This is a genomic window from Rhizobium nepotum 39/7 (genome assembly GCF_000949865.1).
GTDB lineage: Bacteria > Pseudomonadota > Alphaproteobacteria > Rhizobiales > Rhizobiaceae > Agrobacterium > Agrobacterium nepotum.
The window spans coordinates 229,367-284,860 of the sequence record NZ_JWJH01000007.1; the positions used below are offsets into that span (position 1 = coordinate 229,367).

Annotated in this window: 57 protein-coding genes (2 of these 57 only partly in view); 37 read left to right on the forward strand and 20 right to left on the reverse strand. The window is 59.5% G+C overall.

The window, feature by feature from the left end:
* On the forward strand, positions 1-662 hold the 3' portion of the coding sequence (locus RS75_RS09285) for a DUF1223 domain-containing protein (RefSeq protein WP_045019545.1). The gene continues 79 nt to the left of window position 1, outside the view; only the last 662 of its 741 coding nucleotides appear in the window; its start codon lies off the left edge, out of view; its stop codon occupies positions 660-662.
* Positions 663-1,062: 400 nt separating this feature from the next.
* Positions 1,063-1,455 (forward strand): DUF2794 domain-containing protein, encoded by a 393-nt coding sequence (locus RS75_RS09290; protein ID WP_045019546.1) that lies wholly within the window; start codon positions 1,063-1,065, stop codon positions 1,453-1,455.
* Between the two features lie 136 nt (positions 1,456-1,591).
* Here RS75_RS09290 and RS75_RS09295 read toward each other — a convergent pair whose 3' ends face one another.
* From RS75_RS09295 to RS75_RS09305, 3 genes are all read right to left on the reverse strand, one after another.
* The gene (locus tag RS75_RS09295) at positions 1,592-2,329 is read right to left on the reverse strand and encodes a Bax inhibitor-1/YccA family protein (RefSeq protein ID WP_045019548.1); all 738 of its coding nucleotides are present in this window, start codon (positions 2,327-2,329) and stop codon (positions 1,592-1,594) included.
* 218 nt (positions 2,330-2,547) lie between these two features.
* Positions 2,548-5,109, reverse strand: a complete 2,562-nt coding sequence (locus RS75_RS09300) for an ABC transporter permease (protein WP_045019550.1) — start codon at positions 5,107-5,109, stop codon at positions 2,548-2,550.
* Positions 5,106-5,816 carry an ABC transporter ATP-binding protein gene (locus RS75_RS09305; RefSeq protein WP_045019552.1) on the reverse strand — a complete coding sequence of 237 codons (711 nt, stop codon included), beginning with the start codon at positions 5,814-5,816 and terminating at the stop codon, positions 5,106-5,108. Before RS75_RS09305 ends, RS75_RS09300 begins: the two co-directional genes overlap by 4 nt.
* 92 nt (positions 5,817-5,908) lie before the next feature.
* On the opposite strand from RS75_RS09305, the gene RS75_RS09310 reads away from it, so the two are divergent.
* Entirely contained in the window at positions 5,909-6,559 is a 651-nt protein-coding gene (locus RS75_RS09310; protein WP_045019554.1) for an arylesterase, read from the forward strand.
* Between the two features lie 68 nt (positions 6,560-6,627).
* Positions 6,628-7,221, forward strand: a complete 594-nt coding sequence (gene thpR, locus RS75_RS09315) for an RNA 2',3'-cyclic phosphodiesterase (RefSeq protein WP_045019856.1) — start codon at positions 6,628-6,630, stop codon at positions 7,219-7,221.
* Here thpR and RS75_RS09320 read toward each other — a convergent pair.
* On the reverse strand, positions 7,155-7,634 hold the full coding sequence (locus tag RS75_RS09320; protein WP_045019556.1) for a low molecular weight protein-tyrosine-phosphatase: 480 nt from the start codon (positions 7,632-7,634) through the stop codon (positions 7,155-7,157). The genes thpR and RS75_RS09320 overlap by 67 nt on opposite strands.
* 80 nt (positions 7,635-7,714) lie before the next feature.
* On the opposite strand from RS75_RS09320, the gene RS75_RS09325 reads away from it, so the two are divergent.
* The 7 genes from RS75_RS09325 to RS75_RS09355 all read left to right on the forward strand — a co-directional run bounded on the left by RS75_RS09325 (position 7,715) and on the right by RS75_RS09355 (position 13,535).
* Positions 7,715-8,020: a 4a-hydroxytetrahydrobiopterin dehydratase gene (locus RS75_RS09325; RefSeq protein ID WP_045019558.1), complete on the forward strand. Its 306-nt coding sequence runs from the start codon at positions 7,715-7,717 to the stop codon at positions 8,018-8,020.
* Between the two features lie 52 nt (positions 8,021-8,072).
* A complete protein-coding gene (locus RS75_RS09330) occupies positions 8,073-8,453 on the forward strand; it encodes a YkvA family protein (protein WP_045019560.1) in 381 nt (126 codons plus the stop codon).
* 298 nt (positions 8,454-8,751) lie between these two features.
* Positions 8,752-9,255, forward strand: coding sequence for an invasion associated locus B family protein (locus RS75_RS09335; protein ID WP_045019562.1), 504 nt, complete (start codon positions 8,752-8,754; stop codon positions 9,253-9,255).
* Between the two features lie 266 nt (positions 9,256-9,521).
* Positions 9,522-10,694, forward strand: coding sequence for a 23S rRNA (adenine(2503)-C(2))-methyltransferase RlmN (gene rlmN, locus RS75_RS09340; RefSeq protein ID WP_152643119.1), 1,173 nt, complete (start codon positions 9,522-9,524; stop codon positions 10,692-10,694).
* A 110-nt stretch (positions 10,695-10,804) separates the two neighbouring features.
* Positions 10,805-11,758: an ABC transporter substrate-binding protein gene (locus RS75_RS09345; protein WP_045019566.1), complete on the forward strand. Its 954-nt coding sequence runs from the start codon at positions 10,805-10,807 to the stop codon at positions 11,756-11,758.
* A 104-nt stretch (positions 11,759-11,862) separates the two neighbouring features.
* Entirely contained in the window at positions 11,863-12,744 is an 882-nt protein-coding gene (locus RS75_RS09350; RefSeq protein ID WP_045019568.1) for an ABC transporter permease, read from the forward strand.
* Complete coding sequence (locus RS75_RS09355; protein ID WP_045019570.1) at positions 12,741-13,535, forward strand: ABC transporter ATP-binding protein; 795 nt, start codon at positions 12,741-12,743, stop codon at positions 13,533-13,535. Before RS75_RS09350 ends, RS75_RS09355 begins: the two co-directional genes overlap by 4 nt.
* A gap of 45 nt (positions 13,536-13,580) precedes the next feature.
* Here the strand turns inward: RS75_RS09355 and RS75_RS09360 are convergent, their stop codons facing one another.
* Positions 13,581-14,228: a LysE family translocator gene (locus RS75_RS09360; protein WP_045019857.1), complete on the reverse strand. Its 648-nt coding sequence runs from the start codon at positions 14,226-14,228 to the stop codon at positions 13,581-13,583.
* Positions 14,229-14,370: 142 nt separating this feature from the next.
* Positions 14,371-15,225 carry an SDR family NAD(P)-dependent oxidoreductase gene (locus RS75_RS09365; protein ID WP_045019573.1) on the reverse strand — a complete coding sequence of 285 codons (855 nt, stop codon included), beginning with the start codon at positions 15,223-15,225 and terminating at the stop codon, positions 14,371-14,373.
* Positions 15,226-15,525: 300 nt separating this feature from the next.
* Here RS75_RS09365 and RS75_RS09370 point away from each other — a divergent pair, with 300 nt between their 5' ends.
* A complete protein-coding gene (locus tag RS75_RS09370) occupies positions 15,526-16,749 on the forward strand; it encodes an argininosuccinate synthase (RefSeq protein WP_045019859.1) in 1,224 nt (407 codons plus the stop codon).
* Positions 16,750-16,806: 57 nt separating this feature from the next.
* Here the strand turns inward: RS75_RS09370 and RS75_RS09375 are convergent, their stop codons facing one another.
* From RS75_RS09375 to RS75_RS09385, 3 genes are all read right to left on the reverse strand, one after another.
* Positions 16,807-18,003, reverse strand: coding sequence for a multidrug effflux MFS transporter (locus RS75_RS09375; protein ID WP_200893623.1), 1,197 nt, complete (start codon positions 18,001-18,003; stop codon positions 16,807-16,809).
* A 5-nt stretch (positions 18,004-18,008) separates the two neighbouring features.
* Positions 18,009-18,467 carry a MarR family winged helix-turn-helix transcriptional regulator gene (locus tag RS75_RS09380; protein ID WP_045019577.1) on the reverse strand — a complete coding sequence of 153 codons (459 nt, stop codon included), beginning with the start codon at positions 18,465-18,467 and terminating at the stop codon, positions 18,009-18,011.
* 134 nt (positions 18,468-18,601) lie between these two features.
* Positions 18,602-18,958, reverse strand: coding sequence for a hypothetical protein (locus RS75_RS09385; RefSeq protein ID WP_234704238.1), 357 nt, complete (start codon positions 18,956-18,958; stop codon positions 18,602-18,604).
* Between the two features lie 245 nt (positions 18,959-19,203).
* On the opposite strand from RS75_RS09385, the gene RS75_RS09390 reads away from it, so the two are divergent.
* From RS75_RS09390 to ppa, 4 genes are all read left to right on the forward strand, one after another.
* Positions 19,204-21,264: a M3 family metallopeptidase gene (locus RS75_RS09390; protein WP_045019581.1), complete on the forward strand. Its 2,061-nt coding sequence runs from the start codon at positions 19,204-19,206 to the stop codon at positions 21,262-21,264.
* A gap of 150 nt (positions 21,265-21,414) precedes the next feature.
* Entirely contained in the window at positions 21,415-23,235 is a 1,821-nt protein-coding gene (typA, locus tag RS75_RS09395; protein WP_045019583.1) for a translational GTPase TypA, read from the forward strand.
* Positions 23,236-23,450: 215 nt separating this feature from the next.
* Positions 23,451-23,957, forward strand: coding sequence for a GNAT family N-acetyltransferase (locus tag RS75_RS09400; RefSeq protein ID WP_045019585.1), 507 nt, complete (start codon positions 23,451-23,453; stop codon positions 23,955-23,957).
* 179 nt (positions 23,958-24,136) lie between these two features.
* On the forward strand, positions 24,137-24,670 hold the full coding sequence (gene ppa, locus RS75_RS09405; protein WP_045019588.1) for an inorganic diphosphatase: 534 nt from the start codon (positions 24,137-24,139) through the stop codon (positions 24,668-24,670).
* 45 nt (positions 24,671-24,715) lie between these two features.
* Here ppa and RS75_RS26765 read toward each other — a convergent pair whose 3' ends face one another.
* Both RS75_RS26765 and RS75_RS26770 read right to left on the reverse strand, forming a co-directional pair.
* Positions 24,716-25,027, reverse strand: coding sequence for a DUF167 domain-containing protein (locus RS75_RS26765; protein WP_045019590.1), 312 nt, complete (start codon positions 25,025-25,027; stop codon positions 24,716-24,718).
* On the reverse strand, positions 25,024-25,314 hold the full coding sequence (locus RS75_RS26770; protein WP_045019592.1) for a YggT family protein: 291 nt from the start codon (positions 25,312-25,314) through the stop codon (positions 25,024-25,026). The genes RS75_RS26765 and RS75_RS26770 overlap by 4 nt, the downstream gene beginning before the upstream one ends.
* Positions 25,315-25,559: 245 nt before the next feature.
* On the opposite strand from RS75_RS26770, the gene RS75_RS09420 reads away from it, so the two are divergent.
* Positions 25,560-26,792 carry an MFS transporter gene (locus tag RS75_RS09420; protein ID WP_045019594.1) on the forward strand — a complete coding sequence of 411 codons (1,233 nt, stop codon included), beginning with the start codon at positions 25,560-25,562 and terminating at the stop codon, positions 26,790-26,792.
* A 12-nt stretch (positions 26,793-26,804) separates the two neighbouring features.
* Here RS75_RS09420 and RS75_RS09425 read toward each other — a convergent pair whose 3' ends face one another.
* The 6 genes from RS75_RS09425 to hemC form a co-directional block, all read right to left on the reverse strand.
* Complete coding sequence (locus tag RS75_RS09425; RefSeq protein WP_045019595.1) at positions 26,805-27,536, reverse strand: glutamine amidotransferase; 732 nt, start codon at positions 27,534-27,536, stop codon at positions 26,805-26,807.
* The gene (locus RS75_RS09430; RefSeq protein ID WP_045019598.1) at positions 27,526-28,014 is read right to left on the reverse strand and encodes a tellurite resistance TerB family protein; all 489 of its coding nucleotides are present in this window, start codon (positions 28,012-28,014) and stop codon (positions 27,526-27,528) included. The genes RS75_RS09425 and RS75_RS09430 overlap by 11 nt, the downstream gene beginning before the upstream one ends.
* 14 nt (positions 28,015-28,028) lie before the next feature.
* Positions 28,029-29,645, reverse strand: a complete 1,617-nt coding sequence (locus tag RS75_RS09435; protein ID WP_045019600.1) for a heme biosynthesis protein HemY — start codon at positions 29,643-29,645, stop codon at positions 28,029-28,031.
* A 4-nt stretch (positions 29,646-29,649) separates the two neighbouring features.
* Positions 29,650-31,098 carry a COG4223 family protein gene (locus tag RS75_RS09440; RefSeq protein WP_045019602.1) on the reverse strand — a complete coding sequence of 483 codons (1,449 nt, stop codon included), beginning with the start codon at positions 31,096-31,098 and terminating at the stop codon, positions 29,650-29,652.
* A 73-nt stretch (positions 31,099-31,171) separates the two neighbouring features.
* Positions 31,172-31,912 carry a uroporphyrinogen-III synthase gene (locus RS75_RS09445; RefSeq protein ID WP_045019861.1) on the reverse strand — a complete coding sequence of 247 codons (741 nt, stop codon included), beginning with the start codon at positions 31,910-31,912 and terminating at the stop codon, positions 31,172-31,174.
* A 4-nt stretch (positions 31,913-31,916) separates the two neighbouring features.
* Complete coding sequence (hemC, locus tag RS75_RS09450) at positions 31,917-32,846, reverse strand: hydroxymethylbilane synthase (RefSeq protein WP_045019604.1); 930 nt, start codon at positions 32,844-32,846, stop codon at positions 31,917-31,919.
* 73 nt (positions 32,847-32,919) lie between these two features.
* On the opposite strand from hemC, the gene tsaD reads away from it, so the two are divergent.
* Genes tsaD through RS75_RS09475 form a run of 5 tightly spaced genes read left to right on the forward strand, consistent with a single transcriptional unit; the run spans position 32,920 to position 36,421 of the window.
* Entirely contained in the window at positions 32,920-34,017 is a 1,098-nt protein-coding gene (tsaD, locus tag RS75_RS09455) for a tRNA (adenosine(37)-N6)-threonylcarbamoyltransferase complex transferase subunit TsaD (RefSeq protein ID WP_045019606.1), read from the forward strand.
* Positions 34,017-35,000: an NAD(P)H-dependent glycerol-3-phosphate dehydrogenase gene (locus RS75_RS09460; protein WP_045019608.1), complete on the forward strand. Its 984-nt coding sequence runs from the start codon at positions 34,017-34,019 to the stop codon at positions 34,998-35,000. The genes tsaD and RS75_RS09460 overlap by 1 nt, the downstream gene beginning before the upstream one ends.
* A 25-nt stretch (positions 35,001-35,025) precedes the next feature.
* Positions 35,026-35,319: a YciI-like protein gene (locus tag RS75_RS09465; protein ID WP_045019610.1), complete on the forward strand. Its 294-nt coding sequence runs from the start codon at positions 35,026-35,028 to the stop codon at positions 35,317-35,319.
* Between the two features lie 6 nt (positions 35,320-35,325).
* Positions 35,326-35,769 carry an EVE domain-containing protein gene (locus RS75_RS09470; protein ID WP_045019611.1) on the forward strand — a complete coding sequence of 148 codons (444 nt, stop codon included), beginning with the start codon at positions 35,326-35,328 and terminating at the stop codon, positions 35,767-35,769.
* A 7-nt stretch (positions 35,770-35,776) separates the two neighbouring features.
* Positions 35,777-36,421: a class I SAM-dependent methyltransferase gene (locus RS75_RS09475; RefSeq protein ID WP_045019613.1), complete on the forward strand. Its 645-nt coding sequence runs from the start codon at positions 35,777-35,779 to the stop codon at positions 36,419-36,421.
* 11 nt (positions 36,422-36,432) lie between these two features.
* Here RS75_RS09475 and RS75_RS09480 read toward each other — a convergent pair whose 3' ends face one another.
* Positions 36,433-36,801 (reverse strand): hypothetical protein, encoded by a 369-nt coding sequence (locus RS75_RS09480; RefSeq protein ID WP_045019615.1) that lies wholly within the window; start codon positions 36,799-36,801, stop codon positions 36,433-36,435.
* A gap of 305 nt (positions 36,802-37,106) precedes the next feature.
* Here RS75_RS09480 and sdhC point away from each other — a divergent pair, with 305 nt between their 5' ends.
* The 15 genes from sdhC to RS75_RS09555 all read left to right on the forward strand — a co-directional run bounded on the left by sdhC (position 37,107) and on the right by RS75_RS09555 (position 53,699).
* Positions 37,107-37,499, forward strand: a complete 393-nt coding sequence (gene sdhC / locus RS75_RS09485) for a succinate dehydrogenase, cytochrome b556 subunit (RefSeq protein WP_045019863.1) — start codon at positions 37,107-37,109, stop codon at positions 37,497-37,499.
* 12 nt (positions 37,500-37,511) lie between these two features.
* A complete protein-coding gene (gene sdhD, locus RS75_RS09490) occupies positions 37,512-37,892 on the forward strand; it encodes a succinate dehydrogenase, hydrophobic membrane anchor protein (protein ID WP_045019617.1) in 381 nt (126 codons plus the stop codon).
* 7 nt (positions 37,893-37,899) lie between these two features.
* The gene (gene sdhA, locus RS75_RS09495) at positions 37,900-39,741 is read left to right on the forward strand and encodes a succinate dehydrogenase flavoprotein subunit (RefSeq protein ID WP_045019619.1); all 1,842 of its coding nucleotides are present in this window, start codon (positions 37,900-37,902) and stop codon (positions 39,739-39,741) included.
* Positions 39,742-39,756: 15 nt separating this feature from the next.
* The gene (locus tag RS75_RS09500) at positions 39,757-40,536 is read left to right on the forward strand and encodes a succinate dehydrogenase iron-sulfur subunit (protein WP_045019621.1); all 780 of its coding nucleotides are present in this window, start codon (positions 39,757-39,759) and stop codon (positions 40,534-40,536) included.
* A gap of 205 nt (positions 40,537-40,741) precedes the next feature.
* Positions 40,742-41,284 (forward strand): AprI/Inh family metalloprotease inhibitor, encoded by a 543-nt coding sequence (locus RS75_RS09505; RefSeq protein WP_045019623.1) that lies wholly within the window; start codon positions 40,742-40,744, stop codon positions 41,282-41,284.
* Between the two features lie 93 nt (positions 41,285-41,377).
* Positions 41,378-42,541 carry a cell division protein ZapE gene (gene zapE, locus RS75_RS09510; protein WP_045019625.1) on the forward strand — a complete coding sequence of 388 codons (1,164 nt, stop codon included), beginning with the start codon at positions 41,378-41,380 and terminating at the stop codon, positions 42,539-42,541.
* Between the two features lie 176 nt (positions 42,542-42,717).
* The gene (mdh, locus tag RS75_RS09515) at positions 42,718-43,680 is read left to right on the forward strand and encodes a malate dehydrogenase (protein ID WP_045019628.1); all 963 of its coding nucleotides are present in this window, start codon (positions 42,718-42,720) and stop codon (positions 43,678-43,680) included.
* Positions 43,681-43,811: 131 nt separating this feature from the next.
* Positions 43,812-45,005: an ADP-forming succinate--CoA ligase subunit beta gene (gene sucC, locus RS75_RS09520; protein WP_045019630.1), complete on the forward strand. Its 1,194-nt coding sequence runs from the start codon at positions 43,812-43,814 to the stop codon at positions 45,003-45,005.
* Between the two features lie 18 nt (positions 45,006-45,023).
* Positions 45,024-45,926 (forward strand): succinate--CoA ligase subunit alpha, encoded by a 903-nt coding sequence (gene sucD / locus RS75_RS09525; RefSeq protein ID WP_045019633.1) that lies wholly within the window; start codon positions 45,024-45,026, stop codon positions 45,924-45,926.
* Positions 45,927-46,103: 177 nt separating this feature from the next.
* The gene (locus RS75_RS09530) at positions 46,104-49,100 is read left to right on the forward strand and encodes a 2-oxoglutarate dehydrogenase E1 component (protein WP_045019634.1); all 2,997 of its coding nucleotides are present in this window, start codon (positions 46,104-46,106) and stop codon (positions 49,098-49,100) included.
* Positions 49,101-49,153: 53 nt separating this feature from the next.
* Complete coding sequence (gene odhB / locus RS75_RS09535) at positions 49,154-50,383, forward strand: 2-oxoglutarate dehydrogenase complex dihydrolipoyllysine-residue succinyltransferase (protein ID WP_045019636.1); 1,230 nt, start codon at positions 49,154-49,156, stop codon at positions 50,381-50,383.
* A gap of 21 nt (positions 50,384-50,404) precedes the next feature.
* Positions 50,405-50,815: an MAPEG family protein gene (locus RS75_RS09540; protein ID WP_045019639.1), complete on the forward strand. Its 411-nt coding sequence runs from the start codon at positions 50,405-50,407 to the stop codon at positions 50,813-50,815.
* Positions 50,816-50,825: 10 nt separating this feature from the next.
* Complete coding sequence (locus tag RS75_RS09545; RefSeq protein WP_045019641.1) at positions 50,826-51,470, forward strand: LysE family translocator; 645 nt, start codon at positions 50,826-50,828, stop codon at positions 51,468-51,470.
* A gap of 64 nt (positions 51,471-51,534) precedes the next feature.
* On the forward strand, positions 51,535-52,941 hold the full coding sequence (gene lpdA, locus RS75_RS09550) for a dihydrolipoyl dehydrogenase (RefSeq protein ID WP_045019643.1): 1,407 nt from the start codon (positions 51,535-51,537) through the stop codon (positions 52,939-52,941).
* Between the two features lie 296 nt (positions 52,942-53,237).
* The gene (locus tag RS75_RS09555) at positions 53,238-53,699 is read left to right on the forward strand and encodes a DUF2867 domain-containing protein (RefSeq protein WP_045019644.1); all 462 of its coding nucleotides are present in this window, start codon (positions 53,238-53,240) and stop codon (positions 53,697-53,699) included.
* An 8-nt stretch (positions 53,700-53,707) separates the two neighbouring features.
* Here RS75_RS09555 and RS75_RS09560 read toward each other — a convergent pair whose 3' ends face one another.
* Positions 53,708-54,802 (reverse strand): TraB/GumN family protein, encoded by a 1,095-nt coding sequence (locus RS75_RS09560; protein ID WP_045019647.1) that lies wholly within the window; start codon positions 54,800-54,802, stop codon positions 53,708-53,710.
* Positions 54,803-54,882: 80 nt separating this feature from the next.
* A protein-coding gene (locus RS75_RS09565; RefSeq protein ID WP_084686691.1) for a tyrosine recombinase XerC crosses the window boundary here: on the reverse strand, positions 54,883-55,494 show its 3' portion. Its footprint extends 336 nt past the window's final position; the window shows 612 of its 948 coding nt (coding positions 337-948); its start codon lies off the right edge, out of view; its stop codon occupies positions 54,883-54,885.

Genomic DNA, 55,494 nt, shown 5'->3' on the forward strand with positions numbered 1-55,494 from the left:
AGGGCGTCGTCGAATTGTTCACGTCGCAGGGATGCGCATCCTGCCCGCCGGCGGACGAGGCCTTGCGCAAGATGATCCAGAAGGGCGATGTCGTCGGCCTCTCCTACCATGTCGACTACTGGAACTATCTTGGCTGGACGGATTCGCTGGCATCGAAGGAAAACACCGAACGGCAATATGGTTACATGCGGGCTCTTGGCCGTAACGGGGTCTATACGCCGCAGGCCATTCTGAACGGTCGCGATCACGTCAAGGGTGCCGATGTCCGTGGCATTTACGACAGGCTCGATGCCTTCAAGCGGGAAGGTCAGGGGCTGAACGTGCCGGTCTCGTCGAAGTTTGCCGGAGACGAGGTGGAAATCGATATCGGCGCCGGCAGCGGCAAGGCCGATGTTGTGGTCGCCTATTTCACGCGCGAACAAACGGTGGATGTGCAGAAGGGCGAGAACCAGGGGAAAAAAATGTCCTACTGGCACAGCGTCTATGACGTGCAGACGGTCGGCATGTGGGACGGTTCACCGATGACGGTGAAGCTTCCGGCGAGCGTGGTTGCAAAGGTGAAAAAGGGTGGCTGCGCCGTGCTGTTGCAGACGGCAAATGCCGGCGGCGATCCGGCCGCCATTGTCGGCGCAAGTATTCTGCTGGGGAATGAAACACAGTAATCGCCGATCCGGCGATGGAAGATCCGGTCCGGGGCATTGGGGGCTGGGGGTAAAGGGTCAATGCACCGGACCGGGTCATCTTGGTGCCTAGGCATCAATTGACAATAGGACTATTCCACCCAATTCGGGCCATGGTTTGACCGAATTACGGCAGCCCATGCTAAAATGGCTGCCTAAATGGTTACCAATTTTTACCTCTGCTTTTTCCGGAGGCAACTCTCGTAAGGGTGTTTTCAGGTGTCATTCGGCGCCATCGCCACCCGGTTTTTGTCGCCGTCCGAGGACCGTCAAACCCTTCGCGAAAATTCCAGCCCTGTGCTTAGAGGCCTTGCAAGGCTTGCAATTTCGTCTTCCCGGGGTCACATTAATTGAAAGACCTGGGTGGAATCGGAGGTATTGGATGACCGATCAACCGGATGTGCAGCAGGTGCAAACCGCTTCACGCGACAGTTCCACCGTTGTCGATCTCCGCGAATACAAAAAAGATAAAGACCCTTTGCCGGTCACCTTTCACCGGCGCGAGCTGGATGCGATCCTGCGCATCTATGGACGCATGGTGGGAGAGGGCGAGTGGCGCGATTATGCCATCGACCATCTGAGGGAAAAGGCGGTATTTTCAGTCTTTAAACGCTCGGGCGAAATGCCGCTTTACCGGATCGAGAAGAACCCCAAGCTGGCAGCAAAGCAGGGCGCTTATTGCGTGGTCAATACGGATGGCCGCATCCTCAAACGTGGCCACGAACTGCCGCAGGTTCTCAAGGTTTTCGACAAGGTCCTGAAGCTCATCGAGTGAGCTTCAGACAGGCGGGCTATCTCCTGTCGCTTTATGCGGACAAGCGGGTCGATAGGCGTTCAGCTTCCGAATGCTGGTAAATAAAAAGGCGGCCAAAGGGCCGCCTTTTGCGTATTTGCCTGTCGGGCTCCTGCCCTTACTTGTCACGGTTACCCATGAATTGCAGGAGGAACATGAACAGGTTGATGAAGTCGAGATACAGCGTCAGCGCGCCCATGATAGCCTTACGGCCAGCCACGGCAACTTCGTCGCCATCGAAATACATTTCCTTGATCTTCTGCGTATCGTAGGCGGTCAGGCCTGCGAAGATCAGCACGCCGATAGCGGAGATCGCGAACTGCAGCGCGGAAGAGGCGAGGAAGATGTTGACGATGGATGCGATGATGAGGCCGAACAGACCCATGATCAGGAACGAACCGAGACCGGAGAGGTTCTTCTTCGTCGTGTAACCGTAAAGCGAGAGCGCGCCGAACGAGGCGGCTGTCACGAAGAACGTCTGTACGACGCTCTGGCCGGTATAGACCAGGAAGATCGACGACAGAGACACACCCATCAGCGCCGCATAGGCCCAGAAGGTCATCTGGGCGGCGGAAACGCTCATGTTCTGGATACGGAAGCTAAGGAAGAACACCAGTCCGAGCGGCGCGAGCATGACAACCCAGCGCAGCGGCGATGCATAGAGCAGCTGGGCGACAGCCGGATTGGTCGTCGCGAGCGTAAAGGTAGCGAACGCAGCAACGCCGGTGATGACCAGAGCCAGCGCCATCAGGTTGTAAACCTTGAGCATGTAGGCGCGAAGACCTTCATCGATCATCGCACCAGTCTGTGCACGGGTCTGCGCCATGCGGTTCTGGTAGTTATTGAAATCAGCCATTGTTTCCTCTTTTGAGCTCCGTGATTGCTACGGTGTCGGGATACCTCCCGGGCGCCGCTGCGGAGCTACAGCAAGCCTGTTCAAGAATATGATGGCAGAACGTGTCCGATACAAGGCCTTTTGCTGTTGAAAAGACACCATATGCGCGAAAAGCACTCACGTTTTGGCGATCATTACAAAGAATTAATCGTTAAAGTTAAGCGGTGCACAACCGAAGATCATTCACCCGCCTGCCGTAAAACCGGAGCGGCCTTCTGCCCGAGAATTCGCCAGGTACCGATGAGGCCGATACCCACCGTCATGACGAGGGCGACGGCGAGCGTTCCTATCGCCACATCCGGCAGGAAACTGGAAGGCAGCTTCATGATGCGGGCAATCACGAACCATGCGGAGACGCCGCCGGCGAAAAGCGCGAAAACGGCGGTGGCGAGACCGAGCATCATATATTCGTAAGAGAAAGCGCGGATGAGCAGGCTTCGCGTACCCCCCAGCGTTTTCAGGATGACCGCGTCATGGGTACGGGCGCGGTTTCCGGCAGCAAGGGCGCCGGCGAGAACGAGGACGGATGCTATCAGCGCCACGGCGGCGGCGGCACGGATGGCGGTTGCAAGCTGGCCGACCAGCCGGTTGACGACGTCGAGCGCATCTTTCACACGCACGGTGGTGATCGTCGGATAGGCGTTGGTAACCGTGCGCAATATCTGGCCTTCGTCACTCGCTGATGCGGAAGGATCGGCGAGCGTCGCCAGCCAGGCATGCGGTGCGCCGCGGAAGGTGTTCGGCGAAAACACCATGACGAAATTGATCGACAGCGATTCCCATTCGACATTGCGCAGATTGGCGATCTTCGCCGTGATGCTGCGGCCGAGAACGTTGACGGTGACTGTGTCGCCGATCTTGAGGCCAAGTTCGCCCGCTTCTTTTGCCGCGAAGGAAACCAGCGGCTCGCCGTTATAATCCTGTCCCCACCATGTTCCCTCCGTCAGCGTCGCGTTTTCGGGAGCGTCCTGCGAATAGGTTATGCCCCGGTCACCGCGCAGCAGCCAGCGCCCGGATGGCGGCACCTCCATCTTCGTCACGTCCTCGCCGTTGAGCGCCAGAATGCGGCCGCGCAGCATCGGCACCTCGGTCAGCGTGCCCTCAGGCGCTTCCCGTTTGAGAAGATCACGGAAGCCCTGCAACTCGCTGCCCTGAATATCCACGAAGAAGAAATTCGGCGCGCGTTCCGGCAGGCTGCCGGTCAGTTCGCGGCGCAGATTGCCGTCGATCAGCGTCAGGGTCACGAGCAGGGTCAAGCCGAGGCCGAGCGAAAGTACGACCGAGGGTGTAAGCGCGCCCGGCCGGTGAATATTGCCGATCGCCAGGCGAAGCGCGGCGGAATGAACGCGCGGGCTGCGTTTGGCAATGGCCTTCACGCCCGAAGCCACGAGCCGCAGCACCACGAAAGCAAATGCGATGGCGGCAAGGAAAACCGAGGCGATGAAACGGTCTTCCGCCGAAAAGATGGCAAGTGCAGCCAGCGCGGCCAAAAGCAACACCGTCACCGCGAGATAAGGCCAGGACGGCCAGCTGCCTTCTTCGAAACCCTGCTCGCGGAAAAGGGCGGTTGCCGGCACCTCGCGTGCCTGACCGAGGGGTACGATGGCAAAGGCGAGCGTCGTCAAGAGGCCGAACAGCGCGGCGAGACCGAGGGCGGCCGGGTAGAAGGCAAGCTCTTCCGGCACCGGGAGCACGCCTTCCAGGAACCGCATGGCGATCAGCGGGGCGATGGCGCCCACGGCGAGACCGATGACGATGCCGACGACGGCGATGAAGGCGATCTGGAAGAGATAGGTCATGGTGACCACGGAAGCGGGAGCGCCGAGGCATTTCAGCGAGGCGATTGTAGTGCGCTTGGAATCGAGAAAGGCGCGAACCGCGTTCGCAACACCGACACCGCCGACGATGAGGGCGGTCAGGCCCACCAGCGTCAGGAATTGTGAGAAACGGTTGACGTTTTCGGTGAGCGACGGTGCTGCCCGGTCGCTGGTGCGGATGGACCAGCCGGCATCGGGAAAGGCCTTGTTGGCCGCATCGGTCATCGCTGCACGCGCCGAGGGATCGTTCAGCCTGATCTTGTAGGCGTGTTCGACCAGGCTTCCGGTCTGAACGAGGCCCGAGGCGAACAGGGCATCGCGGCTGACCATCAGCCTCGGTGCGAAACCGAAACCGTCGGACAGCGCATCCGGCTCGTCGACTACGGTGCCGGTCAATTTCAGCTTCACATTGCCAAGCAGGATTTCATCGCCGACCTTGATGCCCAGCCGTTCCAGGAGAAGCGGTGCGGCAATGGCGCCATAGGTACCGCCGGTCTCGGCCAGAAGCTCGCTCAGAGGCCGGTTGGGTTCGGCCGTGAAGGCACCGTAGAGCGGATAGGCGCCGTCCACGGCCTTGACTTCCGTCAGGGTCTGTTCAGAGCCGTCGGCGAGGCGCGCCATTGAGCGCAACCCGGTGGAAACGGCGATTTTGCCGAGGCTGTCGAGATAGGTTCGTTCCTCTCCCGTCGCTTCCCTGTTGCGCAGTTCGAAGCGTACGTCGCCCGCCAGAATAGACTGGCCCTCCGTCGCAATCGCGCTGGTGACCGCGCGTGATACGGAATTGACGGCGGCAATGGCGGCGGTTCCGAGCGCGATGCAGGCAAGGAAAATGTAAAAGCCGCGCAATCCGCCGCGAATCTCGCGGCGCGCGAGCCTCAACGCGTTCCTGATATTGGCGGCAGACGGGAGAATGGAGCCGATCATGCCGATACCGCCCGGGCCAGATGAGCTCTGGCGCTGTCACCCTCGATCTCACCGGACCGTACCTTGATCTGCCGCGAGCAGCGGGCGGCCAGCGCCGGATCATGGGTGACGAGGATCATCGTCATGCCGCGCTCGGCCTGCTTTGCAAAGAGAAGATCGGCGATCTGCTTGCCGGTATCCGTGTCCAGATTGCCCGTCGGTTCGTCGGCGATCAGTACGGCGGGGGAAGGCGCCAGCGCGCGGGCGATGGCGACACGCTGCTGCTCGCCGCCGGATAGCTGGCCTGGATAGTGGTTGAGGCGTTCGCCGAGACCGACGGCGACGAGTTCGCGTTTGGCAATCTCGAAGGGGTTCGGGGTGTTGGCCAGTTCCAGCGGAACGGCAACGTTTTCCAGCGCCGTCATGTTTGCGATGAGATGGAAGGACTGGAAAACAATGCCGATGTTTTTGCCGCGGAAATCCGCCAGGGCATCCTCACCGAGCTTGTGCAATTCTGTGTCCGCTATGACGATCTCGCCGCTATCCAGCCTCTCAAGGCCGGCAAGCACCATCAGAAGCGTCGATTTTCCCGAACCGGAAGGGCCGACGATGCCGACCGCCTCGCTTTCGCTGATTGTAAGATCAATGTTCTTGAGAACGTGAACGGAGGCGGCGGCGTTGCCGAGCGTGAGGTCGGCCTTCTTCAGCTCTATGATGCTTTTCGTCACAATTCTCGTTCCTATATAGGGTGATGAAAACGGTCCGGCGGTGTCGATGCGGTCGTATTTCAGGCAATGTGAACCAAGTTAGGAAAGCCGTGATGAGATTTAAAGCTGCCCTGTTTCACTTCATCGTCATTTTCACCGCCGCCTTCTCCGCCTCGGTGGCCATGGCGGAGGAGCGGATGTTGCAACTGGTCGGCCTCGGCGACAGCCTTATGGCCGGTTATCAACTGCCTCCCACCGACAGCTATACCGCACAGCTTGAAGCTGCATTGAAGGCCAGGGGCATCAACGTCGCCGTCGCCAATGCCGGCGTATCCGGCGATACCTCTTCCGGCGGTCTGGCGCGGGCGGAATGGTCGGTTCCGGATGGCACGGACGCGGTCATTCTGGAACTCGGCGCCAATGACGCATTGCGCGGTATTGCCCCGGAACAGACCGAAAAGAACCTCGACGCCATCATTGCCGGCTTTCAGAAACGCAACATAGCCGTGCTGCTGGTCGGCATTATGGCGCCGCCGAATATGGGTGACGATTACGCCAAACGCTTCAATCCGATTTATCCGCAGCTTGCGGAGAAGTACAACCTGCCGCTTTATCCGTTCTTTCTGGATGGCGTGGTGACGGATGATACGCTGAAGCTGGACGACAAGATGCACCCGAATACGAAGGGTGTGGCGATGATGGTGGAGAAATCTCTGCCAGCCGTTGAGAGCTTCATCAAGACAATCGGTGCGCAAAAAAAATAAGCACTTGCGCCCGCCCGCATTGCATGATTCGCTATGCTTGTTCTGCCAAGAGATTCGGGGAGCTCGCCATGCCGAGACTGTTTATCGCCCTCGAAATTCCGCGCAATGCGGCTATGAGCCTCTCATTGTTGCGCGGTGGTCTGCCGGGAGCCCGGTGGATCGATGTGGAGAATTATCACATAACCCTGCGTTTTATCGGCGACATCGACGGGCGGACCGCCGATGAGGTCGTGGACAGGCTGGACCGGATCGAGAGACCGGAATTCCAGCTCAATCTGAACGGCATGGGTTCCTTCGGTTCCAAGAAGCCGCATTCCATCTGGGCAGGGGTTTCTCCTTCGCCGGAAATGCATGCGCTGCAAGCGGAGGTCGAGAGGATCTGTCAGAGGATCGGCCTGCCGCCGGATCCGCGCAAGTTCATGCCGCATGTGACGCTGGCGCGGCTGCGCTCCTCGCGTCTGGACGATGTGGTGCACTATCTTTCCGGACGCGGCAATTTCCGCACGTCACCTTTCACGGTCGGTCGTTTCGTGCTGATGTCGTCGAAAGAATCGGTGGGCGGCGGGCCTTACATCGTTGAAGAGGCGTTTCCGCTTCACGAGGCGCGGTCCAGCTCCATCTTTTCGAGCAACGAGTTGCATCCCGCCAAAAGCATGTTGTAGACGGCCAGAAAGCCGTCTTCACCACCGAAATAGGGATCGGGGACGCTGTCATGGCGTCCTGACGCGTAGTCCAAAAACAGGTGGATTTTGTGCCTGCTGTTTTCCGGCGCCTTTTGACGCAGTTTTGCCAGATTGCTCCCGTCCATTGCGAGGATGAGATCAAAGGTTTCGAAATCGGCCTGACCCACCTGCCTTGCGCGCTGCCCGGTAATATCGATACCATGCTTGCGGGCTACCGCGATGGATCTGCGATCCGGGGCGGTGCCGGTGTGCCAGCCGCCGGTGCCGGCGGAATCGACGGAGAGCTGGTGGGACAAGCCTGCGCTTTCGGCAAGGTTTGTCAAAATGCCTTCGGCAAGCGGTGAGCGGCAAATATTGCCCATGCAGACAAAAAGAACTGCTGTATGTTTCATGGAATATGCGTCGATCCGGTCGTTGAGGCGTTAATGTTTGTCCGAAACAGCAGATCGCATGTCAAGCGGAGGCAAGACGCATGAAACATCCCAGACTTGAACCGGAAGCCGTCCGGCAGGCGCTTTTAAAACTCGAGGGCTGGTCCCTGCGCGAAGACGGGGCGGCAATCGTCAGGTCCTTCAAGTTTTCGAGTTTTGCGGAGGCTTTCGGTTTCATGGCCGAGTCCGCTCTCGTCGCGGAACGGCTCAATCATCATCCGGAATGGTCCAACGTCTATTCGCGGGTCAGGGTCTGTCTCACGACCCACGATTCGCAGGGCGTGACCGAGCGGGATTTTCTCCTGGCCGAGGCCATGCAGAAAGCGGCCACGGGCCGGGGGAATTGAACGCCGGGCTTGCAGCCCCATATAATAAGCCGTGACCGGAGGACCGTCGATCATGGATGATGTGAAAATCGGTGAAATTCTTTTGCCCGGGGAAACCGGCAGCCAGAATGAACGCGAACGTGTCGTGCGCACCAAATTCTGGCCAAAGCTGAAACGTGTGATGACCAAGGTGCCCTTCGCCCGCGATGCGGCGGCGGCCTATTATTGCGCGATCGACCGGGAAACGCCGCTGCGCGCCAAGGGCATCATTCTGGCCGCGCTCGCCTATTTCGTCATGCCGCTGGACGCCATACCGGACATGCTGGCGGTTGTCGGCTTCACCGACGACATCGCGGTCATCACGGCGGCGCTTGCCATGATCCGCGCCCATATCAAGATGGAACATTACGATGCGGCGGATGCCATGCTGAAACGGCAGCAGGAGCCTGAATAACACGTCTGTGATGAGGAGAGCCTGCGGAGCGGGACAGGCGACAAATTGTTGCCTGAATTTGTGTGTCATAGACATGGCGGGAAGGGCGTGCCACGCCGTTCCTCTCAGGGTGCCGGGAGTCGCCGATCTGTAACACTGCAAGACGTTTTCGGCATTTTATGCGTGTTGTTGACGGTTTGGTAACCGCTTCCTGACCACAATGAGAAAAGACGATCCGCACCTGAACGTGGCCGATCCAGAAAATGGAGCCCGCCGCTGCTTCGGGCTAATGGAAGACAATAACCCGGCAGGAAATTCTATGTTTGTAAGAAGTGTAGCAACCGCAGTGGCCATTTTGCTGACCAGCGTCGGCGTAGCATCTGCACAGTCGCCCACGCGCATCCAGCAGTTCAATGCATGGGGTGCCTATTCGTACAAATCGGGTAACAGCACCGTCTGCTATGTTCTTTCCATTCCGACCTCCAAGGAACCCGCAAGCGTCGATCACGGCGATATTTTCTTCATCGTATCGCAGCGTCCTGGCCAGAACATTTCCTACGAGCCGCAGGCTATGGTGGGTTATCCGCTGAAGCAGGGCTCGAAGGTCAACGTCACGATCGACAACAAGAACTTCGTGATGTTCACCAAGGACAAGGCCGCCTGGGTTGAAAACGCCGCTGAAGAACCCGCTCTCGTGGCGGCGATGAAAGGTGGCAAGTCCATGACCGTGAAGGCGACGTCCGGTCGCGGCACCGGGACATCCTATTCCTATTCGCTGTCGGGTATTTCGGCTGCTCTCAAGCAGATCGAGAGCTGCAAGTAATCCTGACGCTTTATCCGTTCTGTGATTGGCCGGTCATCGACCGGCCATTTGCGTTTTTACCATTTTGATGCTAAAGGCGCGGCAACATTGACAGGCGGATGCGCGAAAAGTGCTCCGCCTTTGATTTTCTCGACATGCAGACGATTTTCCGCCTTTCCGAAAGGCCGGTCGTGCGATGCATTGGATGATGGGATAGCGTGATGTCCGTATTGCATGCCCCTGCCGGTCTGGCAGTCAAAACTCCCCTGATCGCCAATAGCGATCTCATGTCCGGCAAGCCGTCGCTGATCGGGTTGACGCGTGAGGAAATGGGCGAGGCGCTGGCCGAGATCGGCGTGCCGCAGAAGCAGGTGAAGATGCGCGTCAGCCAGTTGTGGAACTGGCTCTACGTGCGTGGCGTCTCGGATTTCGACAATATGACCAATGTCGCCAAGGAGCTTCGCGAGAAGCTGAAGGCGGCCTTCACCATCGCCCGCCCGGAAATCGTCGAGGAGCAGATCTCCAATGACGGCACCCGCAAATGGCTTATGCGTTTTCCCCCGCGTGGTGCGGGACGTCCCGTCGAGATCGAGACGGTCTATATTCCCGAGGAGGGGCGCGGCACGCTGTGCATATCGAGCCAGGTGGGCTGTTCGCTGACCTGTTCTTTCTGTCACACCGGCACGCAGCGTCTGGTGCGCAACCTGACGGCCGAGGAAATTCTCGCCCAGCTTCTGCTTGCCCGCGACCGGCTCGGCGATTTTCCCGATGGGTCGACGCCGGTTGGCGCTTATGTGCCGAGCGAAGGTCGCAAGGTGTCCAACATCGTGATGATGGGCATGGGCGAACCGCTCTATAATTTCGAACATGTGAAGACCGCGCTTCTGATCGCCACCGATGGTGACGGCCTGTCGCTTTCCAGGCGTCGTGTTACCTTGTCCACATCAGGCGTCGTGCCGGAAATTTTCCGCACGGGTGACGAGATCGGTGTCATGCTGGCGATTTCGCTGCATGCGGTGCGTGACGATCTGCGCGATATGCTGGTGCCGATCAACAAGAAATATCCGCTGAAGGAGCTGATCGAGGCCTGCCGCAATTATCCTGGTGTCTCCAATGCCCGTCGTATCACCTTCGAATATGTGATGCTGAAGGACGTGAACGACAGCCTGGAAGACGCCAAGATGCTGGTGCAGCTTCTGAGGGGCGTTCCAGCCAAGATCAACCTCATTCCGTTCAATCCGTGGCCGGGCACGAATTACCAGTGCTCCGAATGGGAGCAGATCGAAAAATTTGCCGATTTCATCAATCAGGCAGGTTATGCCTCGCCGATCCGCACGCCGCGCGGCCGCGATATTCTGGCTGCCTGCGGTCAGCTGAAGTCGGAATCCGAGCGCATGCGCAAGACCGAAAGGCTGGCTTTCGAGGCGATGATGATCGCAAACCACGGCGCGGATGACTGAATAAGCCCCCGATTGCGCTAGAAAGCTTGTTTTGTGGCGGTTTCTCCGATTGATTTCAGTTTGTCTTGTTCCTAATAAGACGACAATAGGGAACCAACAGGAGGATTTTCATGCGCGTATTCATTATGGCCCTCGCCGCCGCGAGCGCCCTCGTTTTTCCGGCCAAGGCTGAAAACGTTACCGTTGCGGTCACCGCCATCGTCGAACATCCGGCGCTCGACGCCGCTCGCGACGGCGTCAAGGCAGCGCTTGCCGATGCCGGTTACAAGGAAGGCGAGAACCTCAAGTTCATCTATGAGTCCGCGCAGGGCAATCCCGGCACGGCAGCGCAGATCGCACGCCAGTTCATGGGCGAAGCCCCTAATGTCATCGTGCCGATCTCCACGCCATCTGCTCAGGCCGTCGTTGCCGCAACGCGCGATATTCCGGTCGTCTTTACGGCCGTTTCCGATCCGGTCGGCGCACAGCTCGTCAAGGACATGGAAAAGCCCGGCCGCAACGTGACCGGTCTTTCCGACATGCTGCCGGTTGGCGAGCATCTGGCGCTGATCAAGGAAATCTCGCCGAACGCCAAGTCCATCGGCTTCATCTACAATTCCGCAGAAGCCAATTCCGTCTCGACGCTCGCTGCGCTGAAGACTGAAGCCGAAAAGGCCGGCCTGAAGGTCGTCGAATCCGTCGCCACCAAATCCGCTGATGTGCAGGGCGCGACACGCGCGCTGGTCGGCAAGGCCGATGTCATCTACGTGCCCACCGACAACACCATCGTTTCCGCTTTCGAGGCGGCAGCCGGCGTTGCGAGCGAGGCGAAGATCCCGCTTTACGCCGCCGACACGGATTCCGTCGCGCGCGGCGCGGTTGCGGCCCTCGGCTTCAACTATTTCGACGTTGGCAAGCAGACCGGCGCCGTTGTCGTCCGCATCCTCAAGGGTGAAAAGCCGGGCGACATTCCGGCAACCGTCGCTGTCGGCACCGATCTGGTGATCAACAAGAAGGCCGCTGAAAAAGCTGGCGTCACCTTTCCTGAAAGCGTGACCAAGCGCGCCACCAAGGTCATCGACTAAACGAAACCATGCTGACTTCGGGCGGCGGTAATTGCGCCGCCCGCTTTTGCGTGGCACCAGACAGTGCCCGTATCCGCTGAGGCGGCAATAATAAGGACATTACCGTGAGCCAAATCGCCTTCTGGGGTGCTGTGGAGCTTGGACTGGTCTTCGCCTTCGTGGCGATCGGCGTCTATCTCGCTTTCCGCGTGCTCGACTTTCCTGATCTGACCGTGGACGGTTCCTTTCCGCTCGGCGCAGCCGTTGCGGCCGTGATGATCATTGCCGGTCTCAACGCCTGGGTCGCGACGGCGATTGCGATGGTCGCCGGTGCTGGCGCCGGCATCGTCACGGCCACGCTCAACGTTCGTTTCAAGATACTCAACCTGCTGGCGTCGATCCTGACGATGATCGCGCTGTTTTCGGTGAACCTCCGGGTGATGGGTAAACCGAATGTGGCGCTGCTCAATCAGGATACGATGGTTTCACCATTCTATGGTCTCGGCCTTTCCGAATATCTCGTGCGGCCGCTCTTTGTCGGTGTGCTGGTGTTGTTTGCCGTCATTCTTGTCTGGCGTTTTCTTGAAAGCGATGCCGGCCTTGCCATGCGGGCGACCGGCGCGAATGCGCGGATGGCGCGCGCTCAGGGTGTGAAGACCGGCAACCAGATCTATCTCGGCATGGCGCTTTCAAATGCGCTCGTCGCTCTCGGTGGCGCTCTTTTTGCGCAGACCAATGGTTTTGCGGATGTGACGGCCGGTGTCGGCACCATCGTCGTCGGGCTTGCGGCCGTCATCATTGGCGAAACGCTGTTTGGCTCGCGGGGCATTCTGATTGCGCTCATCGGCTGCGTTTTCGGCTCCATCGCCTACCGCCTTGCCATCCAGCTTGCCTTGTCGAGCGATGTGCTGGGCCTCAAGGCATCCGATCTTAATTTCGTTACGGCGGTATTGGTGGCTATCGCATTGATCCTGCCCCGACTGCGCCGCGGGGGAGCAACATCGTGATTTCGCTTTCCGACATTCAGGTCATCTTCGGGCGCGGTACGCCGCTGCAAAAGCAGGCGCTGGCCAAGATCGATCTTACCATCGAGGACGGTTCCTTCGTGACCGTCATCGGCTCCAACGGTGCGGGCAAATCCACGCTCCTCGGCGTTCTGGCGGGCGATGTGCTGCCGACGGCCGGAAAGGTGATGATCGGCGGCGCCGATGTCACCCGCAAGCCGACCGCCAGCCGGGCGGGACGCGTGGCGCGCGTGTTTCAGGATCCGCTGGCGGGCAGCTGCGGCGCGCTTACCATTGAGGAAAACCTGGCGCTTGCGGCGTCTCGCGGTGAGCGTCGCGGGCTGTTTCCGGCACTTGGGCGCGGCAGGCGGGATTTCTTCAGGGAACGGATCGCTTCGCTCAATCTCGGTCTGGAAAATCGATTGAAGGACCGCATGGACCTGTTGTCCGGCGGGCAAAGGCAGGCGGTCTCGCTTGTCATGGCGACGCTTTCCGGCTCGGACGTGCTGCTGCTTGACGAACATACGGCAGCCCTCGATCCCGGCATGGCGGAATTCGTGATGGAGCTGACCCGCAAGGTGGTTTCCGAGCGCAAGCTGACGACGCTGATGGTTACCCACTCCATGCGTCAGGCACTGGATTTCGGCGACCGCACGATCATGCTGCATGCCGGTGAAATCGTGCTCGATGTGTCCGGTGACAGCCGCAAGGGCCTGGAGGTCGAAGACCTGATCGACATGTTCCGCAAGATACGCGGCCAGACGCTCGATGACGACGAGTTGTTGATCGGCTGACGACTTATCCGAAAGGCGCCTGCGGGCGCCTTTCTTATTTGTTCGTCATCGCGTCTGCGTGAAGAAAATCTTGACGGCGAAAAGTGAAAAGACGCCGGCGATCGTATAGTCCAGCCCGCGCAGAACCTTCTTGTTGCGCTGCAGCCAGGCGGACAGGACGTCGGCAGCGACAACGATGCCGATACCGATCGGAAGGGCCACGATGATGGACCAGAGCCCGAGGAAAATCAGCTTGCCGGTGACGTGCGGATCGGATGCGCTGACGAATTGCGGCAGGAAGGTCATGAAAAAGATGATGACCTTCGGGTTCAGGAGATTGACCCAGATGCCGTTCAGCAACGCCGATTTCAGCGAGGATTGCGGTTTTTCACCCGTGGTCTTGACCATCACGAAATCCGAGCCCTTGCGGATCGCCTGAATGGCGAGCCAGACCAGATAGGCGGCCCCGCCGGTCTTCAGGATCAGGAAGGCAGTGGGTGAGGCAACGATGAGGGCGGCGACGCCGAAGGCGACCAGCATCGTATGCACGGTGATGCCGAGATTGGTTCCCACAAGGGTCATGAAACCCGCCGTCCGGCCCTCGCGTATTGACCGGCTGATCCACAGCGTCATGTCAGGCCCGGGCGTTACCGCCAGAAGCAGAATGGCGACGGTGAAGGCGGCAAGTGTTGGCAGGCTCGGAACGAAATCCATCGCGGCACCCATGAAGCTGGAGATTGCCGTTGCTTAACGCGATTTCGTGTTTCTGCCAATGTTTTTGAGCGTCGGCACATCGGCACGAAAACTAAAAACCGAATAGCCGCCGCAACTTTCAAAGCGCGGCGGCTCAGGGCAATCAGTTTTTGAGGAAGCTGGTGAAGGCGGAGGAATATTCCGTGTGCCAGCGTGACAGCGGCGGACGGTTCTCGACGATGTCGCCGGCGGCCCAGAGAATGCGTTTTTCATCCATCGGGCGGTCCACCTCGCCGTCGGGGCAGAGAATGTAGAAATCGCCCTTGCCGATGCTCTCGACCATGAAGTCGACGGTCTGTTCGCCGGTCCATGCCCCCGCGGGTTTTTCCGTCCTGCCATGGGCCGTCAGGCCGGTGAAGACGAAACCGGGGATCAGAAGATGGGCGGAAACCGTGCCGCCCGGAATATTGCGCAACTCGTGCTGGAGCGCTTCCGTGAAGGCTTTGACGCCGGCCTTCGAGACATTATAGGCCGGATCGCCAGGCGGGGTGGTGATGCCCTGTTTCGAGCCGGTATTGATGATGAGCGACGCCTCGCCATGGGCGACCATGCCCTGTCCGAATACCCGGCTGCCGTTCACGACACCCATCAGGTTGACGTTGATGATTTTTTCCCAATTGGCCTGCGGGCCGAAGATGGCGCTTCCCGGCTGGATGCCGGCATTGTTCATCAGGACGTGCACCCGCCCGAAGCGCTGGATGACGGCGCGCTCCAGTGCCTCCAGCTCATCGAGCTTCGATACGTCGGTCGGTATTGCGACGATCTGCGCCTCGCCGTCCTTTGCGATGGTCAGAATATCGGCGTGGGCTGCGGCGAGCCTGTCGCCGTCGAGATCGACGAGCACGACACTCATGCCGAAGCTGGCGAATTTCCGGGCGGCGGCCAGTCCGATGCCGGAGGCCGCGCCGGTGATGACGGCGACATTATCTTCCTTGAATGCTGGGTGGATGGTCGTCATAGGTTTCTCCTTCGCGTCGTTTTTCGCTGTTTCCAGCCTTTTGCAACGTTGCCTGAACCCTGAATGGCTTCATACACGGTCTTCAAGTTGATCGCGCCGCTCCATATTAAAGCGCGAAATCCCATAATGCATGTTACAATTCCTTCGTTCCAGTCATGATGACACCTTGCGGGCATTCGTTGTTTTGTCGCGCATCTTTTCCGAAAACCGCTTCACAGTTCTGGGGATGCACTGTAAAAGTGCCGAAATCCCAAGGAATGACGGTGTGCACATGCCGTCATCATGCAGATGGACATCATTATGGCACTCCCGAAAGACGTTAAGAAAGTCGTTCTCGCCTATTCCGGCGGCCTCGACACCTCGATCATCCTGAAGTGGCTTCAGACCGAACTTGGCGCGGAAGTCGTGACTTTCACCGCCGATCTCGGTCAGGGCGAAGAGCTCGAGCCGGCGCGTAAGAAGGCCGAGTTGCTGGGCATCAAGGAAATCTTCGTCGAGGACGTCCGCGAGGAGTTCGTGCGTGATTTCGTTTTCCCGATGTTCCGCGCGAACGCCGTTTATGAAGGCGTCTATCTGCTCGGCACCTCCATTGCCCGCCCACTGATTTCCAAGCACCTGATCGAGATCGCCAAGAAGACCGGCGCCGACGCCATTGCGCATGGTGCAACGGGCAAGGGCAACGACCAGGTTCGTTTCGAGCTTTCGGCCTATGCGCTGAACCCGGATATCAAGATCATCGCCCCCTGGCGCGACTGGACGTTCAAGAGCCGGACCGACCTGCTCAACTTTGCCGAACAGCACCAGATTCCGGTCGCCAAGGACAAGAAGGGCGAAGCGCCTTTCTCCGTCGACGCCAACCTGCTGCATTCCTCCTCCGAGGGCAAGGTTCTGGAAGACCCGGCTAAGGAAGCGCCGGAATATGTGCATATGCGCACCATTTCCCCGGAAGCGGCTCCGGACAAGGCAACCGTTATCAAGGTCGGTTTCCGCAAGGGCGACGCCTGCTCCATCAACGGCGTCGAAATGTCGCCCGCGACGCTTCTGGCGACGCTGAACAATTACGGCCGCGAAAACGGTATCGGCCGTCTCGATCTGGTCGAGAACCGCTTCGTCGGCATGAAGTCGCGCGGCGTTTACGAAACGCCCGGCGGTACGATCCTGCTTGCCGCGCATCGTGCGATCGAATCCATCACGCTCGACCGGGGTGCCGCGCATCTGAAGGACGATCTGATGCCGCGTTACGCCGAACTCATCTATTATGGCTTCTGGTACTCGCCCGAGCGCGAGATGCTTCAGGCCCTGATCGACAAGAGCCAGGAACATGTGGAAGGCGAAGTGACGCTGAAGCTCTACAAGGGCAATGTCATGGTGACCGGCCGCGAAAGCGAAAAGTCGCTCTACTCGGACGCGCTCGTCACTTTCGAGGATGACCACGGCGCTTACGACCAGAAGGATGCGGCTGGCTTCATCAAGCTCAACGCCCTGCGCCTGCGCACCCTGGCGAAGCGCAATCTCGGCAAGTAATTTCTGCCGAACCTCAAGTTAGGAAAACCCGCAGGTGGCAACGCTTGCGGGTTTTTTTCACGTCTCTTTTTTGGAGACGATGCGGAAGCCGATGTAGCTTGCGACCGCGATGAATTCCATCGCCGGAATGATGATGCCGAAGCCGGTCAGCGGCGAACCGATCAGGGATGCTGCCGCGCCGCCGGCAAAACCGGATCCCATCTGGATGAAGCCCATCATGGCCGATGCCGATCCGGCAATGTGCGGAAAGGGGGCGAGGGCGGCCGTCACCATCGAAGGGGTCAGCAAGGCGATTCCAACTGTCGCCACCGCCACCGGTCCCATGATGGAGAGGAACGATGGTGGCACCAGGAATACCGACAGCATGATGAGAAAACCGCCTGTGCCGGAAAAACAGAGGCCGAGCATGACCGAACGGCGGTCGCCCAGCCGGGGCGCAATATAACGCAAGGCGATCGATCCGAAGAAATAGGCGCCGGTCTGCATCAGCATGCCGACACCAAAGGCGGTGGGAGACATGCCGACTTCGTTTATGAGGATGAAGGTCAGCATGGTGGCCTGCGCATAAAGCGCGCCGATGGAGCCGCCGAGCACGAGGGCGGCCAGAAGAAAGCGTGGCTGCTTCACCAATGTGGCATAGGTCGCCAGAAGGCGGCGGGGTCGGATCATGTTTTTATCCGGGACCGTCGTTTCACGCAGAAAAAGCACGACGGACAGGATGGCGAGGGCTCCGAGGCCGACCATCAGGAAAAACACCGATTGCCAGCCGAAAGCCGCAAGCGAAAGCCCGCCAATCGTCGGACCCATGGCAGGGCCGACGGCGAGCATGATGCCGATGAGGTTCATGATGCTGGAGGCGTCGGTCCCGGTGAACTGGTCACGCACCACCGCGCGTGCGACCGTCATGCCCACGGATGCCCCGATGCCCTGTACCAGGCGCGCGAAAAGCAGCACTTCTATCGTCGGGGCCAGAAGGGCGAGCAATCCACCGCCCAGAAAGATCGAAAGAAAGAACAGGCTCGCCTTGCGTCGCCCGAAAGCATCGGATGCGGGGCCGGCAAGCAGCTGGGCCAGGGCGAAACCGGCAAAATAAAGCGACAGGCTGAGTTTTACAGCGGGCTCGGTCGTTGCGAAAACCCGCGTCAGTTCCGGCATGGCCGGCGTGTAGATCGACATGGAAATGGGCGCCAGCGCCGTCAGCACCGCGCCGAGCACCGCCGTGCGCTTTCTGGACATGATCGTTTTTGATGACATTGCTATCAGCCGCTCTGGCCCGGTTGCTCCGGTTGCAGATTGTTGCGAAGCGTCTGCAGGAATCTGCGGAAAAGCGCGACTTCTTCTTCGTTCAGCCCCTGTGTGGCCTGAAGAACGAGCTCGTCGATTTCCTTTCCGACGGCTTCCAGCATGTCAGCGGAGCTTTTCGTCAGCACGATGCGCTTGGAACGCCTGTCCAGGGGGTCCTGCTGGCGTTCGATGAGATCGAGAGACTGCAACTTGTCGAGATAGGCGCAGATCGTCATGGGTTCGATGCCGAGACGGGCGGCGATGTCCGACTGCTTCGAACCATCGACAACGGCAACCGTCAGTAACGCTCTTGCCTCGCCGGGGGTCAGGCCCAGTCCGGCTTCGGAAATACGGCGCTCAAACGCATTGTTCAGCAGGCGTGCGCCGCTGTTCAGCAGAAATGCCAATGAATCTTTTTCGCGTTTAATGCCCATGCTTCGCCTTTTTGTAAGTCAGCCTTACTAAAATCCGGACGATAAGCAATGGCGTATAAATCATATTTTCGAAAATCGAGTAAAGTATTCGGTCAGTTTGGTTGCGGGACATCCAACAATATTGTCTGCGATCGTCACGTCGAGGCAAAAAAAGACAGGATATCCTGCATTTTTTCCACGTCATCCGTCGTGCCGATGGAGCGGGCAATCTCGATCCGGTCGGAAAAATACGTCACGAAGTCGAAATCCGTATCGTCGGTCACGTCGGCAATGTCGATCACCTCGCCATTGGCATTCAGCGTCTGTGCCGGCAGTTCGGATGAAAGCTCAAGCCAGGTATCATGGCTGATTTTCCCCGTATTGTAATATTCATGTGCGATTTCCCGCAATTGCCGGGGACTGACACGGGTAAAGTCGATGCGTTCCACCGTTTCTTCGAAGCCGGTGGCCGTGTCGGACGGCGCTGCCTTGCCGAAATCGAGACTGCCCACGGATTTGGTATTTCTGGAATTGTCTCTAAAAAGGAAATTATTAGAGGACCTTAAAGAATAAATCTCCATAATACATATCTCCATCATGGGATATTATTGCGATAAATCAAAACATGCCGTTACCGTTCCGGTCAATACTTGGCGGCGGTAGCGCTTGCATATTCCACACTAAATTTCGGCATATTGAACTGGCGGTGGAGGCGTGCCCATATGGGCTTAAACTGGAATTGTACAAGGAAGATGAAATGCCATCCAAGACCGCGCTTTATCCTGCACTCGTCACTTGGAACGGTCACAACGGTCTGCCGAAATTCGAAGCGGTCAAGGATGAGGATTTTGGCCCGGCCTTCGAAGCCGCGCTTTTGTCCCACGAAGAGGAAATCGACACGATCGCCGGCAATCCGCAGGCGGCCACTTTCGAAAACACCGTGACCGCGCTTGAAATCGCAGGCGACGAGCTGTCGCGCATTTCGGCCCTGTTCTGGAACAGGGCGGGGGCCCACACCAATGGCGCCATTCAGGCGCTGGAGCGGGAAATCGCGCCTAAGATGTCACGGCACTATTCCAAGATCGGCATGAACGAGGCGCTGTTCAAACGCATCGACGCGTTGTGGGAAACGCGCGAGGCGCTGGGGCTGACAGGCGAGGAAAAACGCGTTCTTGAACGGCACTGGAAGGGTTTCGTGCGCTCCGGTGCAAAGTTGCAAAAGGACCGCCAGGAGCAGCTTGCGGCGATCAACGAGGAGCTTGCCGGTCTCGGCGCGAAATTCGGGCAGAATGTGCTGGCGGATGAAAAAAGCTGGAAGCTTCTGCTTTCCACTGACGACGAGCTTGCCGGCATTCCCGATTTTCTGCGCGACGCGATGGCGGGTGCTGCCCGCGAGCATGGCGAAGACGGCAAATTCGCCGTCACGCTTTCCCGTTCCATCATCGAGCCTTTCCTGACCTTTTCCGAACGCCGCGATTTGCGCGAGCAGGCTTTCAAGGCGTGGGTGGCGCGCGGCGAAAACAGCGGTGAGACCGACAATCGCGAGACCGTTCGCCGCACGCTGGAACTGCGTGAAGAAAAGGCAAAGCTTCTCGGTTATTCGAATTTCGCCACCTACAAGCTTGACGACACGATGGCGAAAACGCCGGATGCCGTGAACGGTCTTCTGGGTCAGGTCTGGGAAAAGGCCGTGCTGCGCGCGGGTGAGGAAGAGGCCGAACTTGCCGCCATCATCACGGAGGAGGGGAAGAACCACGAAGTTATGCCGTGGGACTGGCGCCACTATGCCGAAAAGCTGCGGGCGCAGAAATTCAGCTTCTCCGAGGCTGAATTGAAGCCCTATCTGCAACTGGAAAAGATCATAGAGGCCTGTTTCGATGTGGCTAACAGGCTTTTCGGAATTCGCGCCGTCGAGATCAAGAATGTCGCCGCCTATCACCCGGATGTGCGGGTTTTCGAAATCCGCGACGACAAGGGCGATCTGAAGGCCATGTTCCTCGGCGATTATTTCGCCCGTCCCTCCAAGCGTTCCGGCGCGTGGATGAGTTCGTTCCAGTCGCAGCACAAGCTGCCGCTGAAGAACGGCACTGTCGGCGAAATACCGATCGTCTACAATGTCTGCAATTTTGCAAAACCGGCCGAAGGCAAGCCCGCGCTGCTATCGCTTGATGATGCGCGCACGCTGTTTCACGAATTCGGTCATGCCCTGCACGGCATGTTGTCCAATGTCACCTATCCTTCCGTTTCCGGGACGGGTGTCTCTCGCGATTTCGTCGAGCTGCCGTCGCAGCTTTACGAGCATTGGCTGACCGTTCCGGAAATTCTGGAAAAATACGCCCTGCATTACGAAACCGGCGCGCCGATGCCGAAGGCGCTGCTGGACAAGGTTCTGGCGGCCCAGACCTTCAATGCCGGTTTCAGCACTGTCGAGTTCACCTCTTCGGCGATTGTCGACATGGCGTTCCACACAAGGGAAAGCGCGGGCGATCCCATGGTCGTGCAGGGCGAGGTGCTTTCCGCCCTGAACATGCCGAAGTCCATCGTCATGCGGCACGCGACGCCGCATTTCCAGCATGTGTTTTCCGGTGACGGATATTCGGCCGGTTATTATTCCTACATGTGGTCGGAGGTGCTGGATGCTGACGCGTTCTCTGCCTTCGAGGAAACAGGCAATGCCTTCGATGGTGAGATGGCGCGCAAGTTGAAAGACAATATCTACTCCGTTGGCGGTTCGATCGACCCGGAAGAGGCCTATCTCGCCTTTCGCGGCAAGATGCCGAGCCCCGACGCCATGCTTTTGAAGCGCGGTCTCGCGTAAAAAGCTGTCACATTTGTGAGCTAGAACCTGAGTGCAGGGGGCTTATGACACAGGCCCCCCTTTCGCATTTGCAAAAAAAAGGTTATGAGCGCGCCAAACTAAATTGGCGCATTCCCCGACAGTGGCGCCCAACCTCAGAGATTTTGAACAATGGCAATTCGCAACATCGCGATCATCGCGCACGTTGACCATGGAAAAACGACGCTCGTTGACGAGCTTCTGAAGCAGTCCGGTTCGTTCCGCGACAACCAGCGCGTTGCAGAGCGCGTGATGGACAGCAACGATCTCGAAAAGGAACGTGGCATCACCATTCTCGCCAAGGCGACCTCGGTGGAGTGGAAGGGTGTTCGCATCAACATCGTCGACACCCCCGGCCACGCCGACTTCGGCGGTGAAGTCGAGCGTATCCTGTCGATGGTGGATGGCGCGATCGTTCTGGTCGATAGTTCCGAAGGCCCGATGCCGCAGACCAAGTTCGTGGTCAGCAAGGCGCTGAAGGTCGGTCTTCGCCCGATCGTCGCGATCAACAAGATCGACCGTCCGGATGGCCGCCATGAAGAAGTCATCAACGAAGTCTTCGACCTCTTCGCAAACCTCGACGCCACCGACGAGCAGCTCGACTTCCCGATCCTCTACGGTTCCGGCCGTGACGGCTGGATGAACGTCAACCCGGAAGGCCCGAAGGATCAGGGTCTTGCACCGCTGCTCGATCTGGTTCTCGAACATGTTCCGGAGCCCAAGGTCGAAGAAGGTCCGTTCCGTCTGATCGGCACGATCCTCGAAGCCAATCCCTTCCTCGGCCGCATCATCACCGGCCGCATCGCTTCCGGTTCGATCAAGCCGAACCAGGCCGTAAAGGTACTCGGCCAGGACGGCAAGCTGATCGAAAACGGTCGTATTTCCAAGATCCTCGCATTCCGCGGTATCGAACGCACGGCAATCGAGGAAGCCCATGCGGGCGACATCGTCGCCATCGCCGGCCTTTCGAAGGGCACTGTTGCCGATACCTTCTGTGATCCCTCCGTCACCGAGGCGATGACCGCACAGCCGATCGATCCGCCGACCGTCACCATGTCGTTCATCGTCAACGACAGCCCGCTGGCTGGCACCGAAGGCGACAAGGTCACGAGCCGCGTCATCCGCGACCGCCTGTTCAAGGAAGCCGAAGGCAACGTCGCGCTGAAGATCGAAGAGGCTGAAGGCAAGGATTCGTTCTTCGTTTCCGGCCGTGGCGAATTGCAGCTCGCCGTTCTGATCGAAACGATGCGTCGCGAAGGCTTCGAGCTTGCCGTTTCGCGTCCGCGCGTCGTGATGCATAAGGACGAGAACGGCACTCTTATGGAGCCGATCGAAGAAGTCGTGATCGACGTCGATGAAGAGCATTCCGGCGTCGTCGTTCAGAAGATGTCCGAGCGCAAGGCTGAAATGGCCGAGCTTCGTCCTTCCGGCGGCAATCGCGTTCGTCTGAAGTTCTACGCACCGACCCGCGGCCTGATCGGCTACCAGTCGGAGCTTTTGACCGACACGCGCGGCACGGCGATCATGAACCGTCTGTTCCACGACTATCAGCCTTTCAAGGGCCAGATCGCAGGTCGCGTCAACGGCGTTCTGCTGTCGAACGGTTCGGGCGAAGCCGTCGCCTACGCCATGTTCAACCTGGAAGATCGCGGCCCGATGATTATCGAGCCGGGTGAAAAGGTTTACGCCGGCATGATCATCGGTATTCACACGCGCGACAACGATCTCGAAGTGAACGTGCTGAAGGGCAAGCAGCTGACCAACATCCGTGCCGCCGGCAAGGATGAAGCGGTAAAGCTGACGCCGCCGATCCGCATGACGCTCGATCGCGCTCTTTCCTGGATCCAGGAAGACGAGTTGATGGAAGTGACGCCGAAGTCGATCCGCCTGCGCAAGATGTTCCTCGACGCCAACGATCGCAAGCGTTTCGAAAAGTCGAAGCTCGCAGTCTGATTGCTGCTTCCCATCATGAATTTGGAAAAACCCGGCCTCGAGCCGGGTTTTTTATGCGCATGTTTTTATTTGTGCATGAGTCGAAAGACTCTTGTGTCAAAGGTTAAGGATGCGTTAATTTTTTCCGGTCGTCCACATGAATAGGCTGTGGGTAAGCTTGCCGACGTTAACCTTTATGGCTGGCAAGTTTCCACGGCCGGGGCCAGAATCGCGTTATGAAAACGTTATCCATAGATGTTCGCCGAGCCGAACCGCAAGATGCGCGCGCTATATCCGAAGCGCACCGTCTGTCGTGGCAACAGGCCTATGCCGGGCTCATTCCGCACCGTCCATTGACGCAGATGCTGGAGCGCCGCGGCGAAATCTGGTGGAAGAAGGCGACCCGGGGTTCCGCAACCATGCTGGTCGTGGAAGTGGCCGGAGTGGTTGCTGGATACGCGACGCTGGGCTTAAGCCGGGCGCGTGGGCTGCCGCATGACGGCGAGATTTACGAACTTTATCTCCGGCCGGAATATCAGGGCATCGGGCTTGGCTCCCTGCTGTTCACGGAGGCCCGCCGATTGCTAACCTCGCTCGGCTGCAACGGCGTCGTCGTCTGGTGCCTCGAAGACAGCGACGTCGCCAATCGGTTTTTCCGTTCGCATGGCGGCCGGGATATTGCCGAGGGCATGGAAGATTTCGGCGGCAGGTCGCTGCGCAAGGTCGGTTTCGTCTGGAACTGACCAGGGGTTCGTTCCAGAACCGGGTGATTTCGTGCCGGTTTCATTTTTTCCGGTCGGTCATTCGCAATCTCGATACCCTCAAATCCGGCATTCTGCCTTATCCGCCCAAAGCCGTGTTGCAATGCGGCGACTTTCCCAGTATCGAAAACCAAATCCAACCCGTCGAATGAGGGAAGCGAATGCGTATCGATGCAATTTCCATAGGCAAAAATCCGCCGGAAGACGTGAATGTTATTGTCGAGGTGCCGGTTGGCGGCCAGCCGATCAAGTACGAGATGGACAAGGACGCCGGTGCGCTGATCGTCGATCGCTTCCTCTACACCCCGATGACCTATCCGGGTAACTACGGCTTCGTGCCGCACACGCTTTCCGATGATGGCGACCCGATCGACGTTCTCATCTGCAACACCCGCCCGCTGGTTCCCGGCTGCGTGATCAACGTCCGCCCCATCGGCGTGATGATCATGGAAGACGACGGCGGCAAGGATGAGAAAATCCTCGCCGTGCCGGTTCCGAAGCTGACGCGTCGTTACGACAAGGTTCACAACTACACGGACCTGCCGGAAATCACACTGAAGCAGATTGAGCACTTCTTCGAGCACTACAAGGATCTGGAACCCGGCAAGTGGGTGAAGATGGGTGGCTGGCAGAATGTCGACGTTGCCAAGAAGCTGATCGTCGAAGCTATCGAGCGCTACAAGACGCAGGGCTGATCTGCCTGAATTGTTCGAGCATCGGGCTCTTTTCGGTCCGATGCTTCAGACTTCCAGCTTTTTCAAAAGCTTTTCGAAATCCTCCGGGTCGGTGTCGATACGGAGGATTTTTTTACGCGCTGTTTCGCCTGAAATGAAGGTGATGGAAGATTTGGAAAGCCTTAGTTTTTTCGCCAGCAAAACAATCAGGGCCTTGTTCGCCTTGCCGTCTTCAGGCACCGCGCTGACGCGGGCTTTCAGATGTGCGTTTCCGTCCGCATCCTGCTCCACAACGTCGATCGCATCACGCCCGCCATTCGGCGTGAGGCGAACGGACAGGCGGATGTGATCGCCGTGTTTTTGCCAGACGCCGCTCAAGCGAACATGGGATAGAGCGTATTCCACATGAATGAGCGGATGAAGAAGATGATGAGCAGCAGGACGATCGGCGAAATGTCGATGCCGCCGAGATTGGGCAGAATGCGGCGGATGGGGCGCAGCAGGGGCTCCGTGATATTTACCAGAAAGCTGCCGATGGCGTTCACGAACTGGTTGCGGGAGTTGATGACGTTGAAGGCGTAAAGCCAGGAAAAAATGGCGCTGGCGATCAGCACCCACGTATAGAGGTTCAAAGCCAGATCGACGGTCTGAAACAGGGCAAGCATCAATATCTCCGTATCTTGATTGCAAGACATTTAGACATTCGCTGGTGAACCGGCAAGTGTCGCGCCAGATCGTAATGATCTTTAGACTGATCGACGTCGGATCGCCACGATCCGACGGGTGGGTTGCGGCGGTATTTAAGACGAAACCGCTCACAGTTTTCGCCATCCCGCTGAAGGAGGGCTGGCGGTCGCCATCATATCCCTCTATTGCAAAGTTCTCATATTGTCTCGAGAGCACCCAGCCGATGTCCCTGCCTTCTGCCGAAAACCGTTTCGGTGCATTCCGACATAGTTCCTATCGCCGGTTTTTCAGCGCCAGGTTTTTTTCGGCCTTCGGCATCCAGATCGTCAGCGTTTCCGTCGGCTGGCAGATGTATGAGGTCACCGGCAACGCTTTTTATCTCGGCTTGATCGGCCTTTTCCAGTTTCTGCCGTCGCTGCTTTTGATCCTCGTCACGGGCACGGTGGCGGACAGGCATAATCGCCGGCGCATCATGTCCGTATGTCTTCTGATTGCCGCCGGTTGCGCCGCAGCCCTGCTTGGCTTGACGGTGGCGGACAGCTTTTCTCCCTGGCCGGTCTTTGCCATTCTCGTCGTGTTCGGCATAGAGCGGGCGTTCATGGGGCCGGCGGTTCAGTCGCTTGCGCCCAATCTCGTGCCCGTCGAGGATTTGCCGAATGCGATTGCCTGGAATTCCTCTTCCTGGCAACTGGCGTCGATTCTCGGTCCCGTCGCTGGCGGCCTGCTTTACGGTCTTGGCGCTTCTGTGGCCTATAGCGTAGCGTTCGTGCTTTTCATCGTTTCGGCGATGCTGGCGGTGACGATCCGCAAACCGGAACAGCGCGGCCCGGCGAAAGCGGTCAGTCTCGAAAGCATGCTTGCCGGGTTCAAATTCATCTCACGGGAAAAAGTGGTTCTTGGCGCCATTTCGCTCGATCTTTTTGCCGTCCTGCTGGGCGGCGCCGTCGCTTTGATGCCGATTTTCGCCAAGGAGGTGCTGACGCTCGGGCCATGGGGCCTCGGGCTTCTGCGTGCGGCACCCGGTATCGGCGCCATCACCGTTGCGGTCATTCTGGCGTTCAAACCCATCCGTCACCATGCTGGCCTGCTGATGTTCGTCGGCGTCGGGTTTTTCGGCATTTCCACCGTGGTTTTCGGGCTTTCCGAAACCGCCTGGGTGTCGATTGCCGCATTGGTGGTCATGGGCGCATCGGACATGGTGTCCGTTTATGTGCGGGAAACGCTGATTGCGCTCTGGACGCCGGATGAGGTGCGCGGGCGCGTGAATGCGGTGAACAGCGTGTTTGTCGGTGCCTCCAACGAGCTGGGCGAGTTCCGCGCCGGCACCATGGCCCATGTCGTCGGAGCCGTGCCGGCCGTCGTTATCGGCGGGGCAGGCACGCTTGCGGTCGCGGTCATCTGGGCGCTCGGCTTTTCGAAGCTGCGCAGGATCGACAATCTCGACGCGCCGAACTGACGCCGACGGGTATCAGCGCTGCGCTTTGCCTTCAAAAACGACATCGAGAAAATTGCCGAGCCATGAGCGGAGAGGCGTGTCGAACAACATGCGCCCCTCCAGATGCTGGCTGCCGACCTGCGCATTGGGCATGCCGAAACGCTGTGCGCCGCGCACCACCCAGCTGTGCATCATGGCGCGGGTCAATTCGGCATGAAATTGCAGGCCCCAGGCGTTTTTTCCGTATCGGTAAGCCTGATTGGGGTAGGTTTCGCCCGATGCCAAAAGCTCGGCTCCTCGTGGTAGCTCGAAGCCTTCGCGGTGGAAATGATAGACCATCTTGGGCCAATGCGGCATCAAAAGCCGCCCGTGCTCGGTGGCATGAAGCGGATACCAGCCGATCTCCACCTTGCCTTCCCTATCGGCCTCGACCTTGCCACCTAAATGCTTGGACAGCATTTGCGCGCCGAGACAGATGCCGAGAAAGGGCTTGTTTTCCTTCAGCGGCACCTTCAGCCAGTCAATTTCGGCTTTGACATAATCATGCGGGTCATTGGCGCTCATCGGGCCGCCGAAGATGATGGCGCCCGCATGTTTTTCCAACGTTTGCGGCAGATCGTCGCCGAGCGCGGGGCGCCTTATATCCAGACGATAGCCTTTTTCCACCAGTATCTGGCCGACGCGGCCGGGCGTGGAGCGTTCCTGATGCAGGACGACGAGCAGTGAGGGTTGTTTGCTCTGTTGCCTGGAAGGGTCAAACAGCATCGTCTTCGTTTTCGCTTTCTTCAGCGGGTCCGGACCTCGTGGCGGCCTGCTGACGTTGCAGAACCCTGTCGCGTACGGAAACACCGAGCAGATCGGCGACACGCCAAATCACATGGTCTTCCATTTCGCTTCGTTCGCCGTCAGCGTAAACAATATCCCAGAGTATGCCAATAAGCTCCACGCGCTGATCTTCATCGAGATGGCGGCGGATATCGGTGGTGAAGCGGTAATAGTCGACGGCTTCCTTGCCCGCCTCCTGGCCGGCAGCAAGAAGCGCATCCAGCTTGCCGGCGTCGAGATGGTAATAGTCGTGGAGGATTTCGCGAAGACGGTCACGCTCGCTTTTCGAGACCGTGCCGTCCGCCTCCATCACCTGAAAGCAGAGGGCGGCGACCGCCACCCTCAGATCATCCGGGCTGAATTCATCCGAGTGCTGGCCGACGAGGTTCTGAATAAACGACTGTATTTGGTTGAACATCGATAGCCTGTTCGTCAGAAGAGTTTTAAGCGGGTTTTCGGTTCAGCTTCAACGCCGGGCTTCTTGACGCCGGGATCATCCGGCGCGCCGCCGAAAAAGGGAACCGGTTCCGCCTTAACATCCGCTGCGTCCGCTTCCTCCGGCGTCTCGATCGGTATCGGTTTTCTTTCCTTAGGAGCGGATGCGACGGGCTTGACCTCGATTGGCGCGGTCGGTGCGGGCTTCTTCACCACAACGGGCTCGGCTGCTGCTTCGACAATGATCGCCGCCGGAGCCGGTTCTGCCCTTGCGGGGGCGGCGGCAATTGCGTTTTCGATCGTCAGGTCCTCGACGGGACCTTCCAGCTGGCCGAAAGGCGCCTTCCACTCGAAAGCGTCGAGGCGGCCGGTGACGGGCGAAACGGGCAGCCATTTTTCCGAAACGATGCTATCGGCCACCCAGGCCGGATCTCGCGGTGCGCGCAATGCCTGCGCCATCCAGTAACGCACCCGTCCCTGATCGCCGGTTTCGGCTTCCTCGATATCGGCCATCAGCAGGAAGATGCTTTCGCGCGGCTCGATCCGGGCGGCTGCCTCCGCCTTGGCCCGCGCCTTGGCGAATTCCTTGGCGTCGAGCGCTGCCTGCGCTACGGCAAACAGGGATTCGATGTTGTTGGGTTTCAGGCTTTCCAGCCGTTCGGCGCGTTTCAGCCGGTCTATGGCCGTATCGCCGCTGCGCGCTCGCACGTAAAGCTCGGCGATCTGCGGATGCGGATCGCTCTTCCAGACCGGCTCGAGGACGGCTGCGGCCTTGCGCAGATTGTCTTCGCGCAGATAGGACTTTGCCGCGATGAGTGCTGCGGGCACAAGGCCCTTCGCGAGCTTGAGGGCATGCTTGGCATCCTCGCGCGCACCAACCGGATCGCTTTCCAGCTTCTCGCCGGCCTTTGCGGTCAGGAGCACCGCTTTCAGCCGTTCCCCTTCGCCACGTTCGATGACGCTGGCCGCCTTCTGCTGGTCGAGAAGACGGATAGCGTCATCCCACTGTCCGTTGCGGCAGCGGTTTTCCAGCGTCGCCTGTGCTGCCCAGGGCAGATAAGGGGCTTTTTCCGCAGCATCCTCGGCATATTGCTGGGCCGCCTCATAGGCTCCCTGGCGCCGTGCCTCGATATAGAGGCCGCGAAGGCCGAGTTCGCGGGTCTCGGGATCGCGGGCCATCGCCTCGAATTTGCGCCGCGCCTCGTCATATTTGCCTTCGATGAGGTCCGCCTGCGCGTCGAGCAGGTGGATCAGCGGCTCCTGATCGGCACTGAGCAGCCCTTGCGTGCGGGCCGTCATCTTGCGGGCGAGAATGGCGTTTCCGGCGCCAGCAGCGATGAGGCCGGTGGAGAGCGCCTGATAACCACGGTCGCGCTTGCGGGCGCGAAAATAACGCCGGGCGGCGTTCGGCGATGTCCATATGGCGTTGACGATCCACCAGACCAGCATGACGGCGGCAACCAGCGCCGCAATGATGGAGGCGGCGACCATCAGGCTCATTTCGATCAACTGGCCCTGCCAGACGACGGAAAGCACGCCCGGCCTGTCCGCCAGCCAGGAAAAACCGAAACCGAGCGCCAGAACGATAACGGCGAAAGTCAGAATTCTGGTCATGCCCTTACCCCTGCCTGCCCGTGCTGGTGATGGCACGGTTCAACGTGCCTCCGACCAGGTTTTCGACCTCGATGCGCGCATCCAGAGATTTTTTATAATCGGCGGATGCTGTCCTGGCGGCCTCGGGAAGCCCGTTCCATTCGAGCGCCGCACCTTGCAGATCGCCGTTGCGCAGCTTGTTTTCCATGCGCGCGATCATGGCGTCGGGGGTCTCGCCTTCGATGTTTCCGACCGGGCGGACCTTCACCAGCGAAAAGGCGCTTTCCGTCAGGCGCTCAACGATGCCCTGATTGGGGTCGGGCTGATTGATGGCTGATAGCATCGCGTTGGCGACATCAGGGAATTTCTGCATCAGCTCCGAACGTGACGGCACGCCGGTTGCGGCAAAGGATTGCAACGATGCGATGGCCGGATCGTCGGGGATGACTTTCGAGAGCGTATCCAGTTCGGTCAGGAACGGCCCGCCACGATCGATCGCGGCCTTGAGCCCAGCGGAGGCGATAGCGCGAGCGACTTCGATATCGTCGCGCGGTTCGTTGATCTTGGTTTCCGCGTCAGTAAGGCGACGCGTCAGTTCGGCTGTTGCCGAGGCCTGCGCGGACCGTTCCGACTGAAGGGTGGATTCCAGCGTTGCTATTTTTTCCGAAAGCGCATCCACCTGCGGGGCCTCACCCTTTGTGCCCTCGAGGGTGGCGATGCGTTGTTCCAGCGCCGAAGTGTCGCCGGTGCTGGCCGGAACATTGGCGAGTTGCTGGCGCAGGCTACCGAGATCTGTTTTCAGTGCGGCGATCTCATCGCTTCCAGCCCTGCCTGCATTGAACGAGGGCAGGATGCCGGCATATTGCATGCTGCCGGCGGCGGCGAGCGCCACGAGACCACCGACGATACCCGCCGCGATCAGGCCGGAGGTTGCCGCCTGTTTGCGCTCGGCTTGCTGCGGTGTGGAGGGCTTGGCCGGCCCCGATGACGAGGAGCCGGTCGAGGGTTTCGCACCGGCGGCAGTGCTTCCGGAAGCGAAAGAAGACGAAGATGTGGACGCAAAAGGCTTTGCGCCTGCGGCAGTGGCGGAAGCGGCGCTCGTCTCAGTGGTGCCTGTCGACGGTTTCGCATCGGTTTTTGGCGGAATGGGCGTCGGCGAAACGGCTTCGGTCTGCTTTTCCACCTGCGGCTTGCCGGCTGCGGGTTCCGCCTTGTGGACGTTCGGTTCGGGCTCGATTGGGGTTTTGCGCGGCTGGTCCCAGATCGGGGCGGGGTTGGCCGTTTCGGCTGCCGCTGGCTTGTGTTCCGGAACGCTCGGTTCTGGGGCTGCGGCCGGCGACTTGTCACCGGACTTTTCGTCAGTCTTGGCAGTATCCAAGTCGGCGGAAATTGCTTTCACGTCTTTTGCGTCCAGGTCGATGGTGACCGGTTCGGCTTTGGATTTGGAGTGGCGTGGCGGCTTTCCCGATACCATGACAACCTCATTTCTGCCTGCAATAGTCTAAACCTAGTCAGTGACGGCGGCAAAGGAAAGAGGCGAGCCTGAATTAGGTTCCAGACCCGCTGTGGAGAAGTTCAAACAACGCTGCCTCGTTTGCGCTTTCGGCGGCCGTGGCTTGCGCGCGGAAGATTCCCGGAACGAGCGAAAGCACGTTGCGGCTGATGCAGACGAAATGCGTTGAAGTCAGCGCTGCCGCATATTTTTCCGCCGATGCGAGACGGAAAAATGCCCGTGCCGCTTCTGAGGAATAGAGCAGCACCACATCGGCGGATGTCTCCAGAAGCGCCGTTTCGAGCATATCGTCCGAAAGATCCGACGGCTGCATTTCGTAACAATCGACTGTCCGGAAGGGAATTCCGGCAACGGCAAGACCGTCCTCAAACACGGCACCTCGCGGTGTACCGGCGAGATAGAGCAGGGGTTCTTCGTTTGTCAGGAAAGAGCGATGCTCTGCAACCAAACCGGCCAGAGCCTCGGCATCACCGGAGGCGGTGAAGATGTTTTTAAAGCCGATTTTTCCCGCCGCTTCCGCCGTCGCCTCGCCAACAGCGAAGAGGGGTTTCGAAAGGTGAGGCGCAAGTCGGTCGCGCAGCGGTTCCAAGACGCAGAGTGCCTCGGCGCTTGTCACGGCGATGGCTGATCGTGGGTCTAAGAGCGCCGACGAGGCGCGCTCGCCGTAATGGACGGGATGAAACAGCGGAAGAAGCACCGGCTCGTGGCCGAGGGCTTTCAGTTTTTCGGCCGTCTTTTCGCCCGAACGAAGCGGTCGGGTGACGACGATCCGCATCGGCTCAGCTCCAGCCATCGAAGAAGTTGCTGCCCGCCTTGGCGCGCACCTCTTCGCCGGCCTTGCGGCCCAGGATTTCGGCATTCTTGCGGGGGCCGGATATTTCGACGCCGTGGCTCGTCTGGCCATCGGGCGTGAGGATCAGGCCGGAAAAATGCAGTTCTTCACCGTCGCAGATGGCGTATCCGGCAATCGGGGTACGACAGGAGCCATCAAGCACCGCCAGAAAGGCGCGCTCGCAGGTAACTGCATCATAGGTGGGTCTGTCGTTTATGGGGACCAGCAACTCGTCCATGCGGGCGTCACTAACGCGGCTTTCCACGCAGATTGCGCCCTGCGCCGGGGCAGGGGGAAACTCCTTCGGGTCGAGAATTTCCGTTGGCACATTCTCCTTGCCGAGCCTCTTCAGGCCGGCAAAGGCGAGAAGCGTCGCATCCGCGTGACCTTCTGCAAGCTTGCGCAGGCGGGTATCGACCAGACCACGGAAAACGATGACGCTCAGATCTGGACGCAGGCGGCGGATCAGCGCTTGACGGCGCAGAGATGCGGAGCCGACAACGGCGCCCTGCGGCAGTTCCAGAAGCTTCGGTGCTGTGCGGCCGATGAAGGCGTCGCGCGCATCCTCGCGCGGCAGGAAGGCGGAAAGATGCAGGCCCTCAGGCAGAACGGTCGGCATGTCCTTGGAGGAATGCACGGCAATATCGAGCTCGCCGGAAAGAAGCTGGTTTTCCAGTTCCTCCGTGAACAGGCCCTTGCCGCCGATCTCCGACAAAGCGCGGTCGGTTATCCGGTCGCCCTTGGTGGAAAGCACGACGATTTCGAACATATCTTCCGGAAGACCATGCGCCGACATCAGCCGGTTGCGGGTCTCGTAAGCCTGCGCGAGCGCCAGAGGGCTGCCACGCGTGCCGATTCGGAAAGGTTTTGTTTGCATCCGCGTCTATCCATTGTTACCGGAGTTGTCTTAGACCAACTCAGCGCATGATCGCAATCAACGAACAGAATTGATGACCCCCTTTCTTCGTATCCTCGGCATAGAGACAAGCTGCGACGAAACCGCTGCATCCATTGTGGTTCGGCATGTGGACGGCCGTGGCGAGATCGTGTCCGACGTCGTTTTGTCGCAGCTTGAGGAACACAGCGCCTATGGCGGCGTGGTGCCCGAAATCGCTGCCCGCGCCCATGTCGAGGCGCTGGACGCGCTGGTGGAGGAAGCGCTGGAGCAGGCGGGTGTCACCCTTGCCGATGTCGACGCCATCGCGGCCACGTCCGGCCCCGGCCTTATCGGCGGCCTGCTGGTTGGCCTGATGACGGGCAAGGCGATTGCCATGGCCGCAGACAAGCCGCTTTATGCCATCAATCATCTGGAAGGCCATGCGCTGACGGCGCGGCTGACCGACGGTCTTTCTTTCCCCTATCTGATGCTGCTGGTTTCCGGCGGCCACACACAGCTGGTGCTGGTGCGCGGCGTGGGTGAATACGAGCGCTGGGGCACCACCATTGATGACGCGCTGGGGGAAGCCTTCGACAAGACCGCGAAACTTCTGGGGCTGCCCTATCCCGGCGGGCCTGCGGTTGAAAAGGCGGCAGCGACGGGCAATCCGGACCGATTTGCGCTGCCGCGCCCGATGGTCGGCGAGACCAGGCTCGATTTTTCCTTCTCCGGCCTGAAAACGGCAGTGCGGCAGGCGGCGACTGCCATCGCGCCGCTTTCGGAGCAGGACATTGCCGATATATGCGCTTCCTTCCAGAAGGCGGTGTCGCGCACCCTGAAAGACCGTATCGGCCGTGGCCTTGCCCGCTTTAAGGAAGAGTTTCCACATATCGAGACGGAGCGGGCTTTGGTCGTGGCCGGCGGCGTCGCCGCCAATCAGGAAATCCGCCAGACCCTGCAAGTGCTTTGCGATACCCACGGCTTCCGTTTTGTCGCGCCGCCGCACCGGCTTTGCACCGACAATGCCGCGATGATCGCCTGGGCGGGGCTGGAACGAATGGCGGAGGGCAAGGAACCCGATGCGCTTGAGACAGCGCCGCGCTCGCGTTGGCCGCTTGACGGCAGTGCGGAGACATTGATCGGTTTCGGCAAAAGAGGAGCCAAGGCCTGATGCAGCGGGAGAAAATCGTCGTCATCGGCGCTGGCGCCTTCGGAACCGCGCTTGCCGTCGTCATCGCGCTGGAAAACCGGCATGATGTAACCCTACTCGGCCGCGGTGCGTCCCTGATGGCCGATCTGAAAGTAGATCGTATTCACGAGGCTGTCCTGCCGGGTGTCGACCTGCCGGATGCGCTTGAATTTTCCGCCGAGCCGGATGTGCTGGCCGGTGCCGGCATCGTGCTGTTCGCCATGCCCTCTCAGGCCCATGCGGATGCGGCTCGTCACTATGGTCCTTATCTGGCTAATGATTCTATCATCGTTACCTGCGCCAAGGGCATAGACCGGGTTTCCGGGCGTCTGCTGACGGAGCTTCTGGAAGCGGAGCTGCCGCATCATCCCATCGCTGTTCTGTCCGGTCCGGGATTTGCGGCAGATATTGCGCGTGGGCTGCCGACGGCAATGGCGATTGCGGCGGAAGATGCAACAATCGCCGAACGGCTGGCGACCACGATTTCCGGCAGAACCTTCAGGCTTTATGCCTCGACTGACCGTGTTGGCGTGCAGCTTGGGGGCGCGCTGAAGAATGTGCTCGCCATTGCCGCCGGCATCGTCGAGGGCGCGGGTCTCGGCGATTCCGCCCGGGCGGCGCTGATTTCGCGCGGCCTTGCCGAAATGTCGCGTCTGGTGGTCGCCATGGGCGGCAAGGCGGATACGGTGCGCGGTCTTTCCGGCCTTGGCGATCTTGTGTTGACGGCCACCAGCCACCAGTCGCGAAACCTGCGTTTCGGCATTGCGCTTGGCCGGGGCGAGGGCAAGGACATGTCCGGCGGACTGGTGGAAGGCGCTTTTGCGGCAACCGTCGCTGCCCGGCTCGGCGAACATTATGCTGTAGACATGCCGGTCACCGAGGCGGTGGCGGCCATTATCGACGGCAATCTGGACGTGGCGAGCGCCATGCAACAATTGATGACACGGCCCATCACCACCGAATAAGGGTGCGGCCTATGAGGAGACGAAAATGCTGTTTGCCTTTATCTGCAAGGACAAGCCCGGCCACCTGAACGTGCGCATGGAAACGCGTCCGGCCCATCTGGAGCATCTGAACAAATTGAACGATGAGGGCACGCTGAAGATCGCCGGGCCGTTTTTGGATGCCGAAGGCAAGCCGAACGGCAGTCTGGTTGTCGTGGAAGCCGCCGATATCGAAGCCGCGAAGGCTTTGGCCGATGCCGATCCCTATGCCAAGGCCGGGCTGTTCGAAAGCGTGGATGTGAAGCCCTATAACTGGGTCTTCAACAATCCGGGAGCGTGACCGGATATGGCGAATTACTGGCTTTATAAGTCCGAGCCATTCAAATGGTCCTGGGAAATGCAGAAGGCCAAGGGCGAGGCCGGCGAAGAATGGACCGGCGTGCGCAATTATCAGGCCCGAAACAACATGCGCGCCATGAAAATCGGCGACAAGGGTTTCTTCTACCACTCGAATGAAGGGCTGGATGTCGTCGGCATCGTCGAAGTCTGTGCACTTTCACATCCGGATTCGACTGCGGAAGGCGATCTGAAATGGGACTGCGTGGATATCCGCGCCGTTTGCGACGTACCGCAGCCCGTTTCGCTGAAGGACGTGAAGGCCAACCCGAAACTGGAAAAGATGTCGCTCGTCACCTCCATGCGGCTTTCCGTGCAGCCGGTGACGGAAGAGGAATATCTTGAGGTCTGCCGCATGGGCGGCCTTGCCAATCCGCCGAAATCGCCGGACTGACGTTTCGGTGAGGACCGATCCCGAACGCTTCATTCTCGACAATACTGGCATCATGCATCCACCGCATGTGCCGGAATTGCGCCTCCATCTGGCAACCGAAGCCCATGAGCTGTGGCTGAAGACGGAGGAGGAGCTGGAAGAGATCGGCCTGCCGCCGCCCTTTTGGGCCTTTGCTTGGGCTGGCGGGCAGGGGCTTGCCCGCTATGTTCTCGATCATCCTGAAAGTGTCTCCGGCAAGCGGGTGCTGGATTTCGCCAGCGGCTCCGGGCTGGTCGCCATCGCAGCCGCAAAGGCGGGCGCTGCTGCGGTTGTCGCTGCCGATATCGATCCGTGGACGGAAACGGCCATTCGGCTGAATGCGGCTCTGAATGACGTGGATATTGATTTTACCGGGCTCAATCTGGTTGGGACGTTAGTTGAGGCGGATGTTCTGCTGGCGGGCGACGTGTTTTACGATCGCGCATTTGCCGATCTTCTCGTGCCATGGTTTCTTGAACTGGCGGAGAAAGGCGTGAGCGTGCTCGTTGGCGACCCGGGCCGCGCCTATCTGCCCAGAGAGCGCCTTTGCGCCGAGGCAACCTATCAGGTGCCGGTGACGCGGGCTCTCGAAGACAGCGACGTCAAAAAGACCACCGTCTGGCGTTTCGTCTGATTATATTTGGTTCAGGGCCGGATGATGCAGACGCCGTGTTCATAGGCGCAGGCATCGCTTGCGGTTTCGGCGCGGACGTTGATGATTTTCGCCTTTGGCGCCAGCTGCGCGGCCATCGAGACGGCCGCGCCCTTTCGCGAAAGACCGCCGCCGATCGCGAAATAATTGCCGTTGCCGCGTACCCGCAAGGCCGATATCGCGCCCACATAGGTGCCGCCGGAGAGAGTGGATGGCAGTCCGTCGGTGGAGAAACTGACCTGCGATTGACGGTGCTGATAATGGTGGCGGCCATGAAAATCCTCTGCCGCTGCCGGAGGCATTGCGGTGAAAATGACGCCTGCGACCATCATGGCCAGAGCGGCGATTCGACGCTGTAACATGAGCCTCATTCTCCGGATTTTATGGTTAACCAATGGTAAATTACACCTTTTCTGAATTACGTAAAGGTAAATATTTGAGGACTGTAAATCTTGGAAACGCTCGATTTTTTATTTTGACGCAAAAAAATTCCAAAAAAAATTCGCGAACCAATCGATTAAATTGGAATCGGTCATGAAATGTGCTTGTGGTGACGCTCCCATGTGATTAAACGTCGCGGTTGGTGCAATGCACATTCTTTCGTCATGTGCTGTTGCTTGGGGGCGTCCGGTTCGACGGGCGCACGGGAAAACGCCGCGAGGTTATGATGGCGAATGTGACAAATAACCGGCCTTTGTCGCCGCATCTTCAAATTTACAAGCCGATTCCGACGATGGTGGCATCCATCATCCACCGCGTGACTGGTAGTGCGCTTTATTTCGGAACGCTTCTGGTCGCCTGGTGGCTGATCGCGCTGGCTTCCGGCCCCGCCTATTACGACTGGGTGAGCTGGGCGATGAGCACCATCATCGGCAAGATCATCCTGATCGGCTATACGTGGGCGCTGGTCCACCACATGCTCGGCGGTCTGCGTCACCTGATGTGGGATCTCGGACACGGCTTCGAGAAGCACTTCACCACCAAGCTGGCAAAAGCCTCGTTCGTGGCGTCGATCTGTCTGACCGCGCTGATCTGGGTCATTGTCCTGATCGTGCGCTGAGGAGATATTTTCATGGATATGCGTACACCTCTCGGAAAGGTTCGCGGCCTCGGCTCCGCCAAGGAAGGCACCGACCATTTCTGGCGTCAGCGCCTGACGGCGGTCGCCAACGTTCCGTTGCTCATCTTTTTCGTGGTCTTCCTCATCCAGTACGCCGGCGCGCCCTATCCGGAAGTCGTCGCTGCGCTGTCGAACCCGCTCGTCGCTGTTATCATGGGTCTGGTGCTGGTTTCCGGCCTCATCCATATGAAGCTCGGCATGCAGGTCATCATCGAAGACTATGTTCACGCCGAGGTTTCGAAGATCGTTCTTCTGATGCTCAATACGTTTTTCGCGATTCTCATTGGCGGCCTTTGCATCTTCGCCATTCTGAAAATCGCATTCGCAGGATAATTCCGCCATGGCATCAATCAGTTCACCTTCCCAGAATGGCAAGGCTTACACCTATGTCGATCACTCCTATGACGTGATCGTGGTGGGCGCCGGCGGCGCGGGTCTGCGCGCAACGCTCGGCATGGCGGAACAGGGTTTCCGCACGGCCTGCATCACCAAGGTATTCCCGACGCGCTCCCACACGGTCGCGGCGCAGGGCGGCATTGCCGCCTCGCTCACCAACATGACGCCCGACTGTTGGCAGTGGCACCTTTACGACACCGTAAAGGGCTCCGACTGGCTGGGCGACGTCGATGCGATGCAATATCTCGCCATGGAAGCGCCGAAGGCGGTCTATGAGCTGGAGCATTACGGCGTGCCCTTCTCGCGCAATGCTGAGGGCAAGATCTACCAGCGCCCGTTCGGCGGCCATATGCAGAACTACGGTGAAGGCCCGCCGGTGCAGCGCACCTGTGCTGCCGCAGACCGTACCGGCCACGCCATTCTGCATACGCTTTACGGCCAGTCGCTGCGCAACAATGCGGAATTCTTCATCGAATATTTCGCGCTCGATCTCATCATGTCGGCAGATGGCCGCTGCACTGGCGTCGTGGCGTGGAACCTCGATGACGGCACGATCCACCGCTTCTCCGCCAAGATGGTGGTGCTGGCGACCGGCGGTTACGGCCGGGCCTATTTCTCGGCGACCTCCGCCCACACCTGCACGGGCGACGGCGGCGGCATGATTGCACGTGCCGGTCTGCCGCTTCAGGACATGGAATTCGTGCAGTTCCATCCGACCGGCATTTACGGCGCGGGCTGCCTGATCACCGAAGGCGCGCGCGGCGAGGGCGGTTATCTCGTCAATTCCGAAGGCGAGCGCTTCATGGAGCGTTATGCTCCTTCGGCGAAGGACCTTGCTTCGCGTGACGTGGTATCGCGTTGCATGACCATGGAAATCCGTGAGGGTCGTGGCGTCGGCAAGAACAAGGACCACATCTTCCTGCATCTCGATCACCTCGATCCGGCGATCCTGCATGAGCGTCTTCCTGGCATTTCCGAAAGCGCGAAGATTTTCGCGGGTGTCGACGTGACGCGCGAGCCGATCCCGGTCCTGCCGACCGTTCACTACAATATGGGCGGTATTCCGACCAATTACTGGGGTGAAGTGCTGAACGCCAATGCCGAAAATCCGGAACGCATCGCGCCCGGCCTGATGGCCGTTGGTGAGGCCGGTTGTGCTTCCGTTCACGGTGCGAACCGTCTCGGTTCCAACTCGCTGATCGACCTTGTGGTCTTCGGCCGTGCCGCCGCAATCCGCGCGGCGCAGGTCATTGACCGTGAAGGGCCGATCCCTGCACTGGACATTGCGGCCTGCGACAGGATCATGGACCGCTTTGATACGCAGCGTTATGCCAATGGCTCCACCCCAACTGCGGTGCTGCGCGACAAGATGCAGCGCGCCATGCAGGACGATGCGGCGGTGTTCCGCACGCAGGAATCGCTGGAAAGCGGTTGCCAGCGCATTTCCGCCATCTGGAAGGAGCTGCCTGATGTCAAGGTTACCGACCGTTCGATGGTCTGGAACTCCGATCTGGTCGAGACGCTCGAGCTGCACAATCTGATGGCCAATGCGATCACCACGGTCTATGGCGCGGAAGCGCGCAAGGAAAGCCGTGGTTCGCATGCCCGCGAGGATTTCGTCGATGGTCCGTTCGGCGGTCGCGACGATGTGAACTGGCGTAAGCACACGCTTGCCTGGGTCAACCCCGAAGGTGATGTCAAGCTCGACTACCGCCCTGTTCACACCGACCTGATCGCCGACGGCATCGATCCCAAAAAGATCGAGCCGAAGGCGCGCGTCTACTGATTTGAGGAACTGGATATGGTTGAACTCGCTCTCCCCAAGAATTCCCAGATCAGCGAAGGTAAAGTCTGGCCGAAGCCTGATGGTGCCAAGAACGTTCGCGAATACCGGGTCTATCGCTGGAACCCGGATGACGGCCAGAACCCGCGCATCGATACCTATTATATCGATGTCGACGATTGCGGCCCGATGGTTCTCGATGCGCTTCTCTACATCAAGAACAACGTCGACCCGACACTGACGCTGCGCCGCTCCTGCCGCGAAGGCATTTGCGGTTCCTGCGCGATGAACATCGACGGCACCAATACGCTCGCCTGCACCAAGGGTATGGAAGAGATCAAGGGTACGGTGAAGGTCTATCCGCTGCCGCATTTGCCTGTCGTGAAGGACCTTGTTCCCGATCTTTCGAACTTCTACGCCCAGCACCGCTCCATCGAGCCGTGGTTGAAGACGGTCTCGCCGGCGCCAGCCAAGGAATGGAAGCAGAGCCATGAAGACCGCCTGAAGCTGGACGGTCTCTATGAGTGCATTCTGTGCGCCTGCTGCTCCACCTCCTGTCCCAGCTACTGGTGGAACGGCGACCGTTATCTTGGTCCCGCCGTTCTGCTGCAGGCTTATCGCTGGCTTATCGACAGCCGCGATGAAGCAACCGGAGAGCGTCTCGACAATCTCGAGGACCCGTTCCGTCTTTATCGCTGCCACACCATCATGAACTGCGCGCAGGCCTGCCCGAAGGGGCTGAACCCGGCCAAGGCGATCGCGGAAATCAAGAAGATGATGGTCGAGCGTCGCGTCTGAAGACGATTCGTTTGGACCAAAAAATCTATCCGGCCGCAGGCTCGCCTGCGGCCCTTTTTACAACCGGACGGGGGAAATTTCGGTAAAAATCGACCGAAATGGTAATTATCCCGGCCATCGCTTGCGCAAGATAAGGCTTTGGTAATAATTCAGCCTTCTTGTTTGATCATGGTCTTTCCGGAAGCAAGAGAATCGGGAGCTTGATATGCAATTCAGATATGTGGTGACGGGCCTTGCGGTTGTAATGAGCCTCGCCGGTTGCCAACGTACCTCCTACGATTACAACAACAACACCAGCAACAATCCCGGTTATACGCCGCCCTTGCAGGCGCAGCCGGTTCCCTCCGTTCAGTCAGGCGCGCTGCCGCCACCCGGTGGCGCCTCGGGCGGTCAGTTCCCGTCGGCACCCGCGTCGGCAGCACCTGGTGGCACCGATGTCACTTCTGCGGCTCCGCCGGCGACGGCGCTCGATGTCACCAAGGAATCCATGGTCGGTAACTGGCGGGTTTCCAATGGCGGCGCGAATTGCGACATGTTCCTGACACTCACCAATCTCGGCAGCGGTTCGCGTGGCGGCACGCGTGGTTGCGCCGGCGATCTGACGGCGATGGGATCCTGGGAAGTATCCGGCAAGATGGTCCTCTTCAAGAACCGCTCAGGCGATACGATCGGCCGCGTCTACAAGAGCGCCGATGCGCGCTTTGACGGCACGACCAATAGCGGCCAGCCGCTCAGCCTCAGCCGATAGAGCATTTCCGGTGCATCCGGATCGCCTTGCCTGTTCTGAGCCATTTCATTCGTCGCGGGCGCTTGCCGGTGCCCGCGTCCGGGGCGCTTTTCCATGAAGCCATTGCCAGACTACAATCACAGTGTCGTTGAACAGCTCAACGCGTTGACGGCGGCTGGCACCTTGCAGGCCGATGCAGCACAACTCGGCGTGGCGGCCCATCTGGACCGTATCCTTGCCGATCTGAAGGCGCGCAAGCCCGCCAGGAAGAAAAGCGCGCTCGGCTGGATGTTCGCGCGCAAGACCGGCCCGGCCAGCTTCGTCAAGGGATTGTATGTCCATGGCAGCGTCGGCCGCGGCAAGACGATGCTGATGGACATGTTCTATGAGATGGCGCCCGTTTCTTCAAAACGACGCTGCCATTTTCACGAATTCATGGCGGACGTCCATAATCGCGTGCACGCGCATCGGCAGAAGCTGAAGAACGGTGAAACCAAACAGGCCGATCCCATTCCACCCGTTGCGGCCCAGCTTCTGGCGGAGGCGGAGCTTCTGTGCTTCGACGAGTTCACCGTCACGGATATTGCCGATGCGATGATCCTTGCCAGGCTGTTCAGCGAGCTTTTCGCCAATGGTTGCACCCTGGTGACGACCTCCAACGTCGTTCCCGACAATCTCTACAGGGATGGTCTCAATCGCGGCCTGTTCCTGCCCTTCGTCGATTTGCTGAAGACGTATGTGGAGGTGGTGTCGCTGGACAGCCCCACCGATTACCGCATGGAAAAGCTGGAAAGCCTGCCGGTCTATGTCACGCCGCTCGACGGTGCGGCGGATCAGGCGATGGATATGGCCTGGCGGCACATGACCGGCGGACACCTGGTGGCGCCAACCGAGATACAGATGAAGGGTCGCTCCATTCTGGTGCCGCGCGCCAGCGGCCGCGTCGCCCGCTTTTCCTTTTCCGACCTTTGCGAAAAGCCGCTCGGCGCCTCCGATTTTCTGGCGATCGCCAGTCGTTTCGATACGGTCTTCATAGACCACATCCCGCTTTTGAACGCCGACAAGCGGAACGAGACCAAGCGCTTCATCATTCTTATCGACGCGCTTTACGACCATAGCGTCAGGCTTTTCGCCTCTGCGGCGACCATGCCCGAAGACCTGCTCGGCAAGCGCAAGGGAACCGAAGGTTTCGAGTTCGATCGCACCGCCTCGCGCCTGTTTGAGATGCGCAGCGCTGATTATCTGGTGCTTCATCACGAAAAACGCGAGAAAGTTTGACATTTTCGTGACGTATTTTCTTACGTTTACGTAAGAAAATAATGATCTAAACGATTGAAAATGTTCATGCCAAAAGAATCTGTTGCCAATTTTGGCCAATGGGGCTAATCGAAGTGCGACAATTTGGCTGCCGGTGGCGCGGTGAAATTGAATTGAAGCTCTAGAGGAAGCATTCGATGGCTCGCAAAAAGATTGCACTTATTGGTTCTGGCATGATCGGCGGCACGCTGGCGCATCTCGCCAGCCTGAAGGAACTGGGCGATATCGTCCTCTTCGATATTGCCGACGGCATCCCGCAGGGCAAGGGTCTGGATATTGCCCAGTCCGGCCCGGTTGAAGGTTTCAATGCCAAGCTCACCGGCGCGTCCGACTACGCCGCCATCGAAGGCGCGGATGTCTGCATCGTCACCGCCGGTGTTGCCCGCAAGCCCGGCATGAGCCGCGACGATCTCCTAGGCATCAATCTCAAGGTCATGGAACAGGTCGGCGCCGGCATCAAGAAATATGCCCCGAACGCTTTCGTCATCTGCATCACCAATCCGCTGGACGCCATGGTCTGGGCGCTGCAGAAGTTCTCCGGCCTGCCGAAGAACAAGGTCGTCGGCATGGCCGGCGTTCTCGACAGCGCCCGTTTCCGCCTTTTCCTTTCCGAAGAGTTCAATGTTTCGGTTCAGGACGTCACCGCCTTCGTTCTCGGCGGCCACGGCGATACGATGGTGCCGCTCGCACGTTACTCCACCGTTGGCGGCATTCCGTTGACCGATCTCGTCAAGATGGGCTGGCTGACCGCCGAGCGCCTCGAAGAGATCGTCCAGCGCACCCGTGATGGCGGTGCGGAAATTGTCGGCCTGTTGAAGACCGGTTCGGCCTATTACGCGCCGGCCGCTTCCGCGATCGAAATGGCTGAATCCTATCTCAAGGACAAGAAGCGCGTCCTGCCCGCCGCTGCCCATCTGTCGGGCCAGTACGGCGTGGACGACATGTATGTCGGCGTGCCCACGATCATCGGTGCCGGCGGTATCGAGCGCATCATCGAGATCGAGCTGAACAAGGAAGAAGAAGCCGCCTTCCGCAAATCCGTCGACGCTGTCGCCGGTCTTTGCGAAGCCTGCATCAACATCGCTCCGTCGCTGAAGTAATAACCTGACGCATCGGCGCAGAAATCGGGTTTGGTTTTTGCAAGGCACGATGCGTAGATTCAATAGCTTGGAGCGCCCTGCGTCTGAATGAACGCAGGGCGCTCCAAGCGGCTCCAAACAGGGATTATTCCATGAATATTCACGAATATCAGGCCAAGGCTCTTCTGAAGGGCTACGGCGCGCCGGTTGCTGAAGGCGTCGCCATCCTCAAGGTCGAAGAAGCCGAAGCCGCTGCAAAGCAGCTGCCCGGCCCGCTCTACGTCGTCAAGAGCCAGATTCACGCTGGTGGCCGCGGCAAGGGCAAGTTCAAGGAACTCGGCCCCGACGCCAAGGGCGGCGTTCGTCTCGCAAAGACGATCGACGAAGTCATTTCCCATTCCAGGGACATGCTCGGCAACACGCTGGTAACGGCGCAGACGGGCGACGCCGGCAAGCAGGTCAACCGTCTCTACATCGAGGACGGCGCGGATATCTCCCGCGAGCTTTACTGCTCGCTGCTGGTTGACCGTTCGGTCGGCCAGGTCGCATTCGTGGTTTCCACGGAAGGCGGCATGGACATCGAGGCTGTTGCCCACGACACGCCCGAGAAGATCCACACCATCGCTATCGATCCAGAAAAGGGCGTGAGCGACGCCGACGTGGCCGCGATCTCCAAGGCTCTAGAGCTTGAGGGTGTTGCAGCCGAAGATGCCAAGGCGCTGTTCCCGATCCTCTACAAGGCCTTCAACGAGAAGGACATGGCTCTCCTTGAGGTCAACCCGCTGATCGTCATGGAAAATGGCCATCTGCGCGTTCTCGACGCCAAGATGTCCTTCGACGGCAACGCCCTGTTCCGTCATGAAGACGTCAAGGCGCTGCGCGACGAGACCGAAGAAGACGCCAAGGAAATCGAAGCCTCCAAGTGGGACCTCGCTTACGTGGCGCTCGACGGCAACATCGGCTGCATGGTCAATGGTGCCGGTCTCGCCATGGCGACGATGGACATCATCAAGCTTTACGGCAAAGAGCCGGCTAACTTCTGCGACGTCGGCGGCGGCGCCGGCAAGGAGAAGGTTGCGGCAGCCTTCAAGATCATTACCGCTGACCCGAAGGTCGAGGGCATCCTCGTCAACATCTTCGGCGGCATCATGAAGTGCGACGTCATCGCCGAAGGCGTGATCGCAGCCGTCAAGGAAGTCGGTCTCAAGGTTCCGCTCGTCGTGCGCCTCGAAGGCACGAATGTCGAACTTGGCAAGAAGATCCTCAACGAGTCCGGCCTTGCGATCACCGCGGCTGACGATCTCGACGATGCGGCGAAGAAAATCGTCGCAGCGGTGAACGGCTAATTTGAAGGACCGGATATAATGTCGATTCTCGTCAATAAAGACACCAAGGTCCTCGTACAGGGCCTGACCGGCAAGACCGGCACCTTTCACACCGAACAGGCGCTTGCTTATTACGGTACGCAGATGGTCGGCGGTATCCACCCGAAGAAGGGTGGCGAAACCTGGACCGGATCGAAGGGCGAAAGCCTGCCGATCTTCGCAACGGTTGCCGAAGCCAAGGAAAAGACCGGCGCAGACGCGTCCGTGATCTACGTTCCGCCGGCAGGCGCTGCCGATGCCATTATCGAAGCCATCGAGGCTGAGATCCCGTTCATCACCTGCATCACCGAAGGTATTCCGGTGATGGACATGGTGCGCGTCAAGGCTCGCCTCGACCGTTCCAAGTCGCGCCTGCTTGGACCTAACTGCCCGGGCATCATGACGCCGGAAGAATGCAAGATCGGCATCATGCCGGGCTCCATCTTCCGCAAGGGTTCGGTCGGTATCGTTTCGCGCTCCGGCACGCTGACCTATGAAGCCGTATTCCAGACATCCAACGAAGGCCTCGGCCAGACCACGGCTGTCGGCATCGGCGGTGACCCGGTCAAGGGCACCGAGTTCATCGACGTGCTCGAAATGTTCCTGGCCGATGAAGCCACGCAGTCGATCATCATGATCGGCGAAATCGGCGGCGCGGCGGAAGAAGAAGCGGCGCAGTTCCTGATCGACGAAGCCAAGAAGGGCCGCAGCAAGCCTATGGCTGGCTTCATCGCGGGCCGTACCGCACCGAAGGGCCGTACCATGGGCCACGCCGGTGCTGTCGTTTCCGGTGGCAAGGGCGATGCAGAGTCCAAGATTGCAGCCATGGAAGCAGCCGGCATCAAGGTATCGCCCTCCCCGGCACGCCTCGGCAAGACGCTGGTTGAAGTCCTCAAGGGCTGAGACCATGTGAGACAGGCGACGGGCGGCGCGGCTTCAAATCCGCGCTGCCCGATGCCACAAGAACGACAGACATAGAACGGCATACCGCCCCGGCGGCAGACAGCATAATCAAGCGGCAGGCCGATAAACGGCCCTAACGGCATCGAGGAGGCGGACGGACAAGTCCGCAGGAACACAATGGCAAGGCAAGAAGCGAACGAGCAGTTTCAGATCACGTCGTTTCTGGACGGCGCGAATGCAGCCTATATCGAGCAGCTCTATGCCCGGTACGAAGAGGATCCCTCTTCCGTGTCGCCGGAGTGGCAGAGCTTCTTCAAGGCGTTGTCCGACAATCCGGAAGACGTGAAGAAGGCGGCCAAGGGCGCCTCCTGGAAGCGCGCCAACTGGCCGATCCCGGCGAATGGCGACCTGGTATCCGCACTTGATGGTAACTGGGCCACGGTCGAGAAGGCTATCGAGAAGAAGGTTCAGGCGAAGGCCGAGGCCAAGAGCGCCGATACCGGCAAGGCCGTCAGCGAGGCCGAAGTGCTTCAGGCGACCCGTGACAGCGTTCGCGCCATCATGATGATCCGCGCCTATCGCATGCGCGGCCACCTGCACGCCAAGCTCGATCCGCTCGGCATCGCCAGCGCGGTTGAGGATTACAACGAGCTTTCGCCGAAGTCCTACGGCTTCGAGGAAAGCGATTACGACCGCAAGATTTTCATCGATAATGTCCTCGGTCTCGAATATGCGTCCGTGCGCGAAATGGTCGAGATTCTCGAGCGCACCTATTGCTCGACGCTCGGCGTCGAATTCATGCATATGTCCAACCCGGAAGAAAAGGGCTGGATTCAGGAACGCATCGAAGGCCCGGACAAGGGTGTGGACTTCACGCCGGAAGGCAAGAAGGCCATTCTTTCCAAGCTGGTCGAAGCCGAAGGTTATGAGCAGTTCCTCGACGTGCGTTTCAAGGGCACCAAGCGTTTCGGTCTCGACGGCAGTGAATCGCTGATCCCGGCGCTCGAGCAGATCATCAAGCGCGGCGGCCAGGAAGGTCTGGAAGAAGTCGTTCTCGGCATGGCCCACCGCGGTCGTCTGAACGTTCTGACCAACGTCATGGGCAAGCCGCATCGCGCCGTGTTCCACGAGTTCAAGGGCGGTTCGTTCAAGCCTGACGACGTCGAAGGTTCTGGTGACGTGAAGTACCATCTTGGTGCCTCTTCCGACCGCGAATTCGATGGCAACAAGGTTCACCTGTCGCTGACGGCCAACCCGTCGCATCTTGAAATCGTCAACCCTGTCGTCATGGGCAAGGCGCGCGCCAAGCAGGACCAGCTTGCCAAGGCATGGGACGGCGACATCATTCCGCTGTCCGAACGCGCCAAGGTGTTGCCGCTGCTGCTGCATGGCGATGCAGCTTTTGCGGGCCAGGGCGTGGTTGCCGAGATTCTCGGCCTTTCCGGCCTGCGCGGTCACCGCGTTGCCGGCACGATGCATTTCATCATCAACAACCAGATCGGTTTCACGACCAATCCGGCCTTCTCGCGCTCGTCGCCCTATCCGTCCGACGTCGCCAAGATGATCGAAGCGCCGATCTTCCACGTCAACGGCGACGATCCGGAAGCGGTGGTCTATGCGGCGAAGGTCGCGACCGAATACCGCATGAAGTTCCACAAGCCTGTCGTCATCGACATGTTCTGTTATCGCCGCTTCGGCCATAACGAAGGCGACGAGCCGTCGTTCACGCAGCCGAAGATGTACAAGGTCATCCGTGGCCACAAGACCGTCGCCCGCATCTATGCCGACCGTCTGATCGCGGAAGGCCTGATCACCGAAGGCGATTTCGAGAAGACCAGGGCCGACTGGCGCGCCCATCTCGAGCAGGAGTTCGAGGCAGGCCAGTCCTACAAGCCGAACAAGGCCGACTGGCTGGACGGCCAATGGTCCGGCCTGCGCGCCGCCGACAATGCCGATGAGCAGCGTCGCGGCAAGACCGGCGTGCCGATGAAGCAGCTGAAGGAAATCGGCAAGAAGCTGTCGACCATTCCGGAAGGCTTCAGCGCGCATCGCACGATCCAGCGTTTCATGGAAAACCGTTCGCAGATGATCGAGACGGGTGAAGGCATCGACTGGGCGATGGCGGAAGCGCTTGCTTTCGGTTCGCTCGCCGTCGACGGCCACAAGATCCGTCTCTCCGGTCAGGATTGCGAACGCGGCACCTTCTCGCAGCGCCATTCTGTTCTCTACGATCAGGAGACCGAAGAGCGTTACATCCCGCTTGCCAATCTTTCGCCGACGCAGGCCCGTTACGAGGTCATCAACTCGATGCTTTCGGAAGAAGCCGTTCTCGGTTTCGAATACGGCTACTCGCTGGCCCGCCCGAACGCACTGACGCTCTGGGAAGCCCAGTTCGGCGACTTCGCCAACGGCGCGCAGGTGGTGTTCGACCAGTTTATCTCCTCGGGTGAACGCAAGTGGCTGCGCATGTCCGGTCTCGTCTGCCTTCTGCCGCACGGCTATGAAGGTCAGGGTCCGGAACATTCCTCCGCCCGTCTGGAACGCTGGTTGCAGATGTGTGCCGAAGACAACATGCAGGTTGCCAACGTCACGACACCGTCGAACTACTTCCACATCCTGCGCCGCCAGATGAAGCGCGACTTCCGCAAGCCGCTGATCCTGATGACGCCGAAGTCGTTGCTGCGTCACAAGCGCGCCACCTCGTCGCTGGCGGAGCTTGCGGGTGAGTCCTCCTTCCACCGTCTCCTGTGGGACGATGCGGAGGTCATCAAGGACGGCCCGATCAAGCTGCAGAAGGATTCGAAGATCCGCCGCGTGGTCATGTGCACGGGCAAGGTGTATTACGATCTTCTCGAGGAGCGTGAAAAGCGCGGTATCGACGACATCTACCTGCTGCGCGTCGAACAGCTCTATCCGTTCCCGGCCAAGGCGCTCATCAACGAGCTTTCCCGTTTCCGCAACGCGGAGATGGTATGGTGCCAGGAAGAGCCGAAGAACATGGGTGCGTGGTCGTTCATCGACCCGTATCTGGAATGGGTTCTGGCGCATATCGACGCCAAGTACCAGAAGGTCCGTTACACGGGCCGTCCGGCTGCCGCCTCTCCGGCGACCGGCCTGATGTCCAAGCACCTGGCGCAGCTTGCTGCGTTCCTGGAAGACGCGCTGGGAGAGTGAGAACTCTCCCGCATCGCCCCGCAAAAAAGACACCTGAATAACGGAACTAGATCATGGCCACTGAAATCCGCGTACCTACCCTCGGCGAATCCGTCAGCGAAGCGACCGTCGGCACCTGGTTCAAGAAGGTCGGCGATACCGTCAAGGCCGACGAACCTCTCGTTGAACTGGAAACCGACAAGGTTACCGTCGAAGTCCCGGCACCCGCCTCCGGCGTGCTGACCGAAATCGTTGCACAGAACGGCGAAACCGTCGGTCTCGACGCGCTTCTCGGCCAGATCGCCGAAGGTGCCGCCGGTGCTGCGACCTCCGCACCTGCGGCAAAGCCCGCTGCTGCGACTGCCGCCGCACCGGCACCTGCCGCAGCCGCCGCTCCGGCTGCCAGCGCCATGCCGCCGGCACCCGCCGCTGGCAAGCTGCTTGCTGAAAACAACCTTTCCGCCGATCAGGTGGATGGTTCGGGCAAACGCGGTCAGGTTCTGAAGGGCGACGTTCTCGCCGCTGTCGCCAAGGGCGTTTCGGCACCTGCCGCTGCTCCGGCTCCGGTTGCTGCCCCCCGTCCGGTTTCGGCCGAGCAGGATCAGGTTCGCGAAGAGCGCGTGAAGATGACCCGCCTGCGCCAGACGATCGCACGTCGCCTGAAGGACGCGCAGAACACGGCCGCCATGCTGACCACCTATAACGAGGTGGACATGAGCGCCGTGATGGACCTGCGCAACCGCTACAAGGATGTGTTTGAGAAGAAGCATGGCGTCAAGCTCGGCTTCATGGGCTTCTTCACCAAGGCCGTGACCCACGCGCTGAAGGAACTGCCGGCCGTCAACGCTGAAATCGACGGCACGGACATCATCTACAAGAACTATTGTCACGTCGGCATGGCTGTCGGCACCGACAAGGGTCTCGTCGTTCCGGTCATTCGCGATGCCGATCAGCTCTCCATCGCTGGCGTTGAAAAGGAACTCGGTCGTCTCGCCAAGGCAGCGCGCGACGGTTCGCTCGGCATGGCCGACATGCAGGGCGGCACCTTCACCATCACCAATGGCGGTGTCTACGGTTCGCTGATGTCCTCGCCGATCCTCAACGCGCCGCAGTCGGGCATCCTCGGCATGCACAAGATCCAGGAGCGCCCGGTCGCCATCGGCGGTCAGGTCGTTATCCGTCCGATGATGTATCTTGCACTCTCCTACGATCACCGTATCGTTGACGGTAAGGAAGCAGTGACCTTCCTCGTCCGCGTCAAGGAAAGCCTGGAAGATCCGGAGCGTCTGGTTCTCGATCTCTAAGACTAAAAGGGGAGAAGAGGGATGGAAAACCTGGCCAGCGGGAATGGACCTTTTGTGTTCCTGCTGGCGCTCAGCGTCATTCTTCTTCTCCTTCATATCTGCCTTCAGGCCATGTCCGTCACGCGGGAAGTTGGTCTTGCCTGGAATGCGGGTGCGCGTGATGCGCGTCCGGACCTCAAAGGGGTCTTTGCGGGACGCGCGCAGCGCGCCTCGGATAATTTTCGCGAGACCTACCCGGCTTTCGTCGGTCTGGTTCTCGCTCTTGCGATCGTCGGCGACGCCTCCGGCTGGGGGCTGACGGGCGGCTGGATCTGGACCGTTGCGCGCGTCGTCTATATCCCGCTTTATCTTGCAGGTGTTCCCTATGTCCGGTCGATTGCGTGGGTCGTTTCCCTCGCCGGTCTGGCCCTCATGCTTGTCGCGCTGATCTGAGGTCGAGCCTATGCATCAATATCTCATCGAACTTGCATCCCTGATGGCGATCTTCTTTTTCGCGATCGTTTCGCCCGGCGCCGATCTCGCGATGGTCATGCGTCAGGCTATGGTGCATGGGCGCAAACAGGCCGTCATCACCAGTTTCGGTGTCGGAACGTCGCTGATGTTCCATGTCACCTATACGATCCTCGGACTTGGCCTCATCATTTCCCAGTCGATCTATCTCTTCAACATCGTCAAATGGCTGGGTGTCGCCTATCTGATCTATATCGGTATCAAGGCGCTGCGCGCCGGCAAGACCGAGTTGCCCACCGCGGAAGGTGAGGATGGCGTTCGGGCCAGAAGCACCCAGACCGGGCTGAAGGCCTTTACGCTCGGTTTTGCCGCCAATGCGCTCAATCCCAAACCGGTGTTTTTCTTCCTGTCGATCTTCTCGACGGTGGTTCACGCGCATACGCCGGTTGGCATCAAGTTCGGATACGGGCTCGTCATGGCAAGCTGCCTTATCCTGTGGTTCGTCGGCGTCAGCCTGTTCATGACGACGCCACGCATGCGCGCCGCATTTCAGCGCGCCAGCCAGTGGATCGACCGCACCAGCGGTGTGGTGTTCATCGCTCTCGGTATAAAACTCGCAACGGAAAAAGCGGCCTGAATTTCAGGTCAAACGGAAGCAGGGCGGTTCAAAATCCTGCCCGCAATCAATCAGGAACAGAAACATGGCATATGATGTAGTTGTAATCGGTACGGGTCCCGGCGGTTATGTTTGCGCGGTCAAGGCGGCACAGCTTGGCCTGAAGGTGGCTGTCATCGAAAAGCGCGCCACCTATGGCGGCACCTGCCTCAATGTCGGCTGCATCCCCTCCAAGGCCCTGCTGCATGCCTCCGAAACCTTCGCGCATGTCGCCCATGGTGTCGATACGCTCGGTATCGAAGTTGCCGCTCCGAAGCTGAACCTCGACAAGATGATGGGCCACAAGGACGGCGTGGTGAAAGCCAATGTCGACGGCGTCGCTTTCTTGTTCAAGAAGAACAAGATCGATGCTTTCCAGGGCATCGGCAAGGTGGTTTCCGCCGGCAAGGTTTCTGTCACCAACGACAAGGGCGAGAGCCAAGAAATCGAGGCGAAGAACATCGTCATCGCCACCGGTTCTGATGTTGCGGGCATTCCCGGCGTTCAGGTCGATATCGATGAAACCGTCATCGTTTCCTCCACCGGTGCGATCGCTCTCTCCAAGGTTCCGGAAAAGCTCATCGTTGTCGGCGGCGGCGTGATCGGCCTCGAGCTTGGTTCGGTCTGGTCGCGTCTCGGCGCCAAGGTGACTGTCGTCGAATATCTCGACAACATTCTCGGCGGCATGGATGGCGAAGTTTCCAAGCAGGCGCAGCGTCTGCTGGCCAAGCAGGGTCTTGATTTCAAGCTCGGCGCCAAGGTAACGGGCGTTGAAAAGACTGCTGCTGGCGCAAAGGTGGTGTTCGAGCCGATCAAGGGCGGTGCTGCCGAAACGCTGGAAGCGAACGTCGTGCTGATCTCCACCGGCCGCAAGCCCTACACCGAAGGTCTCGGCCTTGCGGAAGCGGGCGTCGTACTCGACAGCCGCGGCCGCGTCGAAATCGACGGTCACTACAAGACCAATGTCGATGGCATCTATGCGATCGGCGACGTGGTGAAGGGCCCGATGCTGGCGCACAAGGCGGAAGACGAGGGCGTTGCTCTCGCTGAAATTCTTGCCGGCCAGCGCGGCCACGTGAACTACGACGTCATTCCGGCCGTGGTCTATACGCAGCCGGAAATCGCCTCCGTCGGCAAGACCGAAGAGGAGCTGAAGGCTGCGGGCGTTGCCTACAAGGTCGGCAAGTTCCCGTTCACGGCCAATGGCCGCGCCCGCGCCATGCAGGTGACGGACGGTTTCGTGAAAATCCTCGCGGACAAGGAAACCGACCGGGTTCTGGGCGGCCATATCGTCGGTTTCGGCGCTGGCGAAATGATCCACGAGATCACCGTGCTGATGGAATTCGGCGGCTCCTCTGAAGATCTCGGCCGCACCTGCCATGCGCATCCGACCATGTCGGAAGCCGTGAAGGAAGCGGCGTTGGCGACGTTCTTCAAGCCGATCCACATGTGATCAACGTTGCAGCGGTGAAAAGAAAACCGCTGCGCAGTTTTTGTCCGATTACCTATTAAACTCAGTTATCTGCCGAACCCCGGCCTGCTGTGCAGGCCGGGGTTTTCCATATTCACGCCGGTGTCCGCCATCCTGTTTTTCGTGGTTCCGCGCTCTATCTGCGGTTCTTCCATCTCATCGCTTTTCTCGTCCACTGAGACGCAGGAGGCAGGGCCAAGCGGCGGTTTGTCGCGTTTCCGACCTGCGCGAAATAGAAGATGATGAGCCTTGCCGCGAAGGGCGGCAGGGGGTCAGGAATGCGGGATACCGAAAATATATTGCCGGATGCGGACTGGTGGGATTGCTTTGAGGGGGAGATGGCGACGGGCGGTTCGAGTTCGCTCGATGTGAGCAGACTTCTTCTCGAGCACCCTCCGGCATGGATCAGCGGCCTTATGGTGCTTAGAAACCGTGTCGTATCGCTGTTTGGTCTCAGGACGGTGGAGCTGGCGGCGGGTACTTCAGCGGGCGGATTTCCGGTGCTGTCTTCCACCGCAGACAGGACCGTGCTCGGCTTTGACGACAGCCATCTCGATTTCCGCATCGTCGTTGATCTGGAACAGCAGCCGGGCGGGCAGGTCGTAAAGGTCACCACCATCGTCAGGCGTAAGAACCTGCTCGGGCGCTTTTATCTTTTTGTCGTCGGGCCGTTTCATCGCCGCATCGTGCCGGCGACGATGCGGCCGTTTTGCGCCAATGTCCGGCCCGTTAAGGCGTAGGTGAGGTTTTAATCGACCCGCGTGAGTGTGAAGCCCTGGGCGCGCAGAAGCTCTATAACGCCTTCCTCGCCCGGCAGGTGCAGCGCGCCGACGGCCATGAAGACATTGCCCTTGGCGAGTTCCGGGGCCGCCCGCTCCGCCATGACGTGATTGCGGTCGGTTATGATGCGCTGCTCGAATGCGGCGTAGCCCTGGTCGCTCTCCGCCGCTTTCTTGGTGTCGAGGCTTTTCAGCATGGGCATCGTCATGCCGATATCGCCGCTGACGTAAAGATCGGTCATGGTCGTCATGATGTCGTCCATGCGGTCGCCCAGTTCGAGCGTTTCGATCAGTGCCTGCAAATGAAACTCCATCGGCAGTTCGGACATGGCCGTCAGCTGCTCGACCATGGTCTCCAGTCCGACGAGACGCTTTCCATCCGCGACCGCGTCTTCGGCCAGCTTCTTGTCGAGAAAGGACAGGCCGGTGGCCTTGCGGGCGAATTCACAGGCTGGCAGGGCAACGAAGCTTGAGAGCATCCATGGCTTCATGCGCGAAACTGCGTTCAGTGGAATGCCGCGCTGCTTGAGGCCCTTTTCAAGACGGGCAACATTTTCGGGCGACAGGATATCGGTGATCGACTTGCCGTCGAGAAACATGGTCAGTTCGGGCTTGGTCAGCAACGATGCCGCGATCTTCTTGTCATCGACGATTTCGTCCGATTCCACGATGACCGTCGCGGCTTTTTCGAAGGCGGGCGTGGCAGCGGCAGGCATGCCGAGAACGCGCGGATCGGTGACGTGCATGGTGCCGAGAAGAAAGGAAGGTTCCGTTCCGGCTTTCTCGATGCGCCAGAAGTTGCCCTTGCCGTTCGCGATTGCGGCAGCTTCCTGTTCGATCTTCGCAAAGCCCTGTGGATCGCTCTTGCGCATCTCCATGAGAATGTCGCTGCCCGTACAGCTTATCTCCTGTTCGGCGGCTTGCGCTTCACCCAGCGACAGCAAAGTCGCAAGCAGGATTGCGACCGCCGCGACATGCATCGCCGCGAGCAACCAGAGCAGGGCGTCGCCGGTCTTGCCCATCAGGGTGGCGGTGAGATTTTGTGGTTTTATCAGGCTTTGCATAGGTACCATCCGGTTCTTGTTCGCTTATAGAACGGCGGTTTGGACGTCTGGTTAATGGCTATGGTTAAGCGTTTCTTGTTTCATGCGCGCGGGTGGGCTTTGTCGTAGATTTCCAGCAATCTTGCGGTATCGACGCCGGTATAGATCTGCGTGGTGGAAAGGCTGGCATGGCCGAGCAGTTCCTGAATGGTGCGCAGATCACCGCCGCCAGCCAGAAGATGGGTGGCGAAGGAATGGCGCAACGCGTGCGGTGTCGCGTTTTCCGGCAGGCCGAAAGCGCCGCGCAATTTCTGCATCTCGCGCTGGATGATGGCGGGTTGCAGCTTGCCGCCGCGCGCGCCGAGGAACAGCGGCTGGTCCGCCGCCAGATGATAGGGGCAGAGCTTTCTGTAAGCCTCGACCGCTTCCGCCACCACCGCCAGCAAGGGTACGATCCGGGTCTTGTTGCCTTTGCCGGTGATGCGCAGGCTGCGTGCACCTGACTGGAGGTCGGCCGGGGTTAGCCCAAGCGCTTCGGAAATACGAAGACCGCAGCCATAAAGAAGCGAGAGGACCGCAGCGTTGCGGGCGGCAATCCACGGCTCTTCGTTCAGTTGCGCCTCGGTGGTGGTGATTTTCAGCGCCTGCCGGTCGGTCAGCGGTTTCGGCAGCGATTTCGGCTGTTTGGGCGCGCGCATGGCGGTGGCACCGGC

What these genes read in the sequence shown, in the direction of transcription:
- RS75_RS09310 (WP_045019554.1), top strand. Translation starts at nt 5,909, where the DNA reads ATGAGATTTAAAGCTGCCCTGTTTCACTTCATCGTCATTTTCACCGCC.
- thpR (WP_045019856.1), top strand. Translation starts at nt 6,628, where the DNA reads ATGCCGAGACTGTTTATCGCCCTCGAAATTCCGCGCAATGCGGCTATG.
- RS75_RS09345 (WP_045019566.1), top strand. Translation starts at nt 10,805, where the DNA reads ATGCGCGTATTCATTATGGCCCTCGCCGCCGCGAGCGCCCTCGTTTTT.
- RS75_RS09360 (WP_045019857.1), bottom strand. Translation starts at nt 14,228, where the DNA reads ATGGATTTCGTTCCGAGCCTGCCAACACTTGCCGCCTTCACCGTCGCC.
- RS75_RS26770 (WP_045019592.1), bottom strand. Translation starts at nt 25,314, where the DNA reads ATGCTTGCCCTGTTTCAGACCGTCGATCTGGCTTTGAACCTCTATACG.
- sdhA (WP_045019619.1), top strand. Translation starts at nt 37,900, where the DNA reads ATGGCATCAATCAGTTCACCTTCCCAGAATGGCAAGGCTTACACCTAT.
- RS75_RS09545 (WP_045019641.1), top strand. Translation starts at nt 50,826, where the DNA reads ATGCATCAATATCTCATCGAACTTGCATCCCTGATGGCGATCTTCTTT.
- RS75_RS09530 (WP_045019634.1), top strand. Translation starts at nt 46,104, where the DNA reads ATGGCAAGGCAAGAAGCGAACGAGCAGTTTCAGATCACGTCGTTTCTG.
- mdh (WP_045019628.1), top strand. Translation starts at nt 42,718, where the DNA reads ATGGCTCGCAAAAAGATTGCACTTATTGGTTCTGGCATGATCGGCGGC.
- RS75_RS09425 (WP_045019595.1), bottom strand. Translation starts at nt 27,536, where the DNA reads ATGCTGTTTGACCCTTCCAGGCAACAGAGCAAACAACCCTCACTGCTC.
- ppa (WP_045019588.1), top strand. Translation starts at nt 24,137, where the DNA reads ATGCGTATCGATGCAATTTCCATAGGCAAAAATCCGCCGGAAGACGTG.
- RS75_RS09460 (WP_045019608.1), top strand. Translation starts at nt 34,017, where the DNA reads ATGCAGCGGGAGAAAATCGTCGTCATCGGCGCTGGCGCCTTCGGAACC.
- RS75_RS09335 (WP_045019562.1), top strand. Translation starts at nt 8,752, where the DNA reads ATGTTTGTAAGAAGTGTAGCAACCGCAGTGGCCATTTTGCTGACCAGC.
- RS75_RS09505 (WP_045019623.1), top strand. Translation starts at nt 40,742, where the DNA reads ATGCAATTCAGATATGTGGTGACGGGCCTTGCGGTTGTAATGAGCCTC.
- RS75_RS09400 (WP_045019585.1), top strand. Translation starts at nt 23,451, where the DNA reads ATGAAAACGTTATCCATAGATGTTCGCCGAGCCGAACCGCAAGATGCG.
- RS75_RS09500 (WP_045019621.1), top strand. Translation starts at nt 39,757, where the DNA reads ATGGTTGAACTCGCTCTCCCCAAGAATTCCCAGATCAGCGAAGGTAAA.
- RS75_RS09560 (WP_045019647.1), bottom strand. Translation starts at nt 54,802, where the DNA reads ATGCAAAGCCTGATAAAACCACAAAATCTCACCGCCACCCTGATGGGC.
- RS75_RS09420 (WP_045019594.1), top strand. Translation starts at nt 25,560, where the DNA reads ATGTCCCTGCCTTCTGCCGAAAACCGTTTCGGTGCATTCCGACATAGT.
- RS75_RS09445 (WP_045019861.1), bottom strand. Translation starts at nt 31,912, where the DNA reads ATGCGGATCGTCGTCACCCGACCGCTTCGTTCGGGCGAAAAGACGGCC.
- RS75_RS09290 (WP_045019546.1), top strand. Translation starts at nt 1,063, where the DNA reads ATGACCGATCAACCGGATGTGCAGCAGGTGCAAACCGCTTCACGCGAC.
- RS75_RS09440 (WP_045019602.1), bottom strand. Translation starts at nt 31,098, where the DNA reads ATGGTATCGGGAAAGCCGCCACGCCACTCCAAATCCAAAGCCGAACCG.
- RS75_RS09295 (WP_045019548.1), bottom strand. Translation starts at nt 2,329, where the DNA reads ATGGCTGATTTCAATAACTACCAGAACCGCATGGCGCAGACCCGTGCA.
- RS75_RS09320 (WP_045019556.1), bottom strand. Translation starts at nt 7,634, where the DNA reads ATGAAACATACAGCAGTTCTTTTTGTCTGCATGGGCAATATTTGCCGC.
- sucC (WP_045019630.1), top strand. Translation starts at nt 43,812, where the DNA reads ATGAATATTCACGAATATCAGGCCAAGGCTCTTCTGAAGGGCTACGGC.
- sdhD (WP_045019617.1), top strand. Translation starts at nt 37,512, where the DNA reads ATGGATATGCGTACACCTCTCGGAAAGGTTCGCGGCCTCGGCTCCGCC.
- hemC (WP_045019604.1), bottom strand. Translation starts at nt 32,846, where the DNA reads ATGCAAACAAAACCTTTCCGAATCGGCACGCGTGGCAGCCCTCTGGCG.
- RS75_RS09430 (WP_045019598.1), bottom strand. Translation starts at nt 28,014, where the DNA reads ATGTTCAACCAAATACAGTCGTTTATTCAGAACCTCGTCGGCCAGCAC.
- RS75_RS09375 (WP_200893623.1), bottom strand. Translation starts at nt 18,003, where the DNA reads ATGTCATCAAAAACGATCATGTCCAGAAAGCGCACGGCGGTGCTCGGC.
- RS75_RS09465 (WP_045019610.1), top strand. Translation starts at nt 35,026, where the DNA reads ATGCTGTTTGCCTTTATCTGCAAGGACAAGCCCGGCCACCTGAACGTG.
- tsaD (WP_045019606.1), top strand. Translation starts at nt 32,920, where the DNA reads ATGACCCCCTTTCTTCGTATCCTCGGCATAGAGACAAGCTGCGACGAA.
- rlmN (WP_152643119.1), top strand. Translation starts at nt 9,522, where the DNA reads ATGTCCGGCAAGCCGTCGCTGATCGGGTTGACGCGTGAGGAAATGGGC.
- lpdA (WP_045019643.1), top strand. Translation starts at nt 51,535, where the DNA reads ATGGCATATGATGTAGTTGTAATCGGTACGGGTCCCGGCGGTTATGTT.
- odhB (WP_045019636.1), top strand. Translation starts at nt 49,154, where the DNA reads ATGGCCACTGAAATCCGCGTACCTACCCTCGGCGAATCCGTCAGCGAA.
- RS75_RS09555 (WP_045019644.1), top strand. Translation starts at nt 53,238, where the DNA reads ATGCGGGATACCGAAAATATATTGCCGGATGCGGACTGGTGGGATTGC.
- RS75_RS09470 (WP_045019611.1), top strand. Translation starts at nt 35,326, where the DNA reads ATGGCGAATTACTGGCTTTATAAGTCCGAGCCATTCAAATGGTCCTGG.
- RS75_RS09380 (WP_045019577.1), bottom strand. Translation starts at nt 18,467, where the DNA reads ATGGGCATTAAACGCGAAAAAGATTCATTGGCATTTCTGCTGAACAGC.
- sucD (WP_045019633.1), top strand. Translation starts at nt 45,024, where the DNA reads ATGTCGATTCTCGTCAATAAAGACACCAAGGTCCTCGTACAGGGCCTG.
- sdhC (WP_045019863.1), top strand. Translation starts at nt 37,107, where the DNA reads ATGGCGAATGTGACAAATAACCGGCCTTTGTCGCCGCATCTTCAAATT.
- RS75_RS09300 (WP_045019550.1), bottom strand. Translation starts at nt 5,109, where the DNA reads ATGATCGGCTCCATTCTCCCGTCTGCCGCCAATATCAGGAACGCGTTG.
- RS75_RS09330 (WP_045019560.1), top strand. Translation starts at nt 8,073, where the DNA reads ATGGATGATGTGAAAATCGGTGAAATTCTTTTGCCCGGGGAAACCGGC.
- typA (WP_045019583.1), top strand. Translation starts at nt 21,415, where the DNA reads ATGGCAATTCGCAACATCGCGATCATCGCGCACGTTGACCATGGAAAA.
- RS75_RS09540 (WP_045019639.1), top strand. Translation starts at nt 50,405, where the DNA reads ATGGAAAACCTGGCCAGCGGGAATGGACCTTTTGTGTTCCTGCTGGCG.
- RS75_RS09370 (WP_045019859.1), top strand. Translation starts at nt 15,526, where the DNA reads ATGGCACTCCCGAAAGACGTTAAGAAAGTCGTTCTCGCCTATTCCGGC.
- RS75_RS09480 (WP_045019615.1), bottom strand. Translation starts at nt 36,801, where the DNA reads ATGTTACAGCGTCGAATCGCCGCTCTGGCCATGATGGTCGCAGGCGTC.
- RS75_RS09390 (WP_045019581.1), top strand. Translation starts at nt 19,204, where the DNA reads ATGCCATCCAAGACCGCGCTTTATCCTGCACTCGTCACTTGGAACGGT.
- RS75_RS09325 (WP_045019558.1), top strand. Translation starts at nt 7,715, where the DNA reads ATGAAACATCCCAGACTTGAACCGGAAGCCGTCCGGCAGGCGCTTTTA.
- zapE (WP_045019625.1), top strand. Translation starts at nt 41,378, where the DNA reads ATGAAGCCATTGCCAGACTACAATCACAGTGTCGTTGAACAGCTCAAC.
- RS75_RS09435 (WP_045019600.1), bottom strand. Translation starts at nt 29,645, where the DNA reads ATGACCAGAATTCTGACTTTCGCCGTTATCGTTCTGGCGCTCGGTTTC.
- RS75_RS09365 (WP_045019573.1), bottom strand. Translation starts at nt 15,225, where the DNA reads ATGACGACCATCCACCCAGCATTCAAGGAAGATAATGTCGCCGTCATC.